This is a genomic window from Bacillus cereus group sp. MG9, assembly GCF_040459995.1.
GTDB classification, from domain to species: domain Bacteria; phylum Bacillota; class Bacilli; order Bacillales; family Bacillaceae_G; genus Bacillus_A; species Bacillus_A mycoides.
Window position 1 is genome coordinate 12,501 of record NZ_JARVHC010000001.1, and the last position, 57,671, is coordinate 70,171.

The following is a 57,671-nucleotide window of genomic DNA, read 5'->3' on the forward strand; positions in this document are numbered from 1 at the left end:
CCGACACAGGTAGGCGAGGAGAGAATCCTAAGGTGTGCGAGAGAACTCTGGTTAAGGAACTCGGCAAAATGACCCCGTAACTTCGGGAGAAGGGGTGCTTTCTTAACGGAAAGCCGCAGTGAATAGGCCCAAGCGACTGTTTAGCAAAAACACAGGTCTCTGCGAAGCCGTAAGGCGAAGTATAGGGGCTGACACCTGCCCGGTGCTGGAAGGTTAAGGAGAGGGGTTAGCGTAAGCGAAGCTCTGAACTGAAGCCCCAGTAAACGGCGGCCGTAACTATAACGGTCCTAAGGTAGCGAAATTCCTTGTCGGGTAAGTTCCGACCCGCACGAAAGGTGTAACGATTTGGGCACTGTCTCAACCAGAGACTCGGTGAAATTATAGTACCTGTGAAGATGCAGGTTACCCGCGACAGGACGGAAAGACCCCGTGGAGCTTTACTGTAGCCTGATATTGAATTTTGGTACAGTTTGTACAGGATAGGCGGGAGCCATTGAAACCGGAGCGCTAGCTTCGGTGGAGGCGCTGGTGGGATACCGCCCTGACTGTATTGAAATTCTAACCTACGGGTCTCATCGACCCGGGAGACAGTGTCAGGTGGGCAGTTTGACTGGGGCGGTCGCCTCCTAAAGTGTAACGGAGGCGCCCAAAGGTTCCCTCAGAATGGTTGGAAATCATTCGTAGAGTGCAAAGGCATAAGGGAGCTTGACTGCGAGACCTACAAGTCGAGCAGGGACGAAAGTCGGGCTTAGTGATCCGGTGGTTCCGCATGGAAGGGCCATCGCTCAACGGATAAAAGCTACCCCGGGGATAACAGGCTTATCTCCCCCAAGAGTCCACATCGACGGGGAGGTTTGGCACCTCGATGTCGGCTCATCGCATCCTGGGGCTGTAGTCGGTCCCAAGGGTTGGGCTGTTCGCCCATTAAAGCGGTACGCGAGCTGGGTTCAGAACGTCGTGAGACAGTTCGGTCCCTATCCGTCGTGGGCGCAGGAAATTTGAGAGGAGCTGTCCTTAGTACGAGAGGACCGGGATGGACGCACCGCTGGTGTACCAGTTGTTCTGCCAAGGGCATAGCTGGGTAGCTATGTGCGGAAGGGATAAGTGCTGAAAGCATCTAAGCATGAAGCCCCCCTCAAGATGAGATTTCCCATAGCGTAAGCTAGTAAGATCCCTGAAAGATGATCAGGTTGATAGGTTCGAGGTGGAAGCATGGTGACATGTGGAGCTGACGAATACTAATAGATCGAGGACTTAACCATATAATATGAAGCAAATGTTATCTAGTTTTGAAGGAATATACCTTCATAGTTTGGTGATGATGGCAGAGAGGTCACACCCGTTCCCATACCGAACACGGAAGTTAAGCTCTCTAGCGCCGATGGTAGTTGGGACCTTGTCCCTGTGAGAGTAGGACGTCGCCAAGCAAGATAAAAACACGAGTCATTTGACTCGTGTTTTTTTATTTCCCATGAAATAGGTTGGATTCCGTTAGTAAAAATGCTGAAATATAGTAAGGGATTTTTTGAGCAGAAATATTGAGAAATTGATAAATAAACGGATAATCTTCAGATCCATAACTTCCAAGTAAGTCATACCACCAATCCGTTTCATACCTAGAAATCATACTTAAATTATAGAGTAATAAATAATGAACAAGAAGCTCAGGCAACACTGGCTTAGAGTTTCTAGGGTCAGTCGTAAGTGGTAAATAATAAGTGTCAGTAAGATGCTCATAGTATAAAGGTGTACTATACATAGGATTCCATGATTGAATAGGTGCCGAAAAAAACAAATTTAATTCATTATTTTTCTCAGGTACGTGTTGTATTGATAAATGCTTACAAGTTGTTTCGATGTAACGAGAAAATCGCTCTTTAGTCATATGTAGTCGATCTAATATATTGACTGAAAAGGAGAGCTCATTTTTATTTGTTGAATCGATCTTATATAAAGTTGATACTTTTTGACTATAGCGCAACAAATTTTGTAATTCAGGAATATTCCCCATTAGCTCTAACATATTAAACTTCTCCGCTTCTAAGTGTTTCATGTGAAACAGTTGTTCTGCAACGTGAGTAAACAATCCGTTTTTCTGTATTTTCACCTCATCTTCTAAAAATTGATACCCCTGTTTTTTCCGTTTACGAGTCGTAACGCCATGAGCTAAAACAGTAGTTGATTCTGGGTAGTTAGGATCAATAGTTAACAAGCAAGCTTTAAACAGTTGGCTAATTCCATAAAATAACAACATCGGCTGAATCGAAAAGGGGGCCACCTTATATAATTCATAATAATTTTTCCCGTGTTCTAAGTAGTAAATAAAGGGATAACAGTTTTCAAAACTTTTTTTTTCAGCATCTTGTATGGAGGATTTTTCATAACAACGGGCAAGATAACGTTGTACATTTTGAGATGAAAAAAAGAAACTTAATTGCTGCCAAGTACAATGTGTTTGATGCATATATTACGCTCCTTTTATTGTCTGAAAATTCTAACATATATATACGTCCTTGACAGTATTTTAACCAATTGATAAGCTACTAATAATAATTTCTGGTATCATGGGGGGAACAATTATGTGGGAATCTAAATTTGTTAAAGAAGGTTTGACTTTTGATGATGTATTACTTGTACCAGCGAGGTCAGATATATTACCAAGAGAAGTAAGTGTTAAAACAGTTTTATCTGAAAGCTTACAGCTAAACATCCCGTTAATTAGTGCAGGAATGGATACAGTAACAGAAGCTGACATGGCTATTGCAATGGCTCGCCAAGGCGGTTTAGGAATTATTCATAAGAATATGTCTATTGAGCAACAAGCAGAGCAAGTTGATAAAGTAAAGCGCTCTGAAAGCGGCGTTATTTCAGATCCTTTCTTCTTAACTCCAGAACATCAAGTATATGATGCAGAACATCTTATGGGAAAATATCGTATCTCAGGTGTACCAGTTGTAAATAATTTAGATGAGCGAAAATTAGTTGGTATTATTACAAACCGTGATATGCGTTTCATCCAAGACTACTCAATCAAAATTTCTGACGTAATGACAAAAGAACAGTTAATTACAGCTCCAGTTGGTACTACACTGGAAGAAGCTGAAAAAATCCTACAAAAGTATAAAATTGAAAAGCTCCCTCTTGTTGATAATAACGGTGTATTACAAGGGCTTATTACAATAAAAGATATTGAAAAAGTAATTGAATTCCCAAACTCTGCTAAAGATAAGCAAGGACGCTTATTAGTTGGAGCAGCTGTTGGTGTAACGGCTGATGCTATGCTTCGTATCGATGCATTAGTAAAAGCTAGCGTAGATGCAATTGTACTTGATACAGCTCATGGGCATTCTAAAGGTGTTATTGAAAAAGTAAAAGAAGTTCGTGCGAAATATCCAGCACTAAATATTATCGCTGGAAATGTTGCTACAGCTGAAGCAACGAAAGCATTAATTGAGGCTGGTGCAAACGTAGTTAAAGTTGGTATTGGACCAGGTTCTATTTGTACAACGCGTGTTGTAGCTGGTGTTGGTGTACCACAATTAACAGCAGTTTATGATTGTGCAACAGAAGCTCGTAAACACGGTATTCCAGTTATTGCTGATGGCGGTGTTAAGTACTCTGGTGATATGGTTAAAGCTTTAGCAGCAGGAGCACACGTTGTTATGCTAGGCAGTATGTTTGCTGGTGTTGCTGAAAGCCCTGGAGAAACTGAAATTTACCAAGGTCGCCAATTTAAAGTATATCGTGGTATGGGTTCTGTTGGAGCGATGGAAAAAGGAAGTAAAGATCGTTACTTCCAAGAAGGAAACAAAAAACTTGTTCCTGAAGGTATTGAAGGACGCGTACCATATAAAGGACCTTTAGCAGATACAGTTCATCAATTAGTTGGTGGATTACGTGCAGGTATGGGATATTGCGGAGCGCAGAATTTAGAATTCTTACGTGAGAATGCACAGTTCATTCGTATGTCAGGTGCAGGTTTACGTGAAAGCCATCCTCATCACGTACAGATTACAAAAGAGGCTCCAAACTACTCATTGTAATGTCTTATATACAAATAGACAGAGATTTGATATCTCTGTCTATTTTTTTTTGATTATGTTAGAATAACGGTTATGTGAGTACATAGATATTGGGGGTAGCAAAAGTGAAAGGTATGTTTTGCAAAAGATTCATTGCGTTGGTAACAGTGCTTACAATAGCTTGTAGCATGCTTGTACCATATAGCAATGCATCAGCAGAAACAGGAGCCGCTTTAAACATTGAAGCAGGTGCGGCAATTTTAGTAGAAGCGAATTCTGGGAAGATTTTATATCAAAAAAATGCAGATGAGTTATTATCAATCGCTAGTATGACAAAAATGATGAGTGAATACCTAGTGAACGAGGCTATTGCGAAAGGGAAACTAAAATGGGATCAAAAAGTTAAGGTTTCCGAATATGCGTATAACATTTCGCAAGATCGTTCATTATCGAATGTGCCTCTACGAAATGGTGAATCTTATACAGTAAAAGAGCTATACGAAGCAATGGCAATTTATTCTGCTAATGGTGCAACGATAGCGTTAGCTGAAGCAGTTGCTGGAAAAGAAGTAGACTTTGTAAAAATGATGAATGATAAATCGAAAGAGTTTGGATTAAAAAATTATAAGTTTGTAAATTCTACGGGCTTAACGAACAAAGATTTAAAAGGACACCATCCTGAAGGGACAACTCCAGATGAAGAAAATAAAATGTCTGCGAGAGATGTAGCAATTTTAGCACAACGTCTTATTCAAGATTTCCCTAAAACATTAGACATAGCAAAAATTTCAAAAAAAGTATTCCGTGAAGGTACTCCGGATCGGATTGAAATGCCTAACTGGAACTGGATGTTAAAGGGGTTAATTAAGGAATACGAAGGCGTAGATGGTCTGAAAACAGGATCAACTCCAGAAGCAGGAGATTGTTTCACTGGTACGATTGAAAGAAATGGTATGCGTTTCATTTCTGTAGTTATTAAAACAAAATCTCACACGGCAAGATTTGATGAGACAAAGAAATTATATGATTATGGCTTTGCTAGCTTTGAAATGAAGAAAATGTATGAAAAAGGTTCTTCGGTTAAAGGAAGAGAAACAGTAAGAGTTGAAAATGCGAAAGATAAAGATGTGGCAGTTCAAACGAAGCAAGCTGTTTCACTTCCAGTGCCAAAGGGAAGTAAAGACGTTTATAAAACAGAATTTAAAGAAGGAAATAAGGGACAAGAGGCACCTATGAAAAAGGGAGTTACACTTGGCCAAATGGTTGTAACGTCTAAAGATAGTAATGATCCTGGATTTTTATCAGGAAAATCATTACAAGTAGACCTTGTAACAAAATCTGAAGTAGAAGAGGCAGGCTGGTTCACACGTTCTATGCGCGGAATTGGTTCTTTCTTTAGTGGTATGTGGAATAGTGCTGTTGATACAGTAAAAGGTTGGTTTTAAAAGCTCCTCATTGTAGGAGCTTTTTCTTATTCCTATTTTTCATACCGACTTTATGAAAAAGTAGTGGACAAGCATCAGATAGTTAGTGGTAGAATGTAAGAGTATTCTTAATTTTCTTCTTTAACGGGGGAAAGCAATTCACCTAGGGGGGTTTTTGTACATGACAAATGTAACAGGGACAGAACGTGTAAAACGTGGAATGGCAGAAATGCAAAAAGGCGGCGTTATTATGGACGTAGTTAACGCTGAGCAAGCAAGGATTGCAGAAGAGGCAGGCGCAGTTGCTGTTATGGCATTAGAGCGTGTACCTGCAGATATTCGTGCAGCAGGTGGCGTTTCTCGTATGGCAGATCCAACAATTGTTGAAGAAGTTATGGGTGCTGTATCAATTCCGGTTATGGCAAAATGTCGTATCGGTCACCTTGTAGAAGCACGTGTATTAGAATCATTAGGGGTAGACTATATCGATGAGAGTGAAGTATTGACTCCTGCTGATGAAGTATACCATTTAAATAAACGTGATTACACAGTTCCGTTTGTATGTGGTTGCCGCGATATCGGAGAAGCTGCACGTCGTATTGCAGAAGGTGCAGCTATGCTTCGTACAAAAGGTGAACCTGGAACAGGAAACATTGTAGAGGCAGTGCGTCATATGCGCCAAGTCAATGCAGAAATCCGTCAAGTTGCAAGTCTACGTGAAGATGAGTTAATGACATATGCAAAAAATACTGGTGCTCCTTATGAAGTACTACTTGAAATTAAACGCCTTGGTCGCCTGCCAGTTGTAAACTTTGCAGCAGGTGGTGTAGCAACACCAGCAGATGCAGCGTTAATGATGCAACTTGGTGCTGATGGTGTATTTGTTGGATCTGGTATCTTCAAATCAGAGAACCCAGAGAAATTTGCACGTGCAATCGTTGAAGCAACGACTCATTATGAAGATTACGAACTAATTGCAAGCCTTTCTAAAGGATTAGGTAACGCAATGAAAGGTATCGAAATTTCAACGTTATTACCAGAACAACGCATGCAAGAGCGTGGATGGTAATTAAAGGAGATCTTTAAAATGGTGAAAATCGGTGTACTAGGTCTTCAAGGTGCAGTTCGTGAGCATGTAAAATCAGTTGAGGCAAGTGGTGCAGAAGCTGTTGTTGTAAAGCGTATAGAGCAACTTGAAGAGATTGATGGTCTTATTTTACCAGGCGGTGAAAGTACAACAATGCGCCGTCTTATTGATAAGTATGCTTTCATGGAGCCTCTTCGTACATTTGCGAAGTCTGGTAAACCAATGTTTGGTACATGTGCAGGAATGATTCTTCTTGCGAAAACACTTATTGGCTATGAAGAAGCACATATTGGTGCTATGGATATTACGGTTGAGCGCAATGCGTTCGGACGCCAAAAAGATAGTTTTGAAGCTGCACTTTCAATTAAAGGTGTGGGAGAAGACTTTGTTGGTGTATTTATCCGTGCTCCGTATGTTGTAAATGTAGCTGATGATGTTGAAGTACTTTCTATGCATGGCGAGCGAATGGTAGCGGTAAGGCAAGGGCCGTTTTTAGCTGCTTCTTTCCATCCGGAATTAACGGATGATCATCGTGTAACAGCATACTTTGTAGAAATGGTAAAAGAAGCGAAAATGAAAAAAGTTGTATAAGTAACTTGCAACTTGTATAAGATTATAGTAAATTGATGATAACAATTTTATAAAATAAGCGTGTTGATAGGAAGTAGTAACAAATGTTGTTTCTTATAGAGAGTCGATGGTTGGTGGAAATCGATAGAAACAGTTTGTGAATCCATCCTGGAATGGAATGTGGAATATCTTTTGATTAGTAAACATTCCCGGTGAAGAGCCGTTATTTCTACTTGAGAGGAAAGCGGTAATGCTTTCAACTAGGGTGGCAACGCGGGTTAACTCCCGTCCCTTTGTATAGGGACGGGAGTTTTTTGTGTTTTATAAAATAAAAGGAGGAGTATATAATGCTTGATATTAAATTTTTACGTACGAATTTTGAAGAAGTAAAAGCAAAATTACAGCATAGAGGCGAAGATTTAACGGATTTTGGTCGCTTTGAAGAACTTGATACGAGAAGAAGAGAGCTACTTGTTCAAACAGAAGAACTAAAAAGTAAACGTAACGAAGTATCTCAACAAATTTCAGTATTAAAGCGTGAAAAGAAAGATGCGGAAGCTCTAATTCTAGAAATGCGTGAAGTTGGGGAAAAAGTAAAAGATCTCGATAATGAGCTTCGTACAGTTGAAGAAGATTTAGAAAGATTAATGCTATCTATCCCAAATATCCCTCATGAATCTGCCCCAATAGGTGAAACAGAGGATGATAACGTAGTAGCACGTACTTGGGGAGAAGTGAAAGAATTTACTTATGAGCCAAAACCACATTGGGACCTTGCTACTGATTTAGGGATTTTAGATTTTGAACGTGCTGGGAAAGTAACAGGAAGCCGATTTGTATTTTACAAAGGTGCTGGTGCAAGATTAGAACGTGCTTTGATTAGCTTTATGCTTGACCTTCATACTGATGAGCATGGATATGAGGAAGTATTGCCTCCTTATATGGTAAACCGTGCAAGTATGACAGGAACAGGACAACTTCCGAAGTTTGAAGAAGATGCATTCCGTATTGAAAGTGAAGATTATTTCCTAATCCCAACAGCTGAAGTACCTGTAACGAATATGCATCGTGATGAGATTGTGAGTAAAGAGCAATTGCCGATACGATATGCTGCGTTTAGCTCATGCTTCCGTTCTGAAGCAGGTTCAGCTGGTCGCGATACACGTGGTTTAATTCGCCAACACCAATTTAACAAAGTTGAACTTGTGAAGTTCGTGAAACCAGAAGATTCTTACGAAGAGTTAGAAAAATTAACAAATGATGCAGAGCGCGTGTTACAATTATTAGAGTTGCCATATCGCGTTATGAGCATGTGTACAGGAGATTTAGGATTTACAGCAGCGAAGAAATACGATATTGAAGTATGGATTCCAAGCTATGGTACATATCGTGAAATTTCTTCTTGTAGTAATTTTGAGGCATTCCAAGCGAGACGCGCGAATATCCGTTTCCGTCGTGAGCCAAATGGTAAACCGGAACATGTTCATACACTAAATGGATCTGGTCTTGCAATTGGACGTACAGTGGCAGCTATTTTAGAGAACTACCAACAAGAAGATGGTACAATTATAATTCCAGAAGTTCTTCGCCCTTATATGGGAGGAAAAACAGTTATTAAATAAGTTAAAACATTCATCGGTATGAGTGATTGGTAATTATGGACGTTGTCAGCAGTGTCATAAAGGAGAGGGGAAGTAAAATTTCCCTTTCCTCATAATTTATTATAGTAGGGTTGACTAACTGTTTTTCTTTTGATATTATATTTGATGTCAATATGGAGGTATACCCAAGTCTGGCTGAAGGGATCGGTCTTGAAAACCGACAGGCGGCGAGAGTCGCGCGGGGGTTCGAATCCCTCTACCTCCTCCAGATATAATTGACAACAGCGCATATAAGTGGAGATTGGAGAACTCGTTACCAACACGTAACGAGTTTTTATTTTAAAACCAATCATAAAGTATGATGTAAGGATATAGTGTCCTTATTACACACTCATATTCCGATGATTATCTTCATAGATATGAAAGGAGTTAACATGGATCTTATTATACAAACGTTTCCTTTAGATGGAAAAACTTTATATTATGTACAATGTCCTGTCTGTAAGAACAATAGAATTTTAAACAGTGGTGCAAATGTGTCGCGCATTATAAGTGATGATACATTCCGTAAACTTTGTGGTTGCACTTGTGATGTAAAACAGGTTGCAAAAAAAGTAGAGGTACCAAAAGAAGCTGAAAAACCAGCTGTGCAAAAAGAAGTAACTCCAAAACGTACAGGGAAATTACTAACAGCAGTAATTAATGGAAAAGAATTGACTGTTAAAGAGATTGCTGAAACATATGATATTAGTACGAGTACTGTTCGTCAGCGTATTAATGCTGGAAAGCCAGAGAGTGAAATTATTGCTCCGACAAAAAAGAAAAAGTAATTTCATAGGAAAACCCGTGCATATGCACGGGTTTTTTATTTTACAAGTTTACGTGTTTGTTTTAAAAAATGTCCAATTTTTTTAATGATTGGTTCGATTGAATCGCCATCTTTTAAAATATCGTATTCATTAATGTTTAATCGTAAAACAGGGCATGAATTAAAGTTATTAATCCAGTTATCGTAACGTCCATGCATCTCTTTCCAATATTCAATTGGTGTTTGCTGCTCCATGGGACGTCCTCGTTCTTGAATACGATCGACAATATCATCAAAAGAACCTTCTAGGTAAATTAATAAGTCTGGATGAGGGAAGTAAGGAGTCATGACCATAGCATCAAATAACCCTTTGTATGTCTCATAATCAGTTTCAGTCATTGTACCCTTTTCGTAATGCATTTTTGCGAAAATACCAGTGTCCTCATAGATAGAACGGTCTTGAACAAAACCGCCACCATATTCGAAAATTCTTTTTTGTTCTTTAAATCGTTCTGCTAAAAAGTACACTTGTAAGTGAAAGCTCCAGCGGGTGAAATCAGCATAGAACTTGTCCAAATATGGGTTGGAATCTACTTTTTCAAAAGATGTACGATAACCTAAAGCGTTAGCCAATGCAGTTGTCATAGTTGATTTACCGACACCTACTGTTCCAGCAATAGTGATAACTGCATCATTTGGTATATCATATTTTTGCCTTAAATTCATTGTTATTTCGACTCCTTCAAGAGAGTATTTTGAAGAGCTGATAAGATGACATTTAAATCATCAGGATTTCTTACAAAATCCATATCGTCTCCATTAAATTTCAATACTGGAATATCTGGATGGTCCTTTTTGAAAGCATCCATTGCTGTTTCGTAATCTTTTGTAAGCTGTAGCAAGTAATTTGGATCCATATTTTTTTCGAATTCTCTTCCGCGCATGGCAATTCGTTTTTGTAATGTTTCTAGGCTCGCTGTTAAATAAACGATGACATTTGGCACAGGCATATCTTGCGTAAGAATGCGATAAATTTGCATGTACTTGTCATATTGAGAATCTTTTAATGTACGGGATGCAAAAATTAAATTTTTAAATATATGATAATCTGCTACTACAGGCTTTCTTTGATTCAAATACTTTATGTTAATATCCTCTAGTTGTTTGTATCTATTACAAAGAAAGAACATCTCTGTTTGAAAACTCCATTCGTCGATGTCTTCGTAGAATTTTCCTAAAAAAGGATTTTCATCAACAATCTCTTTTAGTAAGTGGAGTTGCATGTGAGTTGAAAGTTCCTTCGCAAGTGAAGTTTTTCCAACACCAATTGGTCCTTCAACCGTGATAAATGGTACTCCGGTCACGCTGTTTCCTCCTTTCAATCAGTGATTTACCGTGACTACTAAAAACACAAAACAGAATTATTGTAGCACAAGAGGGGGGCGAGCGGACTAATTTGATATAAAAAGTTAGAAAATAGATATGTATTAATTAAATTTTATTTGGGATGACGGTACAATATTTGCCTTTAATGTGGCTTCCATTATTTTTAAAGCATGTTCATTATCTTGCTCGTTATTAGAAGCGATGCAATCCCGTGGTACATAAAGTGTATAATTTCTCATATGGGCATCATTAGCTGTAAAAAGGATGCATATGTTCCCGGCAATTCCTGTTAAAATGAGATTTTCGATTTTTAAATAACCTAATAAAGAATTCAAAGGTGTTTCATAAAAAGCAGAGTAATGTGGTTTAATAAAAATGTAATCGTCAGTATGCGGAGCAATGGCCTCGATAATATTTTTACTATACTCATTTGTACAATGGGTGATAAGTTGATCAATATCAGATCTCCAAAGTTGATAGTGATCATTGACATAAATTATTGGATAGCCCAATGACTTCATGGTGTCCTTTAATTGTAAAATGGGGTTCTTTATAATTTCACATTTCTGTGCCAGGATGGGTCCGTGGGAGAATTGAAAATCATTAATCATATCGATAATGAGTAAGGCAGTATTTTTCATATGTAATTCCCTCTCTTTCTTCTTTAGGTTGGATTGAATTTGTAAAAGTTATCCCACCTGCAAGAAATGAAAAAGTGTATTTTATTTTTGGTGAAAGGACTATATTATGGAGCGAGATATATATTTTATGCAGTTAGCAATAGAGGAAGCGAAGAAGGCGGAGGCGATACAAGAGGTACCAATTGGTGCTGTAATTGTGCTAGATGGTGAAGTGATTAGTGTCGCACATAACTTAAGAGAAACTGAACAGAGATCAATAGCTCACGCCGAACTCTTAGCTATTGATGAAGCTTGCAAAGAATTAGGGACATGGCGTTTAGAAGATGCAACGTTATATGTAACATTAGAACCTTGCCCAATGTGTGCAGGGGGAATTGTTTTATCGCGTATAAAACGGGTTGTATATGGTGCGAGCGATCCGAAAGGTGGATGTGCAGGTACGTTGATGAATCTTTTAACTGATGAGCGTTTTAATCATCAGTGTGAAGTAGTGCCTGGTGTACTTGAAGAAGAATGTGGTACGTTGTTAACGATTTTTTTTAGGGAGCTTCGTAAGAAAAGAAAAGAAGTGAAAAAACTAGAGAAAAGTAATGGTAACTAACGTATTTGCATTTTGTAAAAAAACAAGTTATACTGATAATGCCTTATCCAAGGCAACCGAATATTGGTTTTAACTTTGCCGTGCTAAGCGGGGAGGTAGCGGTGCCCTATACTCGCAATCCGCTCTAGCGAGGCTGAATCCCTTCTCGAGGTTATGTTGCTGTAAGGTCTGCCTTAAGTAAGTGGTGTTGACGTTTGGGTCCTGCGCAACGGGACCCCGTGAACCTTGTCAGGTCCGGAAGGAAGCAGCAATAAGCGGGTTTTCTCGTGTGCCGCAGGAGTGCCTGAACCGAGCTAACTGCTTGAGTAACGCTTATGGTACGTAATCGACAGAAGGTGCACGGCAGTTATATATGTATACAAAACTCACCTTTATATAAAGGTGAGTTTTTTGTATGGAAAATAACTTTTGGAATCTATAAACAGAATGGGTTATAATAAATAAGATAATAACCTTTGAGGGAGGCCGTATTTTCGTGTCATACCAAGCGTTATACCGAACATGGAGACCGCAAAAATTCGAAGATGTAGTCGGTCAAAAGCACGTGACAAAAACGTTGCAAAATGCCCTTCTTCAAGAGAAAGCTTCACATGCTTATTTGTTTTCGGGTCCGAGGGGAACAGGGAAAACGACAATTGCAAAAGTATTTGCAAAGGCAATTAACTGTGAACACGCCCCGGTAGCTGAACCTTGTAATGAATGTCCTTCTTGTTTAGGAATTACACAAGGGTCTATTTCAGATGTATTAGAAATTGATGCGGCTTCAAATAACGGTGTAGATGAAATTCGAGATATAAGAGATAAAGTAAAATATGCTCCAAGTGCTGTAGGATATAAAGTATACATTATTGATGAAGTTCACATGCTTTCTATGGGTGCCTTTAATGCGCTTTTGAAAACTTTAGAAGAGCCGCCAGGACATGTTATTTTTATTCTAGCGACAACAGAACCGCATAAAATTCCAGCTACAATTATTTCGCGTTGTCAGCGTTTTGAGTTTCGAAAGATATCAGTAAATGATATCGTTGAGAGATTATCGACGGTCGTGACAAATGAAGGTACGCAAGTAGAAGATGAAGCGTTACAAATCGTAGCGCGTGCCGCCGAAGGTGGTATGCGTGATGCGCTCAGTCTTATTGATCAAGCTATTTCTTATAGTGATGAGACGGTGACGAGTGAAGATGTTTTAGCTGTAACAGGATCTGTATCTCAGCGATATTTGGGTGACCTGGTAGAATGTATACGTGAAAATGATGTATCAAGAGCGTTACGTATTATAGATGAGATGATGAGTAAAGGGAAAGATCCAGTTCGCTTTATGGAGGATTTCATCTACTACTATCGTGATATGCTTTTGTATCAAACTTCACCACAATTAGAACATATGTTGGAACGGGTAATTGTAGATGATCAATTCCGTACGTTAAGTGAAGAAATGCAACCGGAAGTAATCTATGAAATTATTCATACCCTTAGTAAGGGACAACAGGAGATGAAGTGGACAAACCATCCAAGAATATTCTTGGAAGTTGTTATGGTGCAACTGTGTCAGCAGTTTATGATGCAAGCAAACGGCGCAGATCGTTTACAAGCGATTATGAACAGGATGCAGCAGTTGGAGAAAGAGTTAGAGCAAGTTAAAAAGAATGGCGTGCCAGCTGGTGTGCAGCAGGAAGTAAGAGAGACGCGGGCAACACCAAAACCGGTACGAACAGGAAGTATGAAAATTCCTGTTGGACGTGTGAATGAAGTGTTAAAGCAAGCGAAGCGTCAAGATTTAGAACAGTTAAAAGCTGTATGGGGCGAATTATTAGGAAGGCTCAAGTCACATAACAAAGTAGCATTTGCTGTTTTATTAGAAAATAGTGAACCAGTTGCGGCTTCGGATGATACCTATGTGTTAGCATTTCAATATGAGATTCATTGCAAAATGGCTAGTGAAAATCGAGAAGCGATGGATACATTGGAACAAACCCTTTTTGAATTGTTAAGTAAAAGGTTAAATATGATTGCTATCCCAAAAAGTGAATGGGGTAAAATTCGTGAAGACTTTTTACAACGCGAAGGCGGGGATTCTGAAGAAAGCCCAGAACAAAAAGAAGATCCTCTTATAGAAGAGGCTGTAAAATTAGTAGGGCAAGAACTTATTGAAATAAAAGAGTAATAATAATGAGGAGGAATTAATTATGATGCGTGGCGGAATGGGAAATATGAATAATATGATGAAACAAATGCAAAAGATGCAAAAGGACATGGCGAAGGCGCAAGAAGAGCTTGGCGAAAAAACAGTTGAAGGTACAGCTGGCGGCGGAATGGTTACTGTTATTGCAAATGGTCATAAGCAAGTTCTTGAAGTGAAAATTAAAGAAGAAGTTGTAGATCCAGAAGATATCGAAATGTTACAAGACTTAGTATTAGCTGCAACGAATGATGCACTTAAAAAGGTTGATGAACTTTCAAACTCTACAATGGGCAAATTTACAAAAGGCATGAACTTACCAGGTGGAATGTTCTAGGAGGATATTGATATATGCATTATCCAGAACCGATATCAAAATTAATCGATAGTTTTATGAAGTTGCCAGGAATTGGACCGAAAACAGCGGTTCGATTGGCATTCTTCGTGTTAGATATGAAAGAGGATGATGTACTAGGTTTTGCGAAAGCACTTGTGAATGCAAAGCGAGATTTAGCGTATTGTTCTGTGTGCGGACATATCACTGACCGCGATCCTTGTTATATTTGTGACGATTCGCATAGGGATCAATCGGTTGTTTGTGTAGTACAAGAGCCGAAAGATGTAATTGCGATGGAAAAAATGAAAGAATATCAAGGTGTATATCATGTTTTGCGTGGTGCTATTTCTCCAATGGAAGGAATTGGACCAGAGGATATTAATATCCCGCAGTTATTAAAGAGACTGCAAGATGAAACAGTACAAGAAGTGATATTAGCAACAAACCCTAATATTGAAGGGGAAGCCACAGCGATGTACATATCCCGCCTCTTAAAGCCAACAGGAATTAAAGTAACTCGTATTGCACATGGTCTGCCAGTTGGTGGAGATTTAGAATATGCAGATGAAGTAACACTATCGAAAGCTTTAGAAGGCCGTAGAGAGATATAAGAGGAGAAGGGAAAATGTTCTTTCAAAAAAAGGGTAAGTTGCGTAAAGAGTATGACGATAAGTTAATTGTATTATTAGAAAAGGTAAAGAATGAATGGCTACGTCAGAAGAGACTGGTTGAACAAAGTGTTGAGCCGTCTCAAGATGTACTTTGTTCTTTAAAAATAGCAGAGGCGAAATATTTTTTCTTGTTAAAAGAAGCAAAACGTCGTCCTGTGAAAATGGAACAATGGTAAAAGGTCCTGCTTTTTAAAGCGGGACCTTTTACTTTTTATCGATTTATTTGTGAGTAATAGGGCTACTTTATTTTTGGGATATAAAGAGGAGAAAGAAAAAATGGGAATGGAATTAGTTGTATCTAATTGCTAGTGCTTAGAAGAAAGATTACTGATTAAAGGTTATGAAGATGAAGTGGTAGGAGTTATGTTATAGATGTTCTTTTTTCTTGTCTTGTCCCATACAAATGGATATGTATAGGTCATTCATAAGGAGGAAAAAATGAATTCTACAATTATTATTGTTGGCATTCTTTCTTTAGTTTTTATTTTTCTTGTTTTTGGTGTTTCTGCTAAACCAATACGTTTTATAGGGAAAGCGCTCTTTCATGTCACTTTAGGTATAGCGTTACTATTTATTGTGAATGTTGCAGGGACATATTTCGATTTTCATATTCCAATTAACATGGGCACAGCTACAGTATCAAGTTTATTAGGGGTGCCAGGTGTTGCTGCATTAGTGATTATTAAGCTATATATAATGCCAAGATAAATTTATTTTGGCATTTTTTAAAAAAGCGTTGACTTATCGATTAGTAATATGATAAATTAATAAGCGTCGTCAGGAACGAAAGAAAAAAGTTGTTGACAGATTCAAGTCAAAATGTTAAATTATAAAAGTCGCTGAAACGCGGCATTGAACTTTGAAAACTAAACGAAACAAACAACGTGAAACGTCAATTTTTATTTTTAGATGCTAGACAAACTAACTTTATTGGAGAGTTTGATCCTGGCTCAGGATGAACGCTGGCGGCGTGCCTAATACATGCAAGTCGAGCGAATGGATTAAGAGCTTGCTCTTATGAAGTTAGCGGCGGACGGGTGAGTAACACGTGGGTAACCTACCCATAAGACTGGGATAACTCCGGGAAACCGGGGCTAATACCGGATAATATTTTGAACTGCATAGTTCGAAATTGAAAGGCGGCTTTGGCTGTCACTTATGGATGGACCCGCGTCGCATTAGCTAGTTGGTGAGGTAACGGCTCACCAAGGCGACGATGCGTAGCCGACCTGAGAGGGTGATCGGCCACACTGGGACTGAGACACGGCCCAGACTCCTACGGGAGGCAGCAGTAGGGAATCTTCCGCAATGGACGAAAGTCTGACGGAGCAACGCCGCGTGAGTGATGAAGGCTTTCGGGTCGTAAAACTCTGTTGTTAGGGAAGAACAAGTGCTAGTTGAATAAGCTGGCACCTTGACGGTACCTAACCAGAAAGCCACGGCTAACTACGTGCCAGCAGCCGCGGTAATACGTAGGTGGCAAGCGTTATCCGGAATTATTGGGCGTAAAGCGCGCGCAGGTGGTTTCTTAAGTCTGATGTGAAAGCCCACGGCTCAACCGTGGAGGGTCATTGGAAACTGGGAGACTTGAGTGCAGAAGAGGAAAGTGGAATTCCATGTGTAGCGGTGAAATGCGTAGAGATATGGAGGAACACCAGTGGCGAAGGCGACTTTCTGGTCTGTAACTGACACTGAGGCGCGAAAGCGTGGGGAGCAAACAGGATTAGATACCCTGGTAGTCCACGCCGTAAACGATGAGTGCTAAGTGTTAGAGGGTTTCCGCCCTTTAGTGCTGAAGTTAACGCATTAAGCACTCCGCCTGGGGAGTACGGCCGCAAGGCTGAAACTCAAAGGAATTGACGGGGGCCCGCACAAGCGGTGGAGCATGTGGTTTAATTCGAAGCAACGCGAAGAACCTTACCAGGTCTTGACATCCTCTGAAAACTCTAGAGATAGAGCTTCTCCTTCGGGAGCAGAGTGACAGGTGGTGCATGGTTGTCGTCAGCTCGTGTCGTGAGATGTTGGGTTAAGTCCCGCAACGAGCGCAACCCTTGATCTTAGTTGCCATCATTAAGTTGGGCACTCTAAGGTGACTGCCGGTGACAAACCGGAGGAAGGTGGGGATGACGTCAAATCATCATGCCCCTTATGACCTGGGCTACACACGTGCTACAATGGACGGTACAAAGAGCTGCAAGACCGCGAGGTGGAGCTAATCTCATAAAACCGTTCTCAGTTCGGATTGTAGGCTGCAACTCGCCTACATGAAGCTGGAATCGCTAGTAATCGCGGATCAGCATGCCGCGGTGAATACGTTCCCGGGCCTTGTACACACCGCCCGTCACACCACGAGAGTTTGTAACACCCGAAGTCGGTGGGGTAACCTTTATGGAGCCAGCCGCCTAAGGTGGGACAGATGATTGGGGTGAAGTCGTAACAAGGTAGCCGTATCGGAAGGTGCGGCTGGATCACCTCCTTTCTATGGAGAATTGATGAACGCAGTTCATCAATATAAGTTTCCGTGTTTCGTTTTCGTTTAGTTTTGAGAGTTCAATATAAGTATTGACTCTTAAATAGGAATATGATATAAATAAATTCCGCAATTTGTATGGGCCTATAGCTCAGCTGGTTAGAGCGCACGCCTGATAAGCGTGAGGTCGATGGTTCGAGTCCATTTAGGCCCACCATACATTTTACGGGGCCTTAGCTCAGCTGGGAGAGCGCCTGCCTTGCACGCAGGAGGTCAGCGGTTCGATCCCGCTAGGCTCCACCAAAAAGCTATTTTATATAGCAAATGGTATGTTCTTTGAAAACTAGATAACAGTGTAGCTCATATTTTTTTAATTTTAGTTTGGTTAAGTTAGAAAGGGCGCACGGTGGATGCCTTGACACTAGGAGTCGATGAAGGACGGGACTAACGCCGATATGCTTCGGGGAGCTGTAAGTAAGCTTTGATCCGAAGATTTCCGAATGGGGAAACCCACTATACGTAATGGTATGGTATCCTTACCTGAATACATAGGGTATGGAAGACAGACCCAGGGAACTGAAACATCTAAGTACCTGGAGGAAGAGAAAGCAAATGCGATTTCCTGAGTAGCGGCGAGCGAAACGGAATCTAGCCCAAACCAAGAGGCTTGCCTCTTGGGGTTGTAGGACATTCTATACGGAGTTACAAAGGAACGAGGTAGACGAAGCGACCTGGAAAGGTCCGTCACAGAGGGTAATAACCCCGTAGTCGAAACTTCGTTCTCTCTTGAATGTATCCTGAGTACGGCGGAACACGTGAAATTCCGTCGGAATCTGGGAGGACCATCTCCCAAGGCTAAATACTCCCTAGTGATCGATAGTGAACCAGTACCGTGAGGGAAAGGTGAAAAGCACCCCGGAAGGGGAGTGAAAGAGATCCTGAAACCGTGTGCCTACAAATAGTCAGAGCCCGTTAATGGGTGATGGCGTGCCTTTTGTAGAATGAACCGGCGAGTTACGATCCCGTGCGAGGTTAAGCTGAAGAGGCGGAGCCGCAGCGAAAGCGAGTCTGAATAGGGCGTTTAGTACGTGGTCGTAGACCCGAAACCAGGTGATCTACCCATGTCCAGGGTGAAGTTCAGGTAACACTGAATGGAGGCCCGAACCCACGCACGTTGAAAAGTGCGGGGATGAGGTGTGGGTAGCGGAGAAATTCCAATCGAACCTGGAGATAGCTGGTTCTCCCCGAAATAGCTTTAGGGCTAGCCTTAAGTGTAAGAGTCTTGGAGGTAGAGCACTGATTGAACTAGGGGTCCTCATCGGATTACCGAATTCAGTCAAACTCCGAATGCCAATGACTTATCCTTAGGAGTCAGACTGCGAGTGATAAGATCCGTAGTCAAGAGGGAAACAGCCCAGATCGCCAGCTAAGGTCCCAAAGTGTGTATTAAGTGGAAAAGGATGTGGAGTTGCTTAGACAACTAGGATGTTGGCTCAGAAGCAGCCACCATTTAAAGAGTGCGTAATAGCTCACTAGTCGAGTGACTCTGCGCCGAAAATGTACCGGGGCTAAATACACCACCGAAGCTGCGAATTGATACCAATGGTATCAGTGGTAGGGGAGCGTTCTAAGTGCAGTGAAGTCAGACCGGAAGGACTGGTGGAGCGCTTAGAAGTGAGAATGCCGGTATGAGTAGCGAAAGACGGGTGAGAATCCCGTCCACCGAATGCCTAAGGTTTCCTGAGGAAGGCTCGTCCGCTCAGGGTTAGTCAGGACCTAAGCCGAGGCCGACAGGCGTAGGCGATGGACAACAGGTTGATATTCCTGTACCACCTCTTTATCGTTTGAGCAATGGAGGGACGCAGAAGGATAGAAGAAGCGTGCGATTGGTTGTGCACGTCCAAGCAGTTAGGCTGATAAGTAGGCAAATCCGCTTATCGTGAAGGCTGAGCTGTGATGGGGAAGCTCCTTATGGAGCGAAGTCTTTGATTCCCCGCTGCCAAGAAAAGCTTCTAGCGAGATAAAAGGTGCCTGTACCGCAAACCGACACAGGTAGGCGAGGAGAGAATCCTAAGGTGTGCGAGAGAACTCTGGTTAAGGAACTCGGCAAAATGACCCCGTAACTTCGGGAGAAGGGGTGCTTTCTTAACGGAAAGCCGCAGTGAATAGGCCCAAGCGACTGTTTAGCAAAAACACAGGTCTCTGCGAAGCCGTAAGGCGAAGTATAGGGGCTGACACCTGCCCGGTGCTGGAAGGTTAAGGAGAGGGGTTAGCGTAAGCGAAGCTCTGAACTGAAGCCCCAGTAAACGGCGGCCGTAACTATAACGGTCCTAAGGTAGCGAAATTCCTTGTCGGGTAAGTTCCGACCCGCACGAAAGGTGTAACGATTTGGGCACTGTCTCAACCAGAGACTCGGTGAAATTATAGTACCTGTGAAGATGCAGGTTACCCGCGACAGGACGGAAAGACCCCGTGGAGCTTTACTGTAGCCTGATATTGAATTTTGGTACAGTTTGTACAGGATAGGCGGGAGCCATTGAAACCGGAGCGCTAGCTTCGGTGGAGGCGCTGGTGGGATACCGCCCTGACTGTATTGAAATTCTAACCTACGGGTCTCATCGACCCGGGAGACAGTGTCAGGTGGGCAGTTTGACTGGGGCGGTCGCCTCCTAAAGTGTAACGGAGGCGCCCAAAGGTTCCCTCAGAATGGTTGGAAATCATTCGTAGAGTGCAAAGGCATAAGGGAGCTTGACTGCGAGACCTACAAGTCGAGCAGGGACGAAAGTCGGGCTTAGTGATCCGGTGGTTCCGCATGGAAGGGCCATCGCTCAACGGATAAAAGCTACCCCGGGGATAACAGGCTTATCTCCCCCAAGAGTCCACATCGACGGGGAGGTTTGGCACCTCGATGTCGGCTCATCGCATCCTGGGGCTGTAGTCGGTCCCAAGGGTTGGGCTGTTCGCCCATTAAAGCGGTACGCGAGCTGGGTTCAGAACGTCGTGAGACAGTTCGGTCCCTATCCGTCGTGGGCGCAGGAAATTTGAGAGGAGCTGTCCTTAGTACGAGAGGACCGGGATGGACGCACCGCTGGTGTACCAGTTGTTCTGCCAAGGGCATAGCTGGGTAGCTATGTGCGGAAGGGATAAGTGCTGAAAGCATCTAAGCATGAAGCCCCCCTCAAGATGAGATTTCCCATAGCGTAAGCTAGTAAGATCCCTGAAAGATGATCAGGTTGATAGGTTCGAGGTGGAAGCATGGTGACATGTGGAGCTGACGAATACTAATAGATCGAGGACTTAACCATATAATATGAAGCAAATGTTATCTAGTTTTGAAGGAATATACCTTCATAGTTTGGTGATGATGGCAGAGAGGTCACACCCGTTCCCATACCGAACACGGAAGTTAAGCTCTCTAGCGCCGATGGTAGTTGGGACCTTGTCCCTGTGAGAGTAGGACGTCGCCAAGCAAGATAAAAACACAAGTCTTTTGACTTGTGTTTTTTTGTTTTTAAACAGTACATGAAAGAAGTAAAGGGAATACATAAGTAATACAAACACGTTGCCCAAGAATAAATCATATTATATAAGAAATTGATGTATATTTTCCAGAAATTTGTTAAGGAATAGAGGTATATAATATGTTTATTTAAAAAGGGAGGAAAGATTATGAAATTACCAAGTGAAATTTGCATCGTTTGTGAGACAAAAAGAGGGGAAGGAATATATGTATATAATAATTTAATATGTTACGAGTGCGAAAGAAATCTGGTGAATACTGAGACAACTGACCCGAAGTATATACATTATTTAAAACAACTGCGAAAATTAGAAGTATCATATTTTTAAATAGGCATTATGCCTATTATTTTTTTTGCCCTAATATCTGTATAATAGATACAGAATGAATAATAAGGAAGAGATATATATGAATCAAAATCGTATGCCTTTATATGAGGCGCTAATGGAATTTAAAGAAAGGCGACTACTATCTTTTCATGTTCCAGGTCATAAGAATGGTTTAAACTTCCCTCAGAAAGCTTCAGGGGGGTTTAAGGACATATTATCAATTGATGTAACAGAGTTAACAGGATTAGATGATTTACATAGCCCGTTTGAATGTATAGATGAAGCACAGCAATTATTAGCTGAAGTATATGGCGTGCACAAAAGTTATTTTTTAATTAATGGTTCAACAGTTGGAAATTTAGCAATGATTTTGTCTTGCTGCGGCGAACATGATATTGTCCTCGTACAAAGAAATTGTCATAAATCGATCATTAATGGTTTGAAATTAGCAGGGGCTAATCCGGTCTTTTTAAATCCATGGATTGATGAAGTACATAACGTACCAGTAGGTGTTCATGATGAAATTATTAAGGAGGCAATTACAAAGTATCCAAATGCAAAAGCACTTATTTTAACACATCCTAATTACTATGGTATGGGAATTGATTTAGAGGCAAGTATCGCTTACGCACATGCACATAAAATTCCTGTTCTAGTAGATGAAGCCCATGGGGCGCATTTTTGTATAGGGGACCCCTTCCCGAAGTCAGCATTAGTTTATGGTGCGGATATTGTGGTTCATTCCGCACATAAAACATTACCTGCGATGACAATGGGATCTTATTTACATATAAATAGCCGTTTGGTGAGCGAAGAAAAAGTTTCCTCCTATTTAAGTATGCTACAATCTAGTAGCCCATCGTATCCAATTATGGCTTCTCTTGATATAGCACGTTTTGCAATAGCAGTTATAAAGGAAGAGGGTCATGATGAAATCGTTGAGTTTTTACGCCGATTTAAAGAAGGATTGCGATCTATCCCACAAATAGCCATTTTGCAATATCCATCGCAAGATGAATTAAAAGTTACGGTGCAAACTCGCTGTCAGTTATCGGGGTATGAATTACAGTCTGTATTTGAAAAAGTCGGTATATATACGGAAATGGCAGATCCATATAACGTCCTATTTATATTACCGTTACAAGTAAATGAGGGGTATATGAAAGCTATAGAGATCATTCGATTAGCTATGCAGCAATATAAGGTAAAAGACAAGACAGCATCAATTCGTTATACTTATAAAGGGGAGATTTCCCCTTTACCGTATACGTATAAACAATTAGAGAGATACGAAACGAAGTTAGTATCTATAGAAGAAGCCGTTGGTATGATAGCTGCAGAAATGGTGATTCCGTATCCACCTGGAATTCCATTGATCATGTATGGAGAGAGAATTACTCAAGAACATACAAAGCAAATTACTCATTTAGAGAAAACAGGGGCTCGTTTTCAAGGTAGTACGAAATATATGAACGTGTATGATATAGAAAGTAGGTTTTAGGATGAAGGGATTATTTGTAACAATTGAAGGGCCAGAAGGTTCGGGTAAAACAACATTAATTAAAAGTTTATTACCATATTTTGAGCAAAAGGAACAAAAGGTAATGGCGACCAGAGAACCGGGTGGTATTGCAATTTCTGAAGATATTAGAACAATTTTACATAAACAAGAGTATACGATGATGGAAGCACGTACAGAGGCGCTCTTATATGCTGCTGCACGTAGACAACATTTAGTGGAAAAAGTTATGCCAGCACTTGAGGAAAACTATCTTGTACTATGTGATCGTTTTATAGATAGCTCTTTAGCATATCAAGGATATGCAAGAGGCTTAGGTATGGATAAAGTATTTGAAATTAATCGTTTCGCAACGGAAGATTGTATGCCTAGTTTAACAATCTATTTAGATATTGAGCCAGAGGTAGGTTTAGCACGAATTGGAAAAGATGCAGGACGTGAAGTAAATCGACTAGATATGGAAGATATCTCTTTCCATAAACGTGTGCGTGAAGGGTATTTACAAGTTGTAGAGCGTTTCTCTAATCGCATTGTATTAGTAAATGCTGATCAACCAATGAAAAAACTTATAGAAGAAGTTGTTCAGATTATAGAAGATAAATTGTTATAATAGAAGGAAAGAATGAAATAAGTGAGGTATGCAGTATGATAAATACGTGGGAGCAGCTTTCTGCTATACAGCCCATCGGTGTCAAAATGTTGATGAATAGCATTGCAAAAGAGCGTATATCCCACGCTTACTTGTTAGAGGGAGGGAAAGGGACTGGGAAGTTCGCCACAGCAATTCAAATGGCAAAAAGTTTTCTCTGTTCACAAAGAAATGGTGTAGAGCCTTGTCATGTATGTACGAATTGTCGCCGAATTGATTCAGGTAACTACCCAAACTTACATATTGTAAAACCAGATGGATTATCTATTAAAAAACAGCAAATTCATGATTTACAAGAAGAGTTTTCAAAAACAGGATTAGAAGCAAATAAAAAAGTATATATTATTGAGCATGCAGATCGTATGACAGCAAATGCAGCGAATACGCTCTTAAAGTTTTTAGAAGAACCAAGTAGTGATACAACAGCTATTTTACTTACTGAACAAAGTCATCAGATTTTAAATACAATCTTATCTCGTTGTCAAGTTGTTACGTTTAGGCCGTTGCCTACAGAATCTTTAATTAAGAGGTTAGAGGAAGAAGGTATTACAGTTTCTTTATCTACACTTGCTGCGCAGCTTACAAATAGTTTTGAAGAAGCTTTATTAATGTGTAATGATGAATGGTTTGCACAAGCGAGAGCTTTAGTGATAAAATTATGTGAAGCGCTCGAAAAAGATAAGGCCTCTATTTTTTTTGTACAAGAAAAATGGGGGAAGCACTTTGGAGAGAAAGAACAATTACAGCAAGGCTTAGATATGTTACTCCTTATTTATAAGGATTTATTATATGTTCAACTTGGAGAAGAAGATCGTCTTGTTTTTCATGAGCAGAAAGAGATGTTTGAATCCTTTTCTTATGCTCAGAAGCGCATTGTATCAGCTCTCTTTAATATATTAGAGGCAAAAAATAGAATCAACGCTAATGTAAATGCGCAGCTTGTGTTCGAACAGTTAGTGTTGCGGTTGCAGGAGGGATGACCGTTTTGTATGATGTAGTAGGTGTTCGCTTTAAGAAGGCCGGAAAGGTATATTACTTTGATCCGAATCAGTTCGATATCTCAGAAAATGAGTTTGTAATTGTAGAAACGGTAAGAGGTATTGAGTACGGAAAAGTAGTTATTACCAAAAAGCAAGTTGATGAAAATGACGTTGTATTACCGCTAAAAAAAGTTATTCGTATTGCAAATGAAAATGATCGTACCATTGTTGAAGAGAATAGGCATGCTGCGAAAGAAGCATATCAAGTTTGTCAACAAAAGGTAGGAGAACATAATCTTGATATGAAGCTTGTAGATGTAGAGTATACGTTCGATCGTAATAAGATTATTTTTTACTTTACTGCGGATGGTCGGATTGATTTCCGGGAACTAGTGAAAGACTTAGCGGCAATTTTTAGGACAAGAATTGAGCTGAGACAGATCGGCGTTCGTGACGAAGCAAAAATGCTTGGTGGTATTGGTCCATGTGGTCGTATGCTTTGTTGTTCTACTTTTTTAGGAGATTTTGAACCTGTATCCATTAAAATGGCAAAGGATCAAAATTTATCATTAAATCCTGCAAAAATCTCTGGTTTATGTGGTCGCTTAATGTGTTGCTTAAAATATGAGAATGATGAATATGAGGCAGCAAAGGAACAACTTCCTGATTTAGATCAACGTATACAAACACCGCACGGTACTGGCCGTGTTATCGGATTAAATATTTTAGAAAGATTAATTCAAGTGGAACTAGTAGACAAGGAACGGATAGTAGAATATACGTTAGATGAATTAATGAATAAAGGGGTCGTTTCGAGTCAAACCACAGATTAATGAGGTGGGTGCTTGTGGAGAAAAAGGATATTTTTGCATCGGTTTCTAGTATGGAAGAGCAAATTGGACATTTATACAAACAGTTGGGAGAATTAAAACAACATCTTGCAGAATTATTGGAAGAAAACCAACATATAAAAATGGAAAATGAAAATTTGCGACATCGTTTTGAAGAAGTGCAGAACAAGGAAAAGCAAAAAACTCAAAAACGCAAAGAAATGAAGGCGAAGACAGATATTGGTGAAGGCTACGATAATCTAGCGAGACTATATCAAGAAGGTTTTCATATTTGCAATCTACATTATGGAAGTGTACGTAAAGAGGGAGATTGTTTATTCTGTCTGTCATTTTTAAATAAAAAGTGAGATTACCTTTCCAATATAATTGGAAAGGTAATTTTTTATACATGAGAGTAGAATGAAATTTATTTTTACATTAATAGAAGATGAAATAGGGTAGGTTAAGTGTAAGAAAGGGAGCAATATATGAATTTATATGAAGATGAGCGTTTAGATTACTTATTAGCGCAAGATATGAAGATTGTACAAAGTCCATCAGTATTTAATTTTTCTTTGGATGCTGTTTTACTTGCAGATTTTGCTTGGGTGCCAATTCAAAAAGGTAATTTACTTGATTTGTGTACAGGTAACGCAGTTATCCCTCTTTTATTAAGTACAAGGACAAAAGGGAAAATTACAGGTGTAGAAATTCAAGAGCGCTTATATGATATGGGAATAAGAAGCGTTCAATACAATAATTTAGCAGAAAGAATTCATTTAATCCATGGAGATTTGAAAGATATGCCGGAGAAACTTGGACGTCATCAATATGATGTTGTAACATGTAATCCTCCTTATTTTCAAACACCACAAACTTCTGAGAAGAATATGAATGAACATTTAGCGATAGCTCGTCATGAAATTATGTGCACACTAGAAGATGTTGTATACGCAAGTAGCCAGCTAGTGAAACAGGGTGGGAAAGTAGCATTTGTACATCGTCCAGGTCGTTTGCTCGACATCGTCACATTAATGCGTAAATACAAAATTGAACCGAAACGTGTGCGATTTGTTTATCCTAAGGCTGGTAAAGAAGCGAATACATTGTTAATTGAAGGAATTAAGGATGGGAATGCTGATTTAAAAATCTTACCACCTCTTTTTGTATATGAAGAAAACAATGAATATACAAAGGAGCTTCGTTCAATTTTATATGGAGAAGAATAAGCATTGTTTTTATGTGGTGGAGTGTTCTGATGGAAGTTATTATGCTGGATACACGAATCATATAGAAAAACGGATTCAGACCCATAATAGTGGAAAAGGTGCTAGATATACACGCGCTAGACTTCCAGTTGTTTTAAAATATGTAGAGGATCATGAGGATAAACGAACGGCTATGCAAGCTGAGTATCACTTTAAGCAGTTAACGAGGAAAAAAAAAGAAGAATATATGCAAAAAGGAGAACGCTATGTGGCAGCAAAAAAGCTTTCAGCAAAATGAAAAGGGAGTTTTATATTTAGTACCGACTCCAATCGGAAATTTAGAGGATATGACATTTCGTGCAATCCGAATTTTAAAAGAGGCAGACATTATTGCAGCGGAAGATACAAGGCAAACGAAGAAACTTTGTAATTACTTTGAAATTGAAACACCAGTTATGAGTTATCATGAGCATAATAAAGGAGTAAGTGGACGGAAAATTTTAGATAAGTTAGAAGAAGGTAAGACTGTAGCCATTGTGAGCGATGCTGGTATGCCATGTATTTCAGATCCTGGTTATGATATCGTTGTAGAGGCTGTAGCAGAACAATATCATGTTATCCCGCTTCCTGGGGCAAATGCAGCCCTTACAGCATTGATTGCATCAGGACTTGAGACAAAACATTTTTATTTCTATGGTTTCCTGCAAAGAAATAAAAAGGGACGTAAGCTTGAATTAGAAAAACTACGCTATATTCCAACTACAATGATGTTTTATGAGGCGCCACATCGTTTAGATGATACTTTAATCTCTATGCAAGAAGTATTAGGAAATAGGGAAATCGTATTATGTCGTGAGCTAACGAAAAAATTTGAAGAGTTTATTCGTGGAACAATTGAAGAAGCGATTGAGTGGACGAAGCAAAATGAAGTTCGTGGTGAGTTTTGTATTTTAGTAGCAGGTTCAACAGAAGAACCTACTCCAGAAGAACAATGGTGGGAAGCTATTTCAGTATATAATCATATTGAACATTATATAAATGAAAAAGGTATGAATTCAAAAGAAGCGATAAAAACAGTCGCTAAAGATCGAGATTTGTCGAAACGAGACGTATATCAAATCTATCATGTGGATAAAAAATAAGCTTCTCATAATTGAGAAGCTTATTTTGCTGTTTCGATATAATCTTGAAGTTCGTTTAAGACTTGTTCAGCGCCTTCTTTACTTAAGATAATTTTACCTTCAGCTAAAGATAGGTTACCATCAGATACTTCACCAGTTACTTGGCAAGTCATGTTTGGTTTATATTTCTTTAAGATGATTTTTTCATCATCAACGTAGATTTCAAGAGCATCCTTTTCTGCAATACCTAAAGTACGGCGTAATTCGATTGGAATTACTACACGACCTAATTCATCAACTTTACGAACGATACCAGTAGATTTCATAATTCTTTTCCTCCTAAATAAATAGTTTATAAGTTTCGAGTCTATTTTTTTGATTCGTCATTTTTCGACAAAATACCCTATGGACATATGATACCAATCATTTACATTTCCGTCAATTATTAAATTCTATATTTTTAAAAAAGATTTATAGATTTTTATACTTCTTATATATGATAGAATGTAAGTCATTTCTACAATTGTTTTGTATTATTTTTTGTAATGTTTATACTTTTCGGGAAATACATTGTATATTTTTTTTGAATATGAGTAATAGATGATAAAGATATCGAGCATTAACTCGTTTTTATCCCGCTATTTGCGAGCAGTAAGACTCCCACTTCAAAATTTAGCCGGAGCAAAGAAGTTAAGTGGGAGATCAACTGCTCGTAAAAGCCCGATTGGTGTGAGCTAATAATCCATGGGGGATGAACCCTCCCCACGGATTAAAGTTTCACTTTATATATGAGTTTTTGATATACTGTTTATAAATACATATGAGGTTATTCGGGAGGTCCAAAACGATGAAAGAGGAAAATAAGTCCTTTTATATTACTACCCCAATTTATTATCCAAGTGGAAAGTTACACATTGGACATGCTTATACGACAGTAGCAGGAGATGCGATGGCACGATATAAGCGTATGCAAGGATACAATGTTCATTATTTAACAGGAACTGATGAGCATGGACAGAAGATCCAAAAGAAAGCAGAAGAACTAAATGTTACACCACAGGCATATGTGGATAACATTGTATCAGGGATTAAAGAACTTTGGGAGAAGATGGATATCTCTTATGATGATTTTATTCGTACAACTGAAGATCGTCATAAAGATGTTGTTGAGAAAATCTTCAAGCAGCTAGTAGATCAAGGCGATATTTATCTTGATGAATATGAAGGTTGGTATTCTGTACAAGATGAAACATTCTATACAGCGCATCAATTAGTAGATCCAATTATGGAAGGTGACAAAGTAGTTGGTGGAAAAAGCCCAGATAGTGGTCACGCTGTAGAACTTGTTCGCGAAGAGTCTTATTTCTTTAGAATGGGTAAATATGTAGACCGACTATTAAAGTTCTATGAAGATAACCCACATTTCATTCAGCCGGAGTCCCGTAAAAATGAAATGATTAATAACTTCATTAAACCAGGATTAGAAGATTTAGCTGTTTCTCGTACTTCATTTGACTGGGGAGTTCGTGTTCCAGGTAACCCAAAACACGTTATTTACGTATGGGTAGATGCGTTGTCTAATTACATTACTGCATTAGGATATGGAACAGAAAATGAAGAGAAGTATAAAAAATTCTGGCCAGCAGATGTCCATTTAGTTGGGAAAGAAATCGTTCGTTTCCACACAATTTATTGGCCAATTATTTTAATGGCTTTAGATTTACCACTTCCGAAGAAAGTCTTTGCTCATGGCTGGATTTTAATGAAGGATGGGAAAATGAGTAAGTCAAAAGGAAACGTAGTAGATCCAGTTACACTAATTGATCGTTACGGATTAGATGCATTGCGTTACTACTTACTTCGCGAAGTTCCATTTGGATCTGATGGAGTATTCACACCAGAAGGATTTGTTGAACGAATCAACTTTGATTTAGCGAATGATTTAGGTAACTTATTAAATCGTACAGTAGCTATGATTGATAAATACTTTAACGGGGAAATCCCTGCATTTAAAGCAAATGTAACTGAGTTCGATGAAACGTTAGTGACATTTGCCAAAGATACATTGAAAAAAGTAGAAGAGGCAATGGAGAATATGGAATTCTCTGTAGCGCTAAGTTCCATTTGGCAATTAGTTAGCCGTACGAACAAATATATTGATGAAACGCAGCCGTGGGTATTAGCGAAGGATGAGAATGATCGCGAAAAACTTGCGTCTGTAATGGCCCACTTAGCTGAGGTACTTCGTCAAACAGGTATTATGCTTATGCCATTCCTAACAGTAGCACCAAGTAAGATGTTTGCTCAACTTGGACTTACTGAAGAGGCGCATAAATCTTGGGAAAGCCTATCTACAATTGGATGTATTCCAGCTGGAACAAAAGTAGAAAAAGGAAACCCAATCTTCCCTCGTTTGGAAATGGAAGTAGAAGTGGGGTATATTAAAGAACAAATGCAAGGTTCTGCTCCTAAAGTAGAAGAGAAAAAAGCAGAAGAACCAAAGGCAGAAGAAATTACAATTGATGATTTCTTTAAAGTAGAATTACGAGTAGCTGAAGTAATATCCGCTGAACCTGTGAAAAAAGCAGATAAGTTGTTAAAAATTCAGCTTGATTTAGGTACAGAGAAGCGCCAAGTGGTTTCTGGGATTGCTAAATTCTATTCCCCAGAAGAACTAAAAGGTAAAAAGGTTATTTGTGTAACGAATTTAAAACCTGTAAAATTACGTGGTGAATTATCACAAGGTATGATTTTAGCAGGTGAAGAGAATGGCGTATTGTCATTAGCATCAATTGACCAGAATTTACCAAATGGTACAAAAATCAAGTAATTGAGACAAGAAAAGAGATGTTTCACGTGTAACATTGGTGAAGCGTCTTTTTTCTTTTTACATTCCGTTTTTTGCATTAAAATTGAAGTATTGTTATCGTTAAGTTAGAAAGAGTGTAGTTTTTCTATGAGAGAATTGATTTCAATATAAAAGGAGTTATTTATTATGTTGTTTGATACACATTCACATTTAAATGCAGAGCAATTTGAAGAAGATTTACAAGAAGTTATCGCGAGAATGAAAGAAGCGGGAGTTACATATACAGTTGTTGTTGGATTTGATGAAGTAACGATAAAGAAAGCAATTGAATTAGCAGAGGCTTATGATTTTATTTACGCTGCAGTTGGATGGCATCCTGTTGATGCAATCGATATGAAAGAAGAACATTTAGCTTGGTTAGAAGAATTAGCGGCTCATCCTAAAGTAGTTGCAATTGGGGAAATGGGATTAGATTATCACTGGGATAAGTCTCCAAAAGAAATACAGAAGGAAGTATTCCGTAAACAAATTGCATTAGCGAAAAAGGTGAAATTACCGATTATTATACATAACCGCGATGCAACTCAAGATATTGTTGATATCCTAGAGGAAGAGAATGCAGCTGAAGTAGGGGGCATTATGCATTGCTTTAGCGGTAGTGTAGAAGTAGCGCAGCGATGTGTCGATATGAACTTTTTAATTTCATTAGGTGGGCCAGTAACATTTAAAAATGCCAAGAAACCGAAAGAAGTTGCTATGGAGATTCCGTTAGAAAAATTATTGATAGAGACAGATTGCCCGTATTTAACACCACACCCATTTCGAGGGAAACGAAATGAACCTAGTTATGTAAAACTGGTAGCAGAAGAAATTGCGAATTTAAAAGGAATTTCTTATGACGAAGTAGCACAAGTAACAACAAAGAATGCCAAATCCTTATTTGGTGTTGAATAAAAAAGAATGGGGAGTCCCATTCTTTTTTTGTTTTTTGAGAAGAGAGATAGTAGAAGTGATAAGAACCCACTATTTACTCATAACATAAGTGTAGAAATATTGCGGATAAATTAAGATGGAGATAGAAGTGTTACAATAAGGATAGTGAACAAAGATTTTTCTCTTCTACTTTTTAAAATGTACGATTTGGAAAATAATAATGGAAAAGTCGTCATTTTTTTGTTTTACTAAGTAGAGATGAAAAGAGTGTGGAGGCAAGCATGAAAATTAAAGAGATTATCGTTGTAGAAGGTAAAGATGATACAGTTGCGATTAAACGTGCTGTTGATGCGGATACAATCGAAACGAACGGTTCAGCAATCGGTGATCACGTTATTGAGCAAGTTAAATTAGCGCAGCAAAAACGAGGCGTTATTATTTTCACAGATCCGGATTATCCTGGAGAGCGTATTCGAAAAATTATTTCTGACAAGGTTCCTGGATGTAAGCATGCTTTTTTAACGAAGGAAGAAGCACTTGCTAAAAGGAAAAAAGGTGTTGGAATCGAACATGCTTCTAATGAGTCGATTCGCCGTGCTTTAGAGAATATACATGAAGAAATGGAAGCTTACACAAGTGAAATTAGTTGGAGTGATCTAGTCGATGCGGGCTTAGTGGGCGGAGAAATGGCAAAGAGTCGCAGAGAAAGAGTGGGTAAGCTATTAAAGATTGGTTATACAAACGCAAAACAGTTACATAAACGTTTACAAATGTTTCAGGTTTCAAAGGAATCATTTGCAGAAGCTTATAAGCAAGTAATACAGGAGGAAAAAAAATGAAGGATATCGCAACACCAAATCGTACGAAAGACATTGTTGAAAAGTATGGATTTTCATTCAAAAAAAGTTTAGGACAAAATTTTTTAATTGATACGAATGTATTAAATCGTATCGTTGATCACGCAGAAATCGGTTCAGAAAGTGGCGCAATTGAAATTGGACCAGGTATCGGTGCGTTAACAGAGCAATTGGCAAAGCGTGCTAAAAAAGTAGTGGCTTTTGAAATTGATCAGAGATTATTACCAATTTTAGACGAGACGTTAGCTCCATATAGCAACGTTACAGTTATAAATAAAGATGTACTAAAAGCAGATGTACATGAAGTGTTTAGTGAGCAATTTAAAGAAGGACAAGATGTAATGGTAGTAGCTAACTTACCATACTATATTACAACGCCAATTTTATTTAAATTGCTTGAAGAAAAATTACCGGTTCGTGGATTTGTTGTTATGATGCAAAAAGAAGTTGGGGATCGTTTAGCTGCTAAACCAGGAACGAAAGAGTATGGTTCTTTATCAATTGCCATTCAGTATTATACAGAGGTAGAAACAGTTATGACTGTACCGCGTACAGTGTTTGTGCCACAACCAAATGTTGATTCTGCGATTATCCGTCTTCTAAAGCGTCCTAAACCAGTTGTAGAAGTGACAGATGAAACTTTCTTCTTTGAAGTAGTACGAGCAAGTTTCGCACAGCGTCGTAAAACTTTAATGAATAATTTATCAAATAATTTAAATGGTTTCCCGAAAGATAAAGAGCTGTTGGATCGAATTTTGATAGAAGTAGGAATTGATCCGAAGCGAAGAGGCGAAACGCTATCTATCGAAGAGTTTGCAACATTAAGTAATGCATTAATTCTTCATAAATTGTCATAAGAATATGAAAGGGACAGTTCAACTTGAGCTGTCCCTTTTGTCACCTTTCCTTTCCTAAATTCATACTTTAAAAACAGGTAAGATGGCCTAACGAGTTTGGAGTTTGGAGGTAGGAGAATGGATTTACATGTTGGAGAATTAGTTGAACGATATTCTCATAATAGGGATATTCTTTTTCGTATTATAGAAATAAAAGGCGATATGGCAATATTATTTGGAGAGGAAATTAGACTTGTGGCGGATGCACCACTTGCAGATTTAGTTAGTATAGATCAACGAGAACATAAAAATAGAGTGAAGCGTGAAAAAGAAACGATGGAGCGTACTTACCGGTTGTTTCAGCAAGATTACGTGTTGATGAAACAAAGACATGAACATAATTCAACTGGTGGATATACAAGTGAAGTGAATTATTTTCAAATGCCAGGACGTGTATTGCATATAGATGGAGATCCTTTATATTTGCGCAAGTGCTTAGATTTATATAATAAAATAGGCGTTCCTGTTCAAGGTATTCATTGTAAGGAAACGGAGATGCATGAAAAGGTAGTAGACTTAATAGATCATTTTCGCCCAGACATTTTAGTTATTACAGGACATGATGCATATACAAAGTCAAAAGGAGTTATGGGAGATTTAGCAGCATATAGACATTCTAGACATTTTGTACAGGCCGTTCGAGAAGTGCGGAAAAAGTATCCATCGTTAGATCAACTCGTTATTTTTGCTGGGGCTTGTCAATCACACTTTGAGGCGTTGATTCGGGCAGGTGCTAATTTTGCTAGTTCACCGTCTAGAATTAATATTCATGCTCTAGATCCTGTATATGTAGTTGGCAAAATTAGTTTCACTTCATTTATGGAAAGAGTAAATGTATGGGACGTTGTGCGTAATACAATTACTGGCGAAAAGGGACTAGGCGGAATTGAAACAAGAGGGATTTTACGAACAGGATTGCCCTTTCAACATTATGACGAATGAGCAAGGTACATACGTATCTTGCTTTTTTATGTGGAAATGATTTAAATGAGTCTGGATAAAAAGCGGCAAGAACGTGCAGACTATACAATGATACTTTTAGAATATAGTATTTCTTCTATCTATTTGAACGCATGATGCTTTTATAATGATATTGTCTGTGAATTGCGGTTAATAATTGGGATAGATATATCGTGTTTTAAGTGTTCAATCTAAATTACAGCGAGGTGTAGCAAAGTATATGTCAAAACGTTTAGATGAAATTAAAAGCGAATTAGATCACCATCTTGGACAGCGACTTATGTTAAAGGCAAATAGTGGGAGAAGAAAAACTGTGGAGCAATCAGGTGTACTTGCAGAAACGTATCGTTCTGTGTTTGTTGTACAATTAGACCAGCAAGAAGATGCATTGCAACGTGTATCTTATAGTTATGCAGATGTTTTAACAGAGACAGTAGAGCTAACATTTTACGATGAATCTCAAAATGAAGTATTTTATAATTAATGTATTTTTCGTTACATATATTCCCATAAATGAAAAGCTATATTATTTTGCATACTAATTATACCGTAGCAAAATAAGGAGGGACTCTGCATTGAGTAGACGAAGAGGAGTCATGTCAAATCAATTTAAAGAAGAGCTTGCAAAAGAGCTTGGATTTTATGATGTTGTTCAGAAAGAAGGATGGGGCGGAATTCGTGCGAAAGATGCTGGTAATATGGTGAAACGTGCTATAGAAATTGCAGAACAGCAATTAATGAAACGAAACCAGTAGTTGTAAGATACTTTCTATGCTACGGTAGCCGAGGAGAGATTCCTCGGCTTTTTGCACGCTAAAAGGTGCCATCATTTGACATAAGTAGTTTCATTCTGAATGCTTTTCGATATAATTAGGGAAGTGTCATCGTCTTACTATAAATTTATGGTAAAATAAACGATAAAAGATTGAGTACATAGAGTGGGTGAATAGATTGAAGCTACTAGTGAAAGCACCAGCAAAGATTAATCTGTCGTTAGATGTACTGGGAAAAAGACAAGATGGATATCATGAAGTGAAAATGATTATGACAACAATCGACTTGGCAGATCGTTTAGAGCTAACGGAATTAGCAGAAGACCGTATTGAAATTTTGTCCCATAATCGGTATGTCCCAGACGACCAACGCAATTTAGCTTATCAAGCAGCGAAATTATTAAAAGTGAAGTTTAATGTAAAAAAAGGTGTGTCTATTACTATTGAAAAAACGATTCCAGTAGCCGCTGGATTAGCAGGTGGAAGTAGTGATGCAGCAGCGACATTACGTGGCCTTAATAAGTTATGGAATTTAGGGCTAACAATCGATGAATTAGCAAAGCTTGGCGCAGAAATTGGATCAGATGTATCGTTCTGTGTATATGGTGGAACTGCTATTGCCACTGGAAGAGGAGAAGAAATTGAACATATAAAGACTCCGCCTTCTTGTTGGGTTGTTTTAGCAAAGCCCCACATTGGTGTATCTACTGCTGACGTGTACGGAAATTTAAAATTAAATCGTGTTACTCATCCAAATGTAGATAAAATGGTTGAAGTCATTAACCATGGCGATTATAAAGGAATTTGTGATACTGTTGGTAACGTTTTAGAAGATGTGACGTTTGCGATGCATCCCGAGGTTGCACGTATTAAATCACAGATGAAACGCTTTGGGGCAGATGCCGTATTAATGAGTGGAAGTGGCCCAACTGTATTTGGTCTTGTACACCATGATTCGCGAATGCACCGCATATATAACGGGTTAAAAGGATTTTGCGAGCAAGTATATGCAGTGCGTTTATTAGGAGAGCGAGAAACGCTTGAATAAAGACGTATAATACGTTATGATTTGTTTAGAATATTCGTGATTTGAGGTGAGAGTATGAAAATTAGACGAAGTACAAGATTGGTCGATCTGACGTATTACTTGTTACAAAATCCTCGTCAGCTAGTTTCTCTCACTTTTTTTGCTGAAAGGTATCAATCGGCTAAATCTTCCATTAGTGAAGATTTAGTTATTATTAAGCAAACGTTTGAACAACAAGGTGTCGGCACATTGCAAACGGTACCAGGAGCAGCAGGAGGAGTGAAATATATTCCTTATATAAGTGAAGAAGAGGCAAATCTGATTATTAACGAGCTTTGTAGCTTATTTGAAAACCCAGACCGTATTTTGCCTGGCGGTTACTTATATATGACGGATCTTTTAAGTAATCCTCGCCAGATTAATGGCGCAGGTCGTTTATTTGCTTCTGTTTTTGCTAGGCAACCAATTGATGCGGTTATGACGGTAGCGACAAAAGGAATTCCGCTTGCTTATGCAGTAGCGAACTACTTAGATGTACCGGTAGTAATTGCGAGAAAAGATAATAAGGTAACAGAAGGACCCACTGTTAGTATTAACTATGTATCAGGTTCCTCTAAGCGAATCCAAACGATGACTTTAGCAAAGCGTAGCCTTCCAGAAGGGTCCAATGTTTTAATTATTGATGACTTTATGAAAGCTGGCGGAACCATTCAAGGTATGATGAGCATGCTAGAAGAGTTTAAAGCTAATGTTGTTGGGATTGGCGTATTAGTAGAGTCTACGGATATTGAAGAAAGACTTATTAATAACTTTGTATCATTAATTCGTCTGTCAGAAGTTGATGTGAAAGAAAAAGCGATTCAAGTGGAAAAGGGGAATTATGCACTTGCACCATTTGATAAAGGGCTTGTAGAGGCTGAGTAAAAAGGTAAAGCAGATAGCTTTACCTTTTTTTATTCCTATTTATAAATTACAAAATAGATGGACAAACTGCCTTTGGTACACTATTTTTAAAGAGTAAAAATAAATAATAAAAGGGTGAAAAGTATGAAAGTTGTTCAAACAAGCAAAGCACCACAGGCAATCGGACCATATTCACAAGGGATTATTGTAAATAATATGTTCTATAGTTCAGGACAAATTCCGTTAACGGCAAGTGGAGAACTTGTAACAGGAGATGTAACAGTACAAACAGAGCAAGTATTTGAAAATTTACAAGCGGTATTAGCAGAAGCAGGTGCTTCATTTGATACAGTGGTAAAAACAACAGTATTCTTGAAGGATATGGATGATTTTAATGCTGTTAATGAAGTATACGGTTCTTATTTCTCTACTCATAAACCAGCGCGTTCTTGTGTACAAGTAGCAAAATTACCGAAAGATGTTTCTGTTGAAATCGAAGTAATTGCCCTAGTTAAGTAACTCTTTGTAAGCGATAACCTCTACTAATCCTTATATTCAACTACAATAAAAATTTTTATCTTAAAAATTTTTAAAAAATTAAAGGAAAAATAGAAATTTTGTGGAATTTATACAAATATATCGCTTATTTAGAAAAGGGTGGTGAACACAAGATGGAAGTAACTGACGTAAGATTACGCCGCGTAAACACAGAAGGCCGCATGAGAGCAATTGCCTCTATTACTCTAGACCATGAATTTGTTGTTCATGATATTCGTGTAATTGATGGTAATAATGGATTATTTGTAGCAATGCCAAGTAAACGTACTCCAGATGGAGAATTCCGTGACATTGCACATCCAATTAATTCTAATACACGCTCTAAAATTCAAGATGCGGTTTTAACAGAGTATCATCGTTTAGGCGAGTTAGAAGAGGTTGAGTTTGAAGAAGCAGGCGCTTCGTAAAATTCGAATGAAAAGGGCTTTTGAAAGAAAGTCTTATAATTTTGTAGCAAACTCCTGTAAGCATTTACAGGAGTTTGTTTTTTTTTGAATAATACACGTTTCTAATTATAAAAATTCATATTTTGAAAAAATAAAGATGAAAAACTTCTAATTTTTTCAAAATCATTTAAAATAGTATAGCTTATTCCTTAAAAAAGATACTAAAGAGTAAAACATCTTATAAGAATTATGGTAAAATTTAATAGTTATAATGTGTTTCTTGAAATATATGATGATTTAGGATAATATCGTTAATGGATAAATAGGTTGCGATGGAGGGTCTATATGTCAAACAGATTTGCAGTGATTCTAGCTGCAGGTAAAGGCACACGTATGAAGTCCAAGCTATACAAAGTGCTGCATCCTGTATGTGGAAAACCAATGGTACAACATGTAGTCAATGAAGTATCTCAATTAGGATTGCAGAAACTTGTAACAGTCGTTGGACATGGTGCTGAAAAGGTACAAGAACAGCTAGGAAACGTAAGTGAGTTTGCATTACAAGCAGAACAACTTGGTACAGCTCATGCTGTCGATCAAGCTGCAAGTGTACTTGCAAATGAAGAGGGAACAACTTTAGTTATTTGTGGTGATACACCTCTAATAACTGCTGAAACGATGGAAGCATTGCTTCAGCAACACGAAGAAGCGGGAGCAATGGCGACGGTACTAACAGCGTACATAGAAGAGCCTGCTGGATATGGCCGTATCGTTCGTAATGAGAATGGTCATGTTGAAAAGATTGTTGAGCATAAGGATGCAAATGAAAAAGAATTAGCTATTAAAGAAATCAATACAGGTACGTATTGTTTTGATAATAAAGCTTTATTTGCTTCACTTTCTAAAGTTTCAAATGATAATGTACAGGGCGAATATTACCTTCCGGACGTTATTGAAATTTTAAAAAATGAAGGTCATATTGTATCAGCTTATCAAACAGAGCACTTCGATGAAACGTTAGGTGTTAACGACAGAGTCGCTCTATCGCAAGCGGAAATTATTATGAAAAATCGTATCAACAGAAAGAACATGGTAAATGGTGTTACAATTATTGATCCAAGTAACACATACATTTCTGCGGATGCAATTATTGGTAGTGATACAGTTCTTCACCCAGGAACGGTTATTGAGGGGAACACTGTAATTGGTTCTGATTGTGAAATTGGACCGCATACAGTAATTCGCGATAGTGAAATTGGAGATCGTACGGTAATTCGTCAATCTACTGTACATGACAGCAAACTTGGTACAGAAGTATCAGTTGGTCCATTTGCACATATTCGCCCAGATTCAGTTATTGGAGATGAAGTGCGCGTTGGAAACTTCGTAGAAATCAAAAAAACTGTTTTTGGTAATAGAAGTAAAGCTTCACACTTAAGTTATATCGGGGATGCACAAGTTGGAGAAGACGTGAATCTTGGTTGTGGTTCAATTACGGTGAACTACGACGGCAAGAATAAATTTAAAACTGTAATTGGTAACGGGGTATTTATTGGATGTAATTCAAACCTTGTTGCTCCTGTAACAGTTGAAGATGGTGCTTATGTGGCAGCAGGCTCTACAATAACAGAGAATGTTCCATCAAAAGCATTATCAGTAGCACGTGCACGTCAAGTTAACAAAGAAGACTATGTTGATCAATTGCTGAATAAGAAAAAATCATAATGTGGAGGGTTAATCTAGATGTCGACTCAATATCTAAATTCTAATTTGAAAGTATTCTCTTTAAACTCTAATAAGGAACTTGCTGAGCAAATCGCAAAGCATATTGGAGTAGGACTAGGAAAATGTTCTGTTGATCGTTTTAGTGATGGAGAAGTTCAAATTAACATTGAAGAAAGTATCCGTGGTTGCGATGTATTCATTATTCAATCTACAAGCTTCCCAGTAAACGAACATATCATGGAATTACTTATTATGATTGATGCATTAAAACGTGCATCTGCAAAAACAATTAATATTGTTATTCCTTACTATGGTTATGCGCGTCAAGACCGTAAAGCGCGTTCTCGTGAACCAATTACATCGAAACTTGTAGCAAACTTGCTTGAAACAGCAGGTGCAACTCGTGTAATCACTCTAGATTTACATGCTCCGCAAATTCAAGGATTCTTTGATATCCCGATCGACCACTTAATGGGTGTACCGATTCTTTCAGACTACTTTGAAGCAAAAGGCCTTAAAGATATCGTAATCGTATCTCCTGATCACGGTGGTGTAACGCGTGCTAGAAAAATGGCGGATCGCCTAAAAGCGCCAATCGCTATTATTGATAAGCGTCGTCCTCGTCCGAATGTATCAGAGGTAATGAACATTATCGGTAACATTGAAGGCAAAACAGCAATTTTAATTGATGACATCATTGATACAGCTGGTACAATTACATTAGCGGCAAACGCTCTTGTTGAGAACGGTGCTTCTGAAGTATATGCTTGCTGTACACACCCAGTATTATCTGGTCCAGCAATTGAGCGTATTCAAAATTCGAATATTAAAGAGTTAGTTGTAACGAACTCTATCGTATTACCAGAAGAGAAGAAAATTGATAAAGTACATGAACTTTCAGTTGCTCCATTAATCGGAGAAGCAATCATTCGTGTATACGAAGAAGAATCTGTAAGTGTATTATTCAATTAATTGGATAGAATGAGACGTAACCAAGCTTGGTTACGTCTTTTCGTATCGAAAAAAGAAAGTAGTGGTACAAGAATGAAATTAATAGTAGGACTTGGGAACCCAGGTAGAGAATATGAATTAACAAGGCATAATATTGGATTTATGGCAATCGATGAACTTGCAAAACGTTGGAGTATTTCTTTGAATGAACAAAAGTTTAAAGGGGTATTTGGCGCAGGTTTTGTTAATGGGGAAAAAGTAATCTTACTAAAGCCACTTACATATATGAATTTATCTGGGGAAAGTATCCGTCCACTCATGGATTATTATAAAATTGATGTCGAGGACTTCATTGTTATGTACGATGATTTAGATATTCCTGTAGGTAAATTACGCCTTCGCATGAAAGGTAGTGCGGGTGGACATAATGGTGTGAAATCAACAATTTCACATTTAGGAACACAAGAATTTCAACGTATCCGCATGGGAATCGATCGTCCGAAAAATGGGATAAAAGTAGTGGATTACGTATTAGGACGTTTTACATCTGAAGAAATATCTGGCGTTAATCAATCCATTGAAAATGCAGCAGATGCATGTGAGGAATGGTTAAATAAACCTTTTCTCCAAATCATGAATACTTTTAATAGTTAAGCGCACAATCTGGAATATTTTATTTTGTTTTATCCCATACTAGTAGCAATTGGATATTTAGGAGGCTAGTATGGAAGGTTATTATTACTGTAGACATTGTGGAAGTAATGTGGGCTCCATTATCGCAGAAAAAGTATATAGCGACGTTTTGTTTCAACTAACAGAGCAAGAAGTAGTGGATATGATTCATTTTCATGAGAATGGAAATATATATATAAAAACGATTTGTGAATCGTGTCAAGAAACGCTCGCATCTTATCCTGAGTATTATGAATATGAAAAATTTCTGCAATAAAATGTTGTCGCTTTGGCGTGTCCAAAGCATTTTTCTGTTTTCTTTTTCCAAAATATTTGCATAAAATATAGTAACTTGCTCTTTATGTTGAGAGGAGTTTTGAAAATGATAGGTTTATTAGAGCAATTTTATAAAAATGAAGAAATACAATCGGTTATTAATGGGCTAGAAGATGGGTTGAAAGAACAACTTGTATCGGGTATGGCAACATCCTCTCGTTCATTATTAATGGCAGCTTTATATAAAAAGACAAAGCAATCACAACTTATCGTGACGCACAATTTATACCAAGCACAAAAAGTACATGAAGATTTAGTGGCGTTACTTGGTGAAAAAGATGTTTGGCTATATCCGGTAAATGAATTGATAGCATCGGAGGTTGGTGTTGCAAGTCCAGAATTGAAGGCACAGCGTATTGAAGTGTTAAATCGCTTAGCTGCAGGAGAGAATGGGATTATTGTAGCGCCAGTTGCAGGGCTGCGTAGGTTTTTACCAATAAAAGAATTATGGAAGCAAAGGCAAATTGAAATCAATCTAGGGCAAGAGATTGATTTAGATGCACTCTTGCATACTTTACATCATATTGGCTACGAGCGTAAGTCAATGGTAGAAGCTCCAGGAGAGTTCAGTTTACGCGGGGGAATATTAGATATTTACCCATTAACGGAAGAATTACCGTTTCGTATTGAATTCTTCGATACAGAAGTCGATTCTATTCGATTGTTTGATGTGGATGAACAGCGTTCTCAAGATAAAAAGGAAAGTGTTAAGTTCGGTCCAGCAACAGAGTTTTTATTTTCACAGGAAGAATTGAAATCGGGAATTAAGCATCTTGAAGAAGGTTTGACTAAGACGATGCAAAAGCTTTCCGATGATAAATTAAAGACTACTGTGCTTGAGACGGTTAGTCATGAAATTGAAATGTTGAAAAACGGGCAGAGTATAGAACAAATGTTTAAATATTTATCTATTTTCTATAAAGAACCTGCTAGTCTGATAGATTATTTACCAGAAAATGGTGTTGTAATTTTAGATGAGATTTCCCGTATTCAAGAAACAGCATCACATCTTGAAACAGAAGAAGCGGAATGGTATATCTCACTTCTTGGCGAAGGAACAATTATTCAGGATTTATCTTTCTCCCACTCGTTTGAGGAGTTTCTTCATAATAAAAAAAGAAGTTTTGTATATTTAACGTTATTCTTACGCCATATAGCACACACACATCCTCAAAATATTGTAAATGTGACATGTAAAACGATGCAAGATTTCCACGGACAGATGCATTTGTTAAAAACTGAAATTGATAGATGGAATGAAGGTAATTTTACGACCGTTGTGCTTGGAACAGATGATGAACGTGTAAAAAAACTACAACATATTTTAAGTGATTATGATATTGATGCAGACATTGTAGAGGCGACAGATATCTTATTGCCTGGAAGGTTACAAATTGCTGTAGGTGATTTACATGCAGGCTTTGAAATGCCGATGCAAAAGTTTGTTGTCATTACTGAAAAGGAGCTTTTTCATAAGAAGGTTAAAAAATCACAACGTAAGCAAAAGTTATCTAACGCTGAACGTATTAAAAGTTATTCGGAATTAAAAGTTGGAGACCATGTAGTTCATGTAAATCATGGTATAGGTAAATTTTTAGGTATTGAGACATTAGAGATTAATGGTGTTCATAAAGATTATTTAAATATTAAATATCAAGGTAATGATAAGTTATACGTTCCAATTGAACAAATTGATCAAGTGCAAAAATACGTAGGGTCTGAAGGTAAGGAACCAAAAGTTTATAAATTAGGCGGAAATGATTGGAAGAAGGTCAAAACGAAAGTTGAAAAATCTGTACAAGACATTGCAGATGACCTAATTAAATTATATGCCGAGCGTGAAGCTTCGAAAGGTTATGCATATACACCAGATACGGCAGAGCAACAAGAGTTTGAATCTTTATTCCCATATCAAGAGACAGAGGATCAATTACGTTCTATTGAAGAGATTAAGAAAGATATGGAACGCGGACGTCCGATGGATAGGCTTCTTTGTGGTGACGTAGGATATGGAAAGACGGAAGTAGCTATTCGTGCGGCATTTAAAGCAATTATGGATGAAAAACAAGTTGCGATTTTAGTACCAACAACAATCCTTGCACAACAACACTATGAAACAATTCGAGAGCGTTTTCAAGATTACCCGATTAATATAGGGTTACTAAGTAGATTCCGCACACGAAAACAACAAAATGAAACGATTAAAGGTTTAAAAGATGGAACGGTGGATATTGTAATCGGAACGCATCGTATTTTATCTAAAGATGTTACTTATAAAGATTTAGGACTTCTTATTATTGATGAAGAACAAAGATTCGGCGTTACACATAAAGAAAAAATTAAACAATTGAAAGCAAATGTTGACGTGTTAACATTAACGGCAACTCCGATTCCACGTACACTTCATATGTCTATGCTTGGTGTGCGCGATTTATCTGTTATTGAGACACCACCAGAGAATCGTTTCCCAGTACAAACATATGTAGTAGAGTATAATCCAGCGTTAATGCGAGAAGCGATAGAGCGAGAGTTAGCAAGAGGCGGTCAAATTTACTTCCTATATAACCGTGTGGAGGATATTGAAAGAAAAGCAGATGAAATTTCGATGTTAGTTCCAGATGCTCGTGTAACATACGCACATGGGAAAATGAATGAAGGTGAATTAGAGTCTGTTATGCTATCGTTTTTAGAAGGGCAGCATGATGTTCTTGTAAGTACGACAATTATTGAGACGGGTGTAGATATTCCGAATGTAAATACATTAATTGTATTTGATGCAGATCGTATGGGATTATCGCAGTTGTATCAGCTTCGTGGTCGTGTTGGGCGTTCTAATCGCGTCGCGTATGCATACTTTGCATACAAACGTGATAAAGTGTTATCGGAAGTTGCAGAGAGGCGTCTGCAAGCAATTAAAGAGTTTACAGAGCTTGGATCTGGTTTCAAAATTGCGATGAGAGACTTATCAATTCGTGGTGCGGGTAATTTGTTAGGGGCAGAACAACATGGATTTATTGATTCTGTCGGATTTGATCTATATTCTCAAATGTTAAAAGATGCAATTGAGCAACGTAGAGGAACAGACGGAGTTGAAAATACCGTTAATGTTGAAATTGATTTAGAAGTAGATGCATATTTACCGGATGCGTACATTTCAGATAGTAAACAAAAAATTATGATGTATAAACAATTTAGAGGTATTTCTGCAATTGAAGATATTGAAGAGCTGCAGGAAGAGATGATCGACAGATTTGGTGATTATCCACAAGAAGTTGGTTATTTATTACAAATTGCAAACATTAAAGTGTTGGCAATGAAAGAACAAATTGAGTTAATTAAGCAAAATAAATTTGAAGTAACATTCCTGTTTTCTGAACAAGCGAGCCAAAATATAGATGGTGGAAAATTATTCATGCTAGGAAGTAGTTTTGGCCGTATGATCGGTCTTGGTATGGAGGGGTCACAATTGAAAATTGTGATGAAAACGAATGGATTAGAGACGTCGAAATGGTTAACAATTGCTGAAAATTTATTAAAAGGCTTGCCAGATGTAAAAAAAGAAGTAATAAATGCCTAATATAAGATAAAAAATACAATTCGACGTGCATAGAAGAACTAATGTGTAAAATACTATGTTTAATAGTTGGTGATTTTTACATGAACAGGTAAATTCACCACTTTGATCATCAGTAGAAAGTGAGGCAGCATTAGAATGAAAGCAACTGGAATCGTACGTCGAATTGATGATTTAGGCAGGGTAGTAATTCCGAAGGAAATTCGTAGAACTTTACGTATTCGTGAGGGAGATCCACTAGAAATATTTGTTGATCGCGATGGAGAAGTGATTTTGAAAAAATATTCTCCAATTAGTGAACTAGGTAATTTTGCAAAGGAATATACGGAAGCTTTATACGATAGCTTAGGACATAATGTGCTTGTATGCGATCGTGATTCTATTATCGCAGTAGCAGGCGCATCTAAAAAAGAATACTTAAATAAAAGTGTTGGCGATTTAATTGAGAAGACAATGGAAGAGCGTAAGTCTGTAATTATGACAGATGAAAGCGAAATTTCAATTATTGATGGAGTAACAGAAAAAGTGAGCTCTTATACAATTGGCTCGATTATTGCAAATGGAGATCCAATCGGAGCTGTCGTTATCTTCTCTAAAGAGGCTATTATAAGTGAAGTAGAGCATAAATCAGTAAATACAGCTGCAAGCTTTTTAGCGAAACAAATGGAGCAGTAGCGAAGTGTAATTTCTATAAGTAGCAATCTTTCCTAATTATGATATTTCTATTTGAGAAATTAACTATTTGGAGATATAAGTATATTGAACGAAGGTAGCGCTTTGCTACCTTTTTTCATTGAATATTTTTGCTGTTGAAAGAAGTCAGTGAATGTAAGGAATATGAAGGAGAGCCAGTTTTTCTTTGTGATATAATACGAGGGGTGAGAATAGAAAAAGGAGTTTTCTTGTATGGAAGCGAAGAAGTACCAAGCCTTTTGGCGTGGGGCTATTATATTAACAATCGCAAGTTTTGTTACGAAGGTATTAAGCGCTTTTTACCGTATTCCATATCAAAATATAGCGGGTGATGTTGGTTTTTATATTTACCAACAAATTTATCCGTTTTATGGATTTTGTTTGATTTTAGCTACTTATGGGTTTCCCATTATTATTTCAAAAATGGTCGCAGAAAGATTAGAACGAGGAAAACAAAAAGAAGCAGAAGAAATTATTTGTGTATCTTTTTGGTTTTTATTAGGAATTGGATTTATAGGATTTTTCACATTATTCTTTGGGGCCAAAACAATTGCATCGGCTATGGGCGATATACATTTAGATAAATTATTACGCGTTATTTCGTTTTCATTCCTACTAATGCCATTTTTATCTGTAGCGAGAGGATATTTTCAAGGATTCAATAATATGATGCCGACGGCTGTTTCGCAAGTAATTGAACAAACGATTCGTGTTTCTATTATTGTATTTTTATCACTATTCCTTATTGCTCATGGATTTGATTTATATACAGTTGGTGCGGGTGCCATGCTAGGTTCAATTGCAGGCGGGCTTATTGGGATTATCGTACTTTTACTTTATATGCGTCATGATTTCCATGCTATTTTCTTCAAAGGATGGAAGGGAATTAGAAATAAAAAAGGGATTGTTCGAATCCTTTTTTGGCAGGGATTAGCGATTTGTGTTAGTAATTTAGTCCTTATTTTTATACAAATGGCGGATTCTATTTCCTTGTATACTTTGCTTATTCGTGCGGGAGAGCAAGTTGAAAATGCAAAGGTACTAAAAGGTGTTTATGATAGAAGTATCCCACTTATGCAATTAGGTACTGTTGTGACAACTTCTTTCTCATTGTCACTTATTCCTATTATTACAGCGGCGAAAGAAAGAGGAGATCTTTCATTTATTCAAGAAAAGGTAAAGTTAGCAATGAAAATAACATTTGTTATTGGATCTGCAGCTGCTATTGGATTAACTTGTATTATTCAACCTACAAATATTATGTTGTTTGAAAATAGTGATGGATCAGATGTGTTATCGATTTTATCTTTATCTATTTTATTTAGTTCATTGTCAATTACAACTGCTTCCATTTTGCAAGGAGTGGGACAAACATTAAAACCAGCAATATTCGTTGTATTTGGAGGTTGTTTGAAGTTAGTTTTAAACTATATATTAATGCCGTATTTTGGTGTAAAGGGAGCTGCAATTGCAACTTTAGTTGCGCTTATTGTAATTGCCTTGCTAAATAGTGTGTTACTTATGCGAGCTGTATCGGAGCCGCTTATTGATAGGCGGAATATGTTAGGTGTAGCTATTAGTGGTATCGGTATGGGGTTTGTATTAATAATCTTTATGCGTATGTTGCGAATGTCCGGATTAGTAATTGATACAGGACATAGAGGAATTGCGACGCTTGAAGCGCTGTTAGGTGTAGCTATCGGTGGATTAGCATATATGTTTTTAATTTTAAAATTTCGTGTATTTACAAAAGAAGAATTAGGAACCGTTATGAAACAAGAGAAAAAAGAAGGTTCATTGAAGAAGAGTGGATAGAGGTGACTGGTTGTGAGTGGAATCATTACTATTTTAGGATTAGGTGCTGGTGAGTTAGATCAGTTAACGATGGGTGTATATCGAAAGATAAAAGAAGCAGACCATATGTTTGTTAGAACGAAGGAACACCCAGTTATAGAAGAATTGGAGAAAGAAGCTATAAAGTATACGGCCTTTGATAATGTATATGAGGCACATGATACATTTGAAATCGTATATGAAACAATTGCGAATACATTGTTAGAACAAGCTAAAGGCGCAGAAATTATTTATGCTGTTCCAGGTCATCCGCTTGTAGCAGAAAGAACAGTTCAGCTACTTTTGGAAAAAGGAGAAGCAGCAAATATTGAAGTGCGAATTGAAGGTGGACAAAGTTTCCTTGATCCGATGTTTGCAAGTCTAAAAATTGATCCGATTGAAGGGTTCCAATTAATTGATGCTACATCATTTGAAAGAGGACAATTAGAATTACGTCAACATTTAATCTTTTGCCAAGTGTATGATGCATTCGTTGCTTCAGATGTGAAGCTAACGTTAATGGAGATTTTGCCAGATGATTACGAAGTGTATATCGTAACAGCTGCAGGGACTTCATTCGAGCAAGTGAAAAAGGTATCGTTATACATGTTAGATCACGAAACAGAATTAAATAATTTAACGAGTGTGTATGTACCGCCGGTTAAGGAACGTGCGTCCTTATATCAGCAGTTTGATGTGCTTAGAGCAATTATTGCTGATCTTCGTGGACCGAATGGTTGCCCATGGGATAAAAAGCAAACTCATCAATCTTTAAAGAAATACTTAATTGAAGAAGCGTATGAAGTGCTAGAAGCAATTGATGAAGAGGATGATGATCATTTAGTAGAAGAACTAGGTGATATATTATTACAAGTTATGCTTCATGCCCAAATTGGAGAGGATGAAGGTTGGTTCTCTATAGATGATATTATTCGGACTTTAGCTGAGAAAATGGTTCGTCGTCATCCGCATGTGTTTGGGGATACGGATGTAAATAATGCTGATGAAGTGATTGCAAATTGGGAAGAAATTAAAAAACAAGAAAAGGGATTCGTGAAAGAATCTGTTTTAGCGGGTATTCCAAAAAGCTTGCCACAACTAATGCGTGCTTATGAAATTCAGAAGAAAGCTGGAAAGGTTGGATTTGATTGGGTTGATGTGCAGCCGATGATAGAGAAGGCCTTAGAAGAATGGCAAGAATTCCAACAAGAAGTTGTAAACATGGATGAGAAAAAGATGCTAGGTGAATTTGGTGATTTACTATTTGCATTTGTGAATATAGCTCGTCATTATAAATTAGATCCAGAAGAAGCGTTACGTTCAACTAATGAGAAATTTATGGATCGCTTTTTATACATGGAAGCAAAAGTAGCTGAAATGAATAAGGAAATGCAAGATTTATCATTAGAACAGTTAGATATTTTATGGGAAGAGGCAAAACAAACAGAGCGTTAATAGGGGGATTTGATATGCGTCTAGATAAATTTTTGAAAGTATCACGTTTAATTAAAAGAAGAACATTAGCAAAAGAAGTGTCTGACCAAGGAAGAATTTCGATTAATGGCCAAGTGGCAAAAGCGAGTTCAGATGTGAAGGTAGAGGATGAATTAACAATTCGTTTCGGGCAAAAAATAGTAACTGTGAAAGTAAATGAATTGAAAGAAACAACTAAAAAAGAAGATGCAGCAAACATGTATAGTCTCGTTCGTGAGGAAAAAGTGAAAGCGGAAGAAGGCTTGTTCTAAAATAGGTTAGCCCTTCATACATTACTATTAGCTAGTATAAAGCTATGGGGGGATTTTCGTGAATAATGGTTACTCACCTATGTCTTCTAATCAACAAAATGTTTCTGTAGAGCATGATATTATCATGCGTGGCAGGCGTGTAATCGACATTACTGGTGTAAAGCAAGTAGAGAGTTTTGATAGCGAAGAGTTTTTACTCGAGACTGTAATGGGTTTTTTAACAATTCGTGGTCAAAATTTGCAAATGAAGAATTTAGATGTAGAAAAGGGTGTTGTATCAATTAAAGGGAAAGTTCATGAAATGCTGTATATTGATGAGAACCAAGGGGAGAAAACTAAAGGCTTCTTTAGTAAGTTGTTTAAATGAGCCTAACAATTCAGTTGTATACAATGCTTTCGATGATTGGAATGGGTGCTTGGATTGGTGCTTCTTTAGATACATACCAACGGTTTTTAAAACGCCAAGAGCGTAAACGTTGGCTTGTATTTATACATGATATACTATTTTGGATTGTCCAAGCATTATTCGTTTTTTATGTATTACTGCGTGTAAATGAAGCCGAACTACGTATATATGTATTTTTGGCGTTACTATGTGGTTTTGCAGCATATCAAAGCTTATTGAAAGCACTATACATGAAGATGTTAAATTTTCTCATCTATATTTTTGTACAAACAACACAATTTTTTGTTCGAATTATACAGCTACTCATGATAAAACCTGTTATTATTATAGCACAGCTATTTATTGCATTTATATTATTCTTATTTCGTATACTGCTTTCAATTGGACATGTGTTATGGAAAATGGTGATTTGGATATTACTTTTCATATGGAAAGTTTTTTTCTCGCCTGTTCGGTTTATTGCTTCGCTCATATGGAAACTTCTCCCTAATCGTGTTAAACTTTTTATAATGAAGCATGTAGGGTTCCTGCAATATGTAGCAAAATTGAAGGGACATATCTTCCAATTATGGGTGCGTATAAAAAAGAAGTTAGGGGGACCTCGGAAATGAGGGAACTGAGACAAAGAACAATCGACAAACAGAGTCCAAATCCTGTTAAAGAACATATAATACAAACGGATGAGAACAGGAAGCGACTTTATCGCCGTTTAGCGGTTTTTCTTGTCTTTGCTTTTACAATTATTGCTAGTATTAGTGTGACGTTTTATCAACAAAACAGTTCCATTAAAGCAAAAGAAGCAAAAGTTAAGGACATGAAAAAAGAACTGGATTCATTAACGAAAAAAGAAAAGAATCTAAAAGATGAAGTTCAAAAGTTGAATGATGAAGAGTACGTTTTAAAGATTGCTAGAAGGGATTATTTCTTCTCCGGAAAAGGGGAGATAATTTTTCCTGTTTCTAAGTAGAGTATGTCTTATTGACACTGTATTTTAGGATTATATATAATAAAGTAAAATTTGACTTTTTAACCACTAAGGAGGAGCATTTTTTTTATGTCAATCGAGGTAGGCAGCAAGTTACAGGGTAAAGTAACAGGTATTACAAATTTTGGGGCTTTTGTGGAGCTGCCAGAAGGCTTAACAGGTCTTGTTCATATTAGTGAAGTTGCTGATAATTATGTGAAAGATATTAACGATCACTTAAAAGTAGGCGACCAAGTAGAAGTAAAAGTTATCAATGTTGAAAAAGATGGCAAAATTGGCCTATCTATTAAGAAAGCGAAAGAACGTGAAAAAACAGAAGGAGATCGTCCACGCGGTGAATACCAACGTGGTGGTGATCAACAACGTTCTGGACGTCCACAACGTAATAATCGTTCTTCCAACAGAGATAACCGCGGTGGCGGTAACGAACGAGCTCCAAAAGAAACATTTGAGCAAAAGATGGCACGCTTTTTAAAAGATAGTGAAGATCGTTTAACTTCTTTAAAGCGTAACACAGAATCTAAACGTGGTGGCCGTGGCGCACGTCGCGGATAATAAGTCCGTTTAATTCTTAACATATAGAGAGGTACCCAGAGTAATTACTCGGGTACTTTTTTATGTGAGAGAATATATTTTTAAAAAAGTTTTCGAGATGTATTGACTTTAAAATATATCTGATGTAATATACTAATTGTCCGTTAAATACGATGACATGGCGGTGTAGCTCAGCTGGCTAGAGCGTACGGTTCATACCCGTGAGGTCGGGGGTTCGATCCCCTCCGCCGCTATATTTAATTTAACGGCCCGTTGGTCAAGTGGTTAAGACACCGCCCTTTCACGGCGGTAACACGGGTTCGAATCCCGTACGGGTCATCTAAAAAGATCATGCAAATTTGCATGGTCTTTTTTTGTTAAATATAAATTAAGACGTACAATACTTCTACAAAATCACCCTATATTTTCTGAACATTCTTTCAACTAGCTTTAAATAAATTAAATACTATGTATATATGTAGATTTATTTCGAATAAAAAGTCGAACGATTATAAAAGTCAAAACTGTTGTTTTGACAAAAAAACCAATAATCATCTTTTATAATAACAGTAATTAAACTATGCAGGTGGTGTTAAAAATATGCCTAAAGCAGGAAGGAATACTATGAATACAAGTGCATTGGCGATGAATGAAAGTCAGCTTGGAACAATAAAGTGGACGAGTAAGTTGCGAATGAAGTTTGAAAAAGTTTTCTTTAGATGGGGATTCATTATTGCTGTTATTGGTTTTCTTTTGGGACGAGCATATATATTAACAAACATTTTACCGTTTGCATTGCCGTTTTTTGCTGCTGTTTATGTTATGAAGCGAGATAAAATGCCGCTCGCGTTCTTAGCCCTAATGGGGGGAGCACTTTCAGTTTCAATAGATAATTTATTTTTTACTTTTGCATCTATCTTTACCTTCTTTATTTATAATATCTTCTTTAGTCGGTTTACACGTAAAACTGTTGGACTTGTACCATTCCAAGTATTTATCTCCGCATTAACCGCACATTTAGTTGTTGTATATTTTGCACAGCAAACCGTCACCATGTATGATCTGCTCGTCAGTACGATCGAAGCGGGGCTTAGCTTCGTATTAACGATGATATTTTTACAAAGTGTTCCGCTTTTAGTGGAAAGGAAAGGGAAGCAACAAGCGTTAGAAACAGAAGAAATTGTTTGTTTAATTATATTACTAGCATCTGTTTTAACGGGCACAACGGATTGGTTTGTTTATGATGCTTCTATTCAACATATTTTCACTAGATATTTAGTATTAGTATTTGCCTTTATTGCAGGGGCAGCTACAGGGTCCACGGTAGGAGTTGTCACTGGGTTAATATTAAGTTTAGCAAATGTGGCGAGCTTGTCTCAACTTAGTCTCCTTGCCTTTTCAGGATTGCTTGGGGGATTGTTAAAAGAAGGGAAGCGTATAGGAGTTAGTTTAGGTTTATTAATTGGTACAAGCTTAATTACATTATATGTAGACAAGCAAACAAGTATTGTAACAACTTTAATTGAATCTGGTGTAGCGATTGTTTTCTTCTTATTAACACCGAAGCTTGTTATGGATCGTATTGCTAAATTTATGCCGGGTACACAGGAACATTCACAGGATCAACAACAATATTTAAGAAGAGTGCGCGATGTTACAGCAAACAAAATCAATCAATTTGCTAATGTATTTGCTGCTTTGTCTAATAGCTTTTCTGTATACGGGTATGTGGAGGAGGAAGATAAAGAAACAGAAGCTGATTTATTTTTAAGTACAATTACTGCAAAAACATGTCAAACATGCTTTAAGAAGGATCAATGTTGGGTAGTTAATTTTGATAAAACATACGATTATATGAAACAAATAATGAGTGAAACAGAAGAAGGAACGCTGCAGCATAATCGGAAGTTAGTTCGTGAATGGGACAAGCATTGTGTGAGAGGGAAGAAAGTAACGGATTTAGTAGCAGGTGAATTAGATCACTTCTATGAGGGGCAGAAATTAAGAAAACAAATGAAGGAAAATCGTAGAATTGTAGCGGAGCAATTACTAGGTGTATCAAAAGTGATGGAGGATTTCGCTAAGGAGATACAACGAGAAAGAGAGAACCATCAGGCGCAGGAGGAGCAAATTTTACAAGCGTTTCGTGATTTTGGTGTCGAAGTGGAGCATGTTGATATTTATTGTTTAGATAGAGGAAGTATTGATATTGAAATGTTGATTCCGGCTGCATCTAATGAACATGGGGAATGTGAGAAGTTGGTTGCTCCAATGCTTTCAGATATTTTAAAAGAGAATATCGTCGTTAAGCATGAAGAGAAATCCTCATATCCAAATGGGCACAGTTTAATATCATTTGGTTCAGCGAAGACATATTCTCTTGATACAGGATTGGCCACAGCTGCAAAAGGTGGTGGGTTTATTTCAGGTGATTCCTACGCGATGATGGATTTGAGCGTTGGTAAATATGCACTTGCGATTAGTGATGGTATGGGAAATGGACAAAGGGCTCATATGGAGAGTAGGGAAACGGTAAAATTATTACAAAAGATACTTCAATCAGGTATTGATGAAGAAATAGCGATTAAGTCCATCAATTCGATTCTTTCTTTAAGGACGACAGAGGAGATGTATACAACGCTTGACTTGGCTATGGTAGATTTGCGGGATGCGAGTGCGAAGTTTTTAAAGATTGGATCGACGCCGAGTTTTGTTAAACGCGGGAATAATATTTTGAAAATTGAGGCAAGTAATTTGCCGATGGGAATCATTGAAGATGTTGAAGTTGATGTGGTTGGTGAGCAATTAAAAACGGGCGATCTTCTTATCATGATGAGTGACGGCATCTTTGAGGGAGCGCAACATGTGGAGAATCACGAATTATGGATAAAACGTAAAATTAAAGAACTGCAAACAGAGGACCCACAGGAAATCGCTGATATTATTATGGAAGAAGTAATTCGCTCTGGTGATGGTTATATAAATGATGATATGACTATTGTGGTGGCGAAAGTAAAGAAAAATATGCCGAAGTGGGCTACGATTCCAATAGTAGGAATGCAGGCGCAATAAAATAATCAAAAAACCTAGGTAGATGCCTAGGTTTTTTTGATTAAAAAGGTAATGTGATTACTTTGTTAAATATACAGGAGGGATGTAAGATAAAAATATGGATTTTGTACATCTTTTTTTTGCACAATGTTTGTAAAAGTTGTACCATTATATACAAGGTAACTAATGTTGTTGTTCTTGTTTAATGAAAGGTGATTGCGAAGTTGAAAGATGCATTTGTTGAAAAAGTAGATGACTTTGTAAAGCAGCATGATGTATTAAAGAAACATTCAACAATTGTTGTAGGGGTTTCTGGTGGTCCTGACTCTTTGGCTCTTTTATATTATTTGTTAGAAAAAAGGGCAGAAAAACAGCTAGAAATTGTAGTAGCACATGTGGACCATATGTTTAGAGGTAATGAATCTTATGAGGATTTACAGTTTGTACAGGGTCTTTGCAAAGAGCTAGGAGTTATTTGTGAAACGCTAAGGATTAATGTGTCGCAATATCAACAGCAATATGGAATGAATGCACAAGTTGCAGCTAGAGAATGCAGATATGCATTTTTGGAAAGAATAATGAAGAAATATGATGCGAGATATGTAGCTCTTGGTCACCATGGAGATGATCAAGTAGAGACGATTTTAATGCGCCTTGTACGAGGGAGTACTCCGAAAGGATACGCAGGAATTGCAGTGAAGCGATCTTTTCATAATGGATATTTAATTAGGCCGTTACTTGGGGTAACTAAGGAAGAAATTGTTGATTACTGTAATAAATTAAAAGTTATTCCGCGTATAGATCCGAGTAATAAAAAAGAAGTATATACAAGGAATCGATTACGTAAATATGTCCTTCCTTATTTGAAAGAAGAAAATCCACAAATGCATGAGAAATTTCAAAAATTTAGCGTGCAGATGCAAGAGGATGAGGCTTATTTGCAGGAATTAGCTTTTGAGAAAATGAATAAAGTAATTACAAAAAAAAGCGATAAACAAATTAGCTTATCAATTCCTGCCTTTGAATCCATGTCTATGCCTTTACAAAGAAGAGGGATTCAACTAATATTAAACTATCTTTATGAATATAAGATTCCATCTTCGCTTTCTTCTATACATATTGACAAGGTGATTGGATTTTTTAAGCGGGCACAACCTTCAGGTTCACTAGATTTTCCAGGTGGTTTGAAAATTGTTCGCACATACGAAGAATGTGGTTTTGGATTTAAACAAGAAATTGTTTCTCCTTTTTCGCAAGATTTATCAGTACCTGGGACAATTATATTGCCGAATGGGGATAAACTTGTAACAGAGGTGAGCGAAGATATACCGAGTAACATGAATGAAACAGTATTTGTTGCTAAGTATAATGATATATCGTATCCACTTCGTATTCGGTCTAGGGAAAATGGAGATCGCATGTCAATGCAAGGTATGGATGGTACAAAAAAGATAAAAGCTGTTTTTATCGAAGCAAAAGTACCAAAAGAAAAAAGAGAAGAATGGCCGATCGTTTGTGACGCAAGTGGAAATATTATTTGGGTACCCTTGTTGAAACGATCTGCGTTTGCTACTTCGAAAGAGCTAGCAAAGAAGGGTAAATACATGATTATTCACTACAAAAGCAAGGAGTCTTCCGGGAGGATAATGAAATGATGAATCAAGATATCGAAAAAGTATTAATTTCTGAAGAACAAATACAAGAAAAGGTGCACGAACTAGGTGCAGTTATTGCAGAGGATTACAAAAATACAGTACCTCTTGCGATTGGTGTACTAAAGGGTGCAATGCCATTTATGGCAGATTTATTAAAGAGAACAGATACATATCTTGAAATGGATTTTATGGCTGTATCTAGCTACGGTCACTCTACAGTTTCGACAGGCGAAGTAAAAATCTTAAAAGATCTTGATACTTCGGTAGAAGGTCGCGATATTTTAATCGTTGAAGATATTATTGATAGCGGTCTTACACTAAGCTATTTAGTGGATCTGTTTAAATATCGTAAAGCGAAATCTGTAAAAATTGTTACTTTATTAGATAAGCCAACAGGCCGTAAGGTTGATCTGAAAGCAGATTATGTTGGATTTATTGTTCCTCATGAATTTGTTGTAGGATATGGATTAGATTATAAAGAGCAGTACCGTAATCTTCCTTATGTAGGAGTATTAAAACCAAGTGTTTACTCAAATTAATTAAATATAGGCGTTACAATTGTATAGGAAATTTTTTTTATGTTACGATTTACTATAGTGTTTATGCCGTGAGAGGAGGTTAGGAATGAATCGTATCTTCCGTAATACCATCTTTTATTTACTGATATTCTTAGTAGTAATTGGAATCGTGAGCTATTTTAATGGTTCGACGCAAAAAACGACATCAGTTAGCTACGATAAATTCATTACTCAACTTGAAAAAGGTGAAGTGCGTAATGTGCAGCTTCAACCGAAAAATGGTGTGTTTGAGGTAAAGGGACAATTCAAGACTTCTAGCCAAGGAGAACAATTTGTTACTTATGCACCAAATACTGAGGAATTACAAAAGAAAATTAATGATAAAGCGCAAGGGGCTGAAGTTAAGTATCAACCAGCAGAAGAAACAAGTGCTTGGGTAACGTTCTTTACTTCTATCATTCCGTTTGTCATTATCTTCATTTTATTCTTCTTCTTATTAAACCAAGCTCAGGGCGGCGGTAGCCGTGTTATGAACTTCGGGAAAAGTAAGGCGAAGCTATACAATGATGAAAAGAAAAAAATTCGTTTCAGAGATGTTGCTGGAGCGGATGAAGAGAAACAAGAACTTGTTGAGGTAGTTGAATTCTTGAAAGACCCTCGTAAGTTCGCTGAAGTTGGTGCCCGTATTCCGAAGGGTGTTCTATTAGTGGGACCTCCAGGTACAGGTAAAACTTTACTAGCACGTGCTGTTGCAGGTGAAGCAGGCGTTCCGTTCTTCTCTATTAGTGGTTCTGACTTCGTAGAGATGTTCGTCGGTGTCGGTGCATCCCGTGTACGTGATTTATTTGAAAATGCAAAGAAAAATGCTCCTTGTATCATTTTCATTGATGAAATTGATGCAGTAGGACGTCAACGTGGCGCGGGTCTTGGCGGTGGTC

Annotated in this window: 54 protein-coding genes, 5 tRNA genes, 5 rRNA genes, 1 other RNA gene and 1 other annotated feature (2 of these 66 cut by a window edge); of the genes, 60 read left to right on the plus strand and 5 right to left on the minus strand. The window is 37.8% G+C overall.

From position 1 onward, the window contains the following. Both QCI77_RS00050 and rrf (QCI77_RS00055) read left to right on the plus strand, forming a co-directional pair. Positions 1–1,262: ribosomal RNA gene (locus QCI77_RS00050) — 23S ribosomal RNA — on the plus strand (it extends 1,660 nt beyond the left edge of the window). Positions 1,263–1,311: 49 nt separating this feature from the next. Beyond that, a 5S ribosomal RNA gene (gene rrf / locus QCI77_RS00055) occupies positions 1,312–1,427 on the plus strand. Positions 1,428–1,462: 35 nt separating this feature from the next. Here the strand turns inward: rrf (QCI77_RS00055) and QCI77_RS00060 are convergent. After that, positions 1,463–2,464 carry a YaaC family protein gene (locus QCI77_RS00060; RefSeq protein WP_002009610.1) on the minus strand — a complete coding sequence of 334 codons (1,002 nt, stop codon included), beginning with the start codon at positions 2,462–2,464 and terminating at the stop codon, positions 1,463–1,465. A 115-nt stretch (positions 2,465–2,579) separates the two neighbouring features. On the opposite strand from QCI77_RS00060, the gene guaB reads away from it, so the two are divergent. The 7 genes from guaB (at position 2,580) to QCI77_RS00095 (ending at position 9,534) form a co-directional block, all read left to right on the plus strand. Beyond that, complete coding sequence (guaB, locus tag QCI77_RS00065) at positions 2,580–4,043, plus strand: IMP dehydrogenase (RefSeq protein WP_002107266.1); 1,464 nt, start codon at positions 2,580–2,582, stop codon at positions 4,041–4,043. 113 nt (positions 4,044–4,156) lie between these two features. Next, a complete protein-coding gene (locus tag QCI77_RS00070; RefSeq protein ID WP_125930156.1) occupies positions 4,157–5,467 on the plus strand; it encodes a D-alanyl-D-alanine carboxypeptidase family protein in 1,311 nt (436 codons plus the stop codon). Between the two features lie 160 nt (positions 5,468–5,627). Further along, positions 5,628–6,515: a pyridoxal 5'-phosphate synthase lyase subunit PdxS gene (pdxS, locus tag QCI77_RS00075; RefSeq protein ID WP_002009615.1), complete on the plus strand. Its 888-nt coding sequence runs from the start codon at positions 5,628–5,630 to the stop codon at positions 6,513–6,515. Positions 6,516–6,533: 18 nt separating this feature from the next. Further along, the gene (gene pdxT, locus QCI77_RS00080) at positions 6,534–7,124 is read left to right on the plus strand and encodes a pyridoxal 5'-phosphate synthase glutaminase subunit PdxT (protein WP_002009616.1); all 591 of its coding nucleotides are present in this window, start codon (positions 6,534–6,536) and stop codon (positions 7,122–7,124) included. Between the two features lie 54 nt (positions 7,125–7,178). Next, positions 7,179–7,399: a binding site (T-box leader), on the plus strand. A gap of 51 nt (positions 7,400–7,450) precedes the next feature. Next, positions 7,451–8,725 carry a serine--tRNA ligase gene (gene serS / locus QCI77_RS00085; RefSeq protein WP_002009617.1) on the plus strand — a complete coding sequence of 425 codons (1,275 nt, stop codon included), beginning with the start codon at positions 7,451–7,453 and terminating at the stop codon, positions 8,723–8,725. A gap of 154 nt (positions 8,726–8,879) precedes the next feature. Next, a tRNA-Ser gene (locus tag QCI77_RS00090) sits at positions 8,880–8,972 on the plus strand. A 166-nt stretch (positions 8,973–9,138) separates the two neighbouring features. Further along, positions 9,139–9,534, plus strand: a complete 396-nt coding sequence (locus tag QCI77_RS00095; RefSeq protein ID WP_002029297.1) for a sigma factor-like helix-turn-helix DNA-binding protein — start codon at positions 9,139–9,141, stop codon at positions 9,532–9,534. Between the two features lie 35 nt (positions 9,535–9,569). Here the strand turns inward: QCI77_RS00095 and QCI77_RS00100 are convergent, their stop codons facing one another. The 3 genes from QCI77_RS00100 to QCI77_RS00110 form a co-directional block, all read right to left on the minus strand. After that, complete coding sequence (locus QCI77_RS00100) at positions 9,570–10,238, minus strand: deoxynucleoside kinase (RefSeq protein ID WP_002009620.1); 669 nt, start codon at positions 10,236–10,238, stop codon at positions 9,570–9,572. Between the two features lie 2 nt (positions 10,239–10,240). Beyond that, entirely contained in the window at positions 10,241–10,876 is a 636-nt protein-coding gene (locus tag QCI77_RS00105) for a deoxynucleoside kinase (protein ID WP_002009621.1), read from the minus strand. 123 nt (positions 10,877–10,999) lie between these two features. After that, positions 11,000–11,539 (minus strand): cysteine hydrolase family protein, encoded by a 540-nt coding sequence (locus QCI77_RS00110; protein WP_002130738.1) that lies wholly within the window; start codon positions 11,537–11,539, stop codon positions 11,000–11,002. Positions 11,540–11,645: 106 nt separating this feature from the next. On the opposite strand from QCI77_RS00110, the gene tadA reads away from it, so the two are divergent. The 21 genes from tadA to rsmI all read left to right on the plus strand — a co-directional run bounded on the left by tadA (position 11,646) and on the right by rsmI (position 27,974). Continuing rightward, complete coding sequence (tadA, locus tag QCI77_RS00115) at positions 11,646–12,140, plus strand: tRNA adenosine(34) deaminase TadA (protein WP_353824393.1); 495 nt, start codon at positions 11,646–11,648, stop codon at positions 12,138–12,140. A gap of 78 nt (positions 12,141–12,218) precedes the next feature. After that, an RNA gene (gene ffs / locus QCI77_RS00120) (signal recognition particle sRNA large type) lies at positions 12,219–12,483 on the plus strand. Positions 12,484–12,615: 132 nt separating this feature from the next. Further along, positions 12,616–14,304 (plus strand): DNA polymerase III subunit gamma/tau, encoded by a 1,689-nt coding sequence (dnaX, locus tag QCI77_RS00125; protein WP_002029302.1) that lies wholly within the window; start codon positions 12,616–12,618, stop codon positions 14,302–14,304. A 25-nt stretch (positions 14,305–14,329) separates the two neighbouring features. Then, positions 14,330–14,656, plus strand: a complete 327-nt coding sequence (locus QCI77_RS00130) for a YbaB/EbfC family nucleoid-associated protein (protein WP_170935248.1) — start codon at positions 14,330–14,332, stop codon at positions 14,654–14,656. A gap of 14 nt (positions 14,657–14,670) precedes the next feature. Beyond that, positions 14,671–15,267: a recombination protein RecR gene (gene recR, locus QCI77_RS00135; RefSeq protein WP_002009629.1), complete on the plus strand. Its 597-nt coding sequence runs from the start codon at positions 14,671–14,673 to the stop codon at positions 15,265–15,267. Positions 15,268–15,281: 14 nt separating this feature from the next. Beyond that, positions 15,282–15,503: a YaaL family protein gene (locus tag QCI77_RS00140; protein ID WP_002009631.1), complete on the plus strand. Its 222-nt coding sequence runs from the start codon at positions 15,282–15,284 to the stop codon at positions 15,501–15,503. Positions 15,504–15,765: 262 nt separating this feature from the next. Next, positions 15,766–16,035 carry a pro-sigmaK processing inhibitor BofA family protein gene (locus QCI77_RS00145; RefSeq protein ID WP_002009632.1) on the plus strand — a complete coding sequence of 90 codons (270 nt, stop codon included), beginning with the start codon at positions 15,766–15,768 and terminating at the stop codon, positions 16,033–16,035. Positions 16,036–16,254: 219 nt separating this feature from the next. After that, a 16S ribosomal RNA gene (locus QCI77_RS00150) occupies positions 16,255–17,806 on the plus strand. A 131-nt stretch (positions 17,807–17,937) separates the two neighbouring features. Then, positions 17,938–18,014 (plus strand) — tRNA-Ile (locus QCI77_RS00155). Positions 18,015–18,024: 10 nt separating this feature from the next. Next, positions 18,025–18,100 (plus strand) — tRNA-Ala (locus QCI77_RS00160). An 80-nt stretch (positions 18,101–18,180) separates the two neighbouring features. After that, positions 18,181–21,102: ribosomal RNA gene (locus tag QCI77_RS00165) — 23S ribosomal RNA — on the plus strand. Positions 21,103–21,151: 49 nt separating this feature from the next. Next, positions 21,152–21,267 (plus strand): 5S ribosomal RNA (gene rrf / locus QCI77_RS00170). The 16S, 23S and 5S rRNA genes sit together here with 2 tRNA genes alongside, the layout of an rRNA operon. A 199-nt stretch (positions 21,268–21,466) precedes the next feature. Beyond that, positions 21,467–21,646, plus strand: a complete 180-nt coding sequence (locus QCI77_RS00175; protein ID WP_002130199.1) for a sigma factor G inhibitor Gin — start codon at positions 21,467–21,469, stop codon at positions 21,644–21,646. A 79-nt stretch (positions 21,647–21,725) separates the two neighbouring features. After that, positions 21,726–23,147, plus strand: a complete 1,422-nt coding sequence (locus tag QCI77_RS00180; protein WP_002130200.1) for an aminotransferase class I/II-fold pyridoxal phosphate-dependent enzyme — start codon at positions 21,726–21,728, stop codon at positions 23,145–23,147. Between the two features lies 1 nt (position 23,148). Next, a complete protein-coding gene (tmk, locus tag QCI77_RS00185; protein WP_002009634.1) occupies positions 23,149–23,775 on the plus strand; it encodes a dTMP kinase in 627 nt (208 codons plus the stop codon). A gap of 35 nt (positions 23,776–23,810) precedes the next feature. Next, a complete protein-coding gene (gene holB, locus QCI77_RS00190; RefSeq protein ID WP_002009636.1) occupies positions 23,811–24,794 on the plus strand; it encodes a DNA polymerase III subunit delta' in 984 nt (327 codons plus the stop codon). A 5-nt stretch (positions 24,795–24,799) separates the two neighbouring features. Continuing rightward, positions 24,800–25,627 carry a PSP1 domain-containing protein gene (locus QCI77_RS00195; RefSeq protein ID WP_002009637.1) on the plus strand — a complete coding sequence of 276 codons (828 nt, stop codon included), beginning with the start codon at positions 24,800–24,802 and terminating at the stop codon, positions 25,625–25,627. Positions 25,628–25,641: 14 nt separating this feature from the next. Then, positions 25,642–25,992, plus strand: a complete 351-nt coding sequence (gene yabA / locus QCI77_RS00200; RefSeq protein ID WP_002009639.1) for a DNA replication initiation control protein YabA — start codon at positions 25,642–25,644, stop codon at positions 25,990–25,992. Between the two features lie 120 nt (positions 25,993–26,112). After that, complete coding sequence (locus QCI77_RS00205) at positions 26,113–26,853, plus strand: tRNA1(Val) (adenine(37)-N6)-methyltransferase (RefSeq protein WP_002029328.1); 741 nt, start codon at positions 26,113–26,115, stop codon at positions 26,851–26,853. Then, positions 26,840–27,130: a GIY-YIG nuclease family protein gene (locus QCI77_RS00210; protein WP_002130207.1), complete on the plus strand. Its 291-nt coding sequence runs from the start codon at positions 26,840–26,842 to the stop codon at positions 27,128–27,130. The genes QCI77_RS00205 and QCI77_RS00210 overlap by 14 nt, the downstream gene beginning before the upstream one ends. Beyond that, positions 27,099–27,974, plus strand: coding sequence for a 16S rRNA (cytidine(1402)-2'-O)-methyltransferase (rsmI, locus tag QCI77_RS00215; protein WP_002143972.1), 876 nt, complete (start codon positions 27,099–27,101; stop codon positions 27,972–27,974). The genes QCI77_RS00210 and rsmI overlap by 32 nt, the downstream gene beginning before the upstream one ends. A 20-nt stretch (positions 27,975–27,994) precedes the next feature. On the opposite strand, the gene QCI77_RS00220 is transcribed toward rsmI, so the two are convergent. Continuing rightward, positions 27,995–28,279 (minus strand): transition state genes transcriptional regulator AbrB, encoded by a 285-nt coding sequence (locus tag QCI77_RS00220; RefSeq protein ID WP_000843037.1) that lies wholly within the window; start codon positions 28,277–28,279, stop codon positions 27,995–27,997. 521 nt (positions 28,280–28,800) lie between these two features. On the opposite strand from QCI77_RS00220, the gene metG reads away from it, so the two are divergent. The 30 genes from metG to ftsH all read left to right on the plus strand — a co-directional run. Next, the gene (metG, locus tag QCI77_RS00225) at positions 28,801–30,783 is read left to right on the plus strand and encodes a methionine--tRNA ligase (protein WP_002029324.1); all 1,983 of its coding nucleotides are present in this window, start codon (positions 28,801–28,803) and stop codon (positions 30,781–30,783) included. A 165-nt stretch (positions 30,784–30,948) separates the two neighbouring features. Beyond that, the gene (locus tag QCI77_RS00230) at positions 30,949–31,716 is read left to right on the plus strand and encodes a TatD family hydrolase (RefSeq protein ID WP_002009645.1); all 768 of its coding nucleotides are present in this window, start codon (positions 30,949–30,951) and stop codon (positions 31,714–31,716) included. A 260-nt stretch (positions 31,717–31,976) separates the two neighbouring features. Then, positions 31,977–32,534 carry a ribonuclease M5 gene (rnmV, locus tag QCI77_RS00235; protein ID WP_002029323.1) on the plus strand — a complete coding sequence of 186 codons (558 nt, stop codon included), beginning with the start codon at positions 31,977–31,979 and terminating at the stop codon, positions 32,532–32,534. Continuing rightward, the gene (rsmA, locus tag QCI77_RS00240; protein WP_353824394.1) at positions 32,531–33,409 is read left to right on the plus strand and encodes a 16S rRNA (adenine(1518)-N(6)/adenine(1519)-N(6))-dimethyltransferase RsmA; all 879 of its coding nucleotides are present in this window, start codon (positions 32,531–32,533) and stop codon (positions 33,407–33,409) included. The genes rnmV and rsmA overlap by 4 nt, the downstream gene beginning before the upstream one ends. 117 nt (positions 33,410–33,526) lie before the next feature. After that, the gene (gene yabG, locus QCI77_RS00245; RefSeq protein ID WP_002009651.1) at positions 33,527–34,390 is read left to right on the plus strand and encodes a sporulation peptidase YabG; all 864 of its coding nucleotides are present in this window, start codon (positions 33,527–33,529) and stop codon (positions 34,388–34,390) included. A gap of 238 nt (positions 34,391–34,628) precedes the next feature. Next, complete coding sequence (veg, locus tag QCI77_RS00250; RefSeq protein ID WP_002009653.1) at positions 34,629–34,892, plus strand: biofilm formation stimulator Veg; 264 nt, start codon at positions 34,629–34,631, stop codon at positions 34,890–34,892. A gap of 91 nt (positions 34,893–34,983) precedes the next feature. Further along, entirely contained in the window at positions 34,984–35,163 is a 180-nt protein-coding gene (sspF, locus tag QCI77_RS00255) for an acid-soluble spore protein SspF (RefSeq protein ID WP_002094215.1), read from the plus strand. 196 nt (positions 35,164–35,359) lie between these two features. Next, positions 35,360–36,229, plus strand: a complete 870-nt coding sequence (ispE, locus tag QCI77_RS00260) for a 4-(cytidine 5'-diphospho)-2-C-methyl-D-erythritol kinase (RefSeq protein WP_012260164.1) — start codon at positions 35,360–35,362, stop codon at positions 36,227–36,229. A 54-nt stretch (positions 36,230–36,283) separates the two neighbouring features. Beyond that, the gene (purR, locus tag QCI77_RS00265; RefSeq protein ID WP_002091587.1) at positions 36,284–37,132 is read left to right on the plus strand and encodes a pur operon repressor; all 849 of its coding nucleotides are present in this window, start codon (positions 36,284–36,286) and stop codon (positions 37,130–37,132) included. A 123-nt stretch (positions 37,133–37,255) separates the two neighbouring features. Further along, positions 37,256–37,630 (plus strand): RidA family protein, encoded by a 375-nt coding sequence (locus tag QCI77_RS00270; protein WP_000869819.1) that lies wholly within the window; start codon positions 37,256–37,258, stop codon positions 37,628–37,630. Between the two features lie 152 nt (positions 37,631–37,782). Beyond that, on the plus strand, positions 37,783–38,076 hold the full coding sequence (gene spoVG / locus QCI77_RS00275; protein WP_000454042.1) for a septation regulator SpoVG: 294 nt from the start codon (positions 37,783–37,785) through the stop codon (positions 38,074–38,076). Positions 38,077–38,400: 324 nt separating this feature from the next. Next, complete coding sequence (glmU, locus tag QCI77_RS00280) at positions 38,401–39,780, plus strand: bifunctional UDP-N-acetylglucosamine diphosphorylase/glucosamine-1-phosphate N-acetyltransferase GlmU (RefSeq protein WP_002091584.1); 1,380 nt, start codon at positions 38,401–38,403, stop codon at positions 39,778–39,780. Between the two features lie 18 nt (positions 39,781–39,798). Further along, positions 39,799–40,752 carry a ribose-phosphate diphosphokinase gene (locus tag QCI77_RS00285; RefSeq protein ID WP_002091580.1) on the plus strand — a complete coding sequence of 318 codons (954 nt, stop codon included), beginning with the start codon at positions 39,799–39,801 and terminating at the stop codon, positions 40,750–40,752. Between the two features lie 72 nt (positions 40,753–40,824). Beyond that, positions 40,825–41,385 carry an aminoacyl-tRNA hydrolase gene (gene pth, locus QCI77_RS00290; protein WP_087943057.1) on the plus strand — a complete coding sequence of 187 codons (561 nt, stop codon included), beginning with the start codon at positions 40,825–40,827 and terminating at the stop codon, positions 41,383–41,385. Positions 41,386–41,455: 70 nt separating this feature from the next. Then, the gene (locus QCI77_RS00295) at positions 41,456–41,680 is read left to right on the plus strand and encodes an anti-sigma-F factor Fin family protein (RefSeq protein WP_002091576.1); all 225 of its coding nucleotides are present in this window, start codon (positions 41,456–41,458) and stop codon (positions 41,678–41,680) included. Positions 41,681–41,785: 105 nt separating this feature from the next. Then, entirely contained in the window at positions 41,786–45,316 is a 3,531-nt protein-coding gene (gene mfd / locus QCI77_RS00300; RefSeq protein WP_016102352.1) for a transcription-repair coupling factor, read from the plus strand. Between the two features lie 135 nt (positions 45,317–45,451). Beyond that, positions 45,452–45,988 (plus strand): stage V sporulation protein T, encoded by a 537-nt coding sequence (gene spoVT / locus QCI77_RS00305; protein ID WP_002009670.1) that lies wholly within the window; start codon positions 45,452–45,454, stop codon positions 45,986–45,988. A gap of 231 nt (positions 45,989–46,219) precedes the next feature. Then, complete coding sequence (locus QCI77_RS00310; protein WP_098636434.1) at positions 46,220–47,821, plus strand: putative polysaccharide biosynthesis protein; 1,602 nt, start codon at positions 46,220–46,222, stop codon at positions 47,819–47,821. Between the two features lie 12 nt (positions 47,822–47,833). Then, a complete protein-coding gene (gene yabN, locus QCI77_RS00315) occupies positions 47,834–49,294 on the plus strand; it encodes a bifunctional methyltransferase/pyrophosphohydrolase YabN (protein WP_002009675.1) in 1,461 nt (486 codons plus the stop codon). 14 nt (positions 49,295–49,308) lie between these two features. After that, positions 49,309–49,584: an RNA-binding S4 domain-containing protein gene (locus tag QCI77_RS00320; protein ID WP_002009677.1), complete on the plus strand. Its 276-nt coding sequence runs from the start codon at positions 49,309–49,311 to the stop codon at positions 49,582–49,584. A 58-nt stretch (positions 49,585–49,642) separates the two neighbouring features. Further along, positions 49,643–49,951, plus strand: a complete 309-nt coding sequence (gene yabP / locus QCI77_RS00325) for a sporulation protein YabP (RefSeq protein ID WP_001059101.1) — start codon at positions 49,643–49,645, stop codon at positions 49,949–49,951. Continuing rightward, positions 49,948–50,601 carry a spore cortex biosynthesis protein YabQ gene (gene yabQ / locus QCI77_RS00330; RefSeq protein WP_002091573.1) on the plus strand — a complete coding sequence of 218 codons (654 nt, stop codon included), beginning with the start codon at positions 49,948–49,950 and terminating at the stop codon, positions 50,599–50,601. The genes yabP and yabQ overlap by 4 nt, the downstream gene beginning before the upstream one ends. Continuing rightward, positions 50,598–50,957: a cell division protein DivIC gene (divIC, locus tag QCI77_RS00335; protein WP_002091572.1), complete on the plus strand. Its 360-nt coding sequence runs from the start codon at positions 50,598–50,600 to the stop codon at positions 50,955–50,957. Before yabQ ends, divIC begins: the two co-directional genes overlap by 4 nt. A gap of 87 nt (positions 50,958–51,044) precedes the next feature. Further along, the gene (locus tag QCI77_RS00340) at positions 51,045–51,530 is read left to right on the plus strand and encodes a S1 domain-containing RNA-binding protein (protein ID WP_002009683.1); all 486 of its coding nucleotides are present in this window, start codon (positions 51,045–51,047) and stop codon (positions 51,528–51,530) included. A 159-nt stretch (positions 51,531–51,689) separates the two neighbouring features. Continuing rightward, positions 51,690–51,763, plus strand: a tRNA-Met gene (locus QCI77_RS00345). A gap of 13 nt (positions 51,764–51,776) precedes the next feature. After that, positions 51,777–51,848, plus strand: a tRNA-Glu gene (locus tag QCI77_RS00350). A gap of 261 nt (positions 51,849–52,109) precedes the next feature. Next, positions 52,110–54,581 (plus strand): stage II sporulation protein E, encoded by a 2,472-nt coding sequence (gene spoIIE / locus QCI77_RS00355; protein WP_002091571.1) that lies wholly within the window; start codon positions 52,110–52,112, stop codon positions 54,579–54,581. A gap of 203 nt (positions 54,582–54,784) precedes the next feature. Then, entirely contained in the window at positions 54,785–56,215 is a 1,431-nt protein-coding gene (tilS, locus tag QCI77_RS00360; RefSeq protein ID WP_353824395.1) for a tRNA lysidine(34) synthetase TilS, read from the plus strand. Then, on the plus strand, positions 56,212–56,754 hold the full coding sequence (hpt, locus tag QCI77_RS00365; RefSeq protein WP_353824396.1) for a hypoxanthine phosphoribosyltransferase: 543 nt from the start codon (positions 56,212–56,214) through the stop codon (positions 56,752–56,754). Before tilS ends, hpt begins: the two co-directional genes overlap by 4 nt. A gap of 85 nt (positions 56,755–56,839) precedes the next feature. Then, positions 56,840–57,671: the beginning of an ATP-dependent zinc metalloprotease FtsH gene (gene ftsH / locus QCI77_RS00370; protein WP_002091565.1), read on the plus strand. 1,070 nt of this gene lie beyond the right edge of the window; the window shows 832 of its 1,902 coding nt (coding positions 1–832); its start codon is at positions 56,840–56,842; the stop codon falls past the right edge of the window.

Excerpts from the sequence above, each read along its gene's own strand:
- metG (WP_002029324.1), top strand. The coding sequence starts at position 28,801 with ATGAAAGAGGAAAATAAGTCCTTTTATATTACTACCCCAATTTATTAT.
- QCI77_RS00220 (WP_000843037.1), bottom strand. The coding sequence starts at position 28,279 with ATGAAATCTACTGGTATCGTTCGTAAAGTTGATGAATTAGGTCGTGTA.
- serS (WP_002009617.1), top strand. The coding sequence starts at position 7,451 with ATGCTTGATATTAAATTTTTACGTACGAATTTTGAAGAAGTAAAAGCA.
- spoVG (WP_000454042.1), top strand. The coding sequence starts at position 37,783 with ATGGAAGTAACTGACGTAAGATTACGCCGCGTAAACACAGAAGGCCGC.
- QCI77_RS00095 (WP_002029297.1), top strand. The coding sequence starts at position 9,139 with ATGGATCTTATTATACAAACGTTTCCTTTAGATGGAAAAACTTTATAT.
- veg (WP_002009653.1), top strand. The coding sequence starts at position 34,629 with ATGTCAAAACGTTTAGATGAAATTAAAAGCGAATTAGATCACCATCTT.
- QCI77_RS00145 (WP_002009632.1), top strand. The coding sequence starts at position 15,766 with ATGAATTCTACAATTATTATTGTTGGCATTCTTTCTTTAGTTTTTATT.
- pth (WP_087943057.1), top strand. The coding sequence starts at position 40,825 with ATGAAATTAATAGTAGGACTTGGGAACCCAGGTAGAGAATATGAATTA.
- pdxS (WP_002009615.1), top strand. The coding sequence starts at position 5,628 with ATGACAAATGTAACAGGGACAGAACGTGTAAAACGTGGAATGGCAGAA.
- rsmA (WP_353824394.1), top strand. The coding sequence starts at position 32,531 with ATGAAGGATATCGCAACACCAAATCGTACGAAAGACATTGTTGAAAAG.
- rsmI (WP_002143972.1), top strand. The coding sequence starts at position 27,099 with ATGTGGCAGCAAAAAAGCTTTCAGCAAAATGAAAAGGGAGTTTTATAT.
- QCI77_RS00110 (WP_002130738.1), bottom strand. The coding sequence starts at position 11,539 with ATGAAAAATACTGCCTTACTCATTATCGATATGATTAATGATTTTCAA.
- QCI77_RS00205 (WP_002029328.1), top strand. The coding sequence starts at position 26,113 with ATGAATTTATATGAAGATGAGCGTTTAGATTACTTATTAGCGCAAGAT.
- QCI77_RS00285 (WP_002091580.1), top strand. The coding sequence starts at position 39,799 with ATGTCGACTCAATATCTAAATTCTAATTTGAAAGTATTCTCTTTAAAC.
- QCI77_RS00340 (WP_002009683.1), top strand. The coding sequence starts at position 51,045 with ATGTCAATCGAGGTAGGCAGCAAGTTACAGGGTAAAGTAACAGGTATT.
- glmU (WP_002091584.1), top strand. The coding sequence starts at position 38,401 with ATGTCAAACAGATTTGCAGTGATTCTAGCTGCAGGTAAAGGCACACGT.
- QCI77_RS00070 (WP_125930156.1), top strand. The coding sequence starts at position 4,157 with ATGTTTTGCAAAAGATTCATTGCGTTGGTAACAGTGCTTACAATAGCT.
- QCI77_RS00210 (WP_002130207.1), top strand. The coding sequence starts at position 26,840 with ATGGAGAAGAATAAGCATTGTTTTTATGTGGTGGAGTGTTCTGATGGA.
- yabQ (WP_002091573.1), top strand. The coding sequence starts at position 49,948 with ATGAGCCTAACAATTCAGTTGTATACAATGCTTTCGATGATTGGAATG.
- rnmV (WP_002029323.1), top strand. The coding sequence starts at position 31,977 with ATGAAAATTAAAGAGATTATCGTTGTAGAAGGTAAAGATGATACAGTT.
- yabG (WP_002009651.1), top strand. The coding sequence starts at position 33,527 with ATGGATTTACATGTTGGAGAATTAGTTGAACGATATTCTCATAATAGG.
- QCI77_RS00180 (WP_002130200.1), top strand. The coding sequence starts at position 21,726 with ATGAATCAAAATCGTATGCCTTTATATGAGGCGCTAATGGAATTTAAA.
- spoVT (WP_002009670.1), top strand. The coding sequence starts at position 45,452 with ATGAAAGCAACTGGAATCGTACGTCGAATTGATGATTTAGGCAGGGTA.
- tmk (WP_002009634.1), top strand. The coding sequence starts at position 23,149 with ATGAAGGGATTATTTGTAACAATTGAAGGGCCAGAAGGTTCGGGTAAA.
- holB (WP_002009636.1), top strand. The coding sequence starts at position 23,811 with ATGATAAATACGTGGGAGCAGCTTTCTGCTATACAGCCCATCGGTGTC.
- hpt (WP_353824396.1), top strand. The coding sequence starts at position 56,212 with ATGATGAATCAAGATATCGAAAAAGTATTAATTTCTGAAGAACAAATA.
- QCI77_RS00100 (WP_002009620.1), bottom strand. The coding sequence starts at position 10,238 with ATGAATTTAAGGCAAAAATATGATATACCAAATGATGCAGTTATCACT.
- QCI77_RS00270 (WP_000869819.1), top strand. The coding sequence starts at position 37,256 with ATGAAAGTTGTTCAAACAAGCAAAGCACCACAGGCAATCGGACCATAT.
- mfd (WP_016102352.1), top strand. The coding sequence starts at position 41,786 with ATGATAGGTTTATTAGAGCAATTTTATAAAAATGAAGAAATACAATCG.
- QCI77_RS00140 (WP_002009631.1), top strand. The coding sequence starts at position 15,282 with ATGTTCTTTCAAAAAAAGGGTAAGTTGCGTAAAGAGTATGACGATAAG.
- QCI77_RS00230 (WP_002009645.1), top strand. The coding sequence starts at position 30,949 with ATGTTGTTTGATACACATTCACATTTAAATGCAGAGCAATTTGAAGAA.
- QCI77_RS00130 (WP_170935248.1), top strand. The coding sequence starts at position 14,330 with ATGCGTGGCGGAATGGGAAATATGAATAATATGATGAAACAAATGCAA.
- QCI77_RS00060 (WP_002009610.1), bottom strand. The coding sequence starts at position 2,464 with ATGCATCAAACACATTGTACTTGGCAGCAATTAAGTTTCTTTTTTTCA.
- pdxT (WP_002009616.1), top strand. The coding sequence starts at position 6,534 with ATGGTGAAAATCGGTGTACTAGGTCTTCAAGGTGCAGTTCGTGAGCAT.
- QCI77_RS00295 (WP_002091576.1), top strand. The coding sequence starts at position 41,456 with ATGGAAGGTTATTATTACTGTAGACATTGTGGAAGTAATGTGGGCTCC.
- recR (WP_002009629.1), top strand. The coding sequence starts at position 14,671 with ATGCATTATCCAGAACCGATATCAAAATTAATCGATAGTTTTATGAAG.
- tadA (WP_353824393.1), top strand. The coding sequence starts at position 11,646 with ATGGAGCGAGATATATATTTTATGCAGTTAGCAATAGAGGAAGCGAAG.
- QCI77_RS00310 (WP_098636434.1), top strand. The coding sequence starts at position 46,220 with ATGGAAGCGAAGAAGTACCAAGCCTTTTGGCGTGGGGCTATTATATTA.
- guaB (WP_002107266.1), top strand. The coding sequence starts at position 2,580 with ATGTGGGAATCTAAATTTGTTAAAGAAGGTTTGACTTTTGATGATGTA.
- spoIIE (WP_002091571.1), top strand. The coding sequence starts at position 52,110 with ATGCCTAAAGCAGGAAGGAATACTATGAATACAAGTGCATTGGCGATG.
- QCI77_RS00175 (WP_002130199.1), top strand. The coding sequence starts at position 21,467 with ATGAAATTACCAAGTGAAATTTGCATCGTTTGTGAGACAAAAAGAGGG.
- QCI77_RS00320 (WP_002009677.1), top strand. The coding sequence starts at position 49,309 with ATGCGTCTAGATAAATTTTTGAAAGTATCACGTTTAATTAAAAGAAGA.
- purR (WP_002091587.1), top strand. The coding sequence starts at position 36,284 with ATGAAAATTAGACGAAGTACAAGATTGGTCGATCTGACGTATTACTTG.
- divIC (WP_002091572.1), top strand. The coding sequence starts at position 50,598 with ATGAGGGAACTGAGACAAAGAACAATCGACAAACAGAGTCCAAATCCT.